Source organism: Thiobacillus sp. (assembly GCF_030696885.1).
Lineage (GTDB): Bacteria > Pseudomonadota > Gammaproteobacteria > Burkholderiales > Thiobacillaceae > Thiobacillus.
On sequence record NZ_JAUYRI010000005.1, the window covers coordinates 280,077 to 322,902 of the forward strand.

Consider the following 42,826-nt stretch of genomic DNA (forward strand, 5'->3'; position numbering starts at 1 on the left):
GAGGTCGTAGCCGCCTTCCAGCATCGAGACGATGCGGCCCTCGGCGTGGCGCGCCGCAACCTCCATGACGCGTTCGGTAATCCAGACATAGTCCGCCTCCACCAGGCCGAACTGCGCCATGTCGTCTTCGCGGTGGCCGTCGAAACCGGCGGAGCACAGCACAAACTGCGGGCGAAAAGCCTCCAGGCGCGGCAGGATCTGCGCACTGAACGCCGCGCGGTAGGCACTGCCGACGGTTCCTGCCGGCAGCGGCACGTTGACGATATGCGCGTTCACGGTGTCGGCGCCGCTGTGCGGGTAGTAGGGGTGCTGGAAGGTCGAGCACAGCATCACGCGCGGATCGTCGCGGAAGATGTCCTCGGTGCCGTTGCCGTGGTGCACGTCGAAGTCGACGATGGCGACGCGCTCGAGCCCGTGCACTGCCAGTGCATGTGCCGCCGCTACCGCAACGTTGTTGAAGAAGCAGAAGCCCATCGCCTGATTGCGGGTGGCGTGATGGCCGGGCGGGCGGCAGGCGACGAAGGCATTCGCCACCTCGCCGCGCATCACCCGGTCGACCGCGTCCGCCGCGCCGCCGGCCGCGTGACGGGCCGCGGTCAGGGTGTGCGGATTCATGCTGGCGTCGACGTCGATCACGCGCACCCCCACCGACGGAGACGCCGCCTCGAGGGCGTCGACATAAGCCGCGTCGTGCACCCGTAGCAACTGCGCGCGGGTGACTTCGGGGGCGTCGTGATGCGCCAGAAAATCGAACAGGTGGGCAGCGTGCAGGCGGTCGTCGATGGCGCGCAGGCGGGCCGGACTCTCGGGATGCCAGCCGCCCATCTCATGCAGAAGAAAGCTGGAATGGGTGTAGTAGGCGGTTTGCATGGCGGGAGCAACAGATATTTTTCGCTCACTATACGCCCGCGCGCTTGGCGCGGTAACCCGAGTGCGCCTACGATAGGACTCCACTCCGTTTGCCGCAGGTCCGACGACATCCCATGCCCCAACATTATCTGCATCCCCTGTTCAATGCCCGATCAGTGGCCGTCTTCGGCGCCAGCGAGCGCGAGGATTCGGTCGCCGGCACGCTGTTCCGTAATCTGCACCACGCGGGTTACGCGGGCGAGGTCTACCCGGTCAACCCCAAGCATGACGAGGTATTCGGCGTGCGCTGCTATGCGCACGCCAGCGACCTGCCGACGGTGCCGGATCTCGCGCTGATCGCCACACCCGCGCCGACCGTGGCGCAGATCATGGAACAGTGCGGCGAACGCGGCATCCGCCACGCCGTCGTGCTGTCGGCCGGTTTCAGCGAGGCCGGCGAGCCGGGCAGGGCGCTGGAAACGGCCGTCAAGCGCGCAGCAGCACGCTACGGCATCCGCTTCATCGGCCCCAACTGCCTCGGCATCCAGCGGCCGTCGATCGGGCTCAACGCCACCTTCAGCCAGGGCGCCACGCTGGTCGGCGAGCTGGCGCTGGTATCGCAATCCGGCGCGCTGTGTACCGCCATGCTGGACTGGGCGGAATCCAACGGCATCGGTTTTTCCAGCGTGATCTCCACCGGTGCATCGGCTGATCTCGATTTCGGCGAAATCCTCGACTACCTCGCCTACGACACGCAGACCCGCGGCATCCTGCTCTACATTGAAGGCATCCGCGACGCGCGACGCTTCATGAGCGCGCTGCGTGCCACCACCCGCTTCAAGCCCGTGATCATGGTGAAAGTGGGGCGCCACGAAGCGGGATCGAAAGCCGCGCAGTCGCACACCGGTGCGCTGGTCGGATCGGATGCCGTGTTCGATGCGCTGGTACGGCGCGCCGGCGTGGTGCGGGTCAACACCATCCTGCAGCTGTTCGCTTCGGCGCGGGCGCTGTCCAGCCACATCCGGCCCAGCGGCAACCGCCTGGCCATCGTCACCAACGGCGGCGGCCCCGGCGTGATGGCGACCGACCTCGCGGTTGACCTCGGCGTGCGCATGGCCGAACTGTCGCCGGCGACGCTCGCCGCGCTCGACACCCAGCTGCCGGCCACCTGGTCGCACGGCAATCCGCTCGACATCATTGGTGACGCCAACGCCGAGCGCTACCGCATCGCGGTGGATGCCTGCCTGGCCGACGATCACGTCGACGGTGTGCTGGTGATGCTGACCCCGCAGGCGATGACGCAGCCCACCGCGGTCGCGCAGGCAGTGGTGGAATCGGCCAAGGTCTCGAGCAAGCCGGTATTGACCTGCTGGATGGGCGAAGCGCAGGTGCACGAGGGCCGGCGCCTGTTCAAGCAGGCCGGGATTCCCTACTTCACCACGCCGGAGCCGGCGGTCGAGGTGTTCTCCTTTCTGTCCGCCTTTTACGAAAACCAGCGCCTGCTGATGCAAACGCCGGGGCCGCTGTCGCAGCAGGCCGAGCCCGATGTGGAGGGCGCGCGCCTGATCATCGAGAGCGCGCTGGCGCACGGCCGTCACCTGCTGAACGAGGTCGAGTCGAAAGCGCTGCTGGCCGCATTCCACATCCCGATCGCGCAGACCCTGATCGCCCGCGATCCGATGGAAGCGATGTTGATGGCGCAGCAGCTGGGCTTTCCGGTCGCGATGAAAATCAACTCGCCTGACATCACCCACAAGTCCGACGTCAACGGCGTGCGCCTGGGCGTATCGAGCGGCCAGGCGGTGCGTTCCACCTTCGGCGAGATGCTGGCCGACATCAAGCGCCTGCGCCCCGACGCCACCCTCGACGGCATCGTGGTCGAGCCCATGGCGGCGCGGCCGCATGCACGCGAAGTGCTGCTCGGCATGACCTCGGATCCGGTGCTGGGTCCGGTGATCGTGTTCGGCGCCGGCGGCGTCGACGTCGAGGCCTACCAGGACCGGGCCGTGGCGCTGCCGCCGCTGAACCGCTATTTGGCGCGCGACCTCATCGGCCGCACCCGCACCGCCAAGCTGCTGGGCGCGTTCCGCAACCGTCCGCCGGTCGACATGGACGCGCTGGAGAACGTGCTGCTGCGGCTGTCGGAAATGGTCTGCGAACTGCCCTGGCTCGCCGAACTCGACATCAACCCGCTGCTGATCGATGAACACGGCGCGCTCGCACTCGACGCGCGCATCGTCCTCGCACCGCGGGTGCCGAGCGCCGACCGCTACGGCCACATGGCGATCCATCCCTATCCGGCGCACCTGGTGTCGCACTGGCAACTGCCGAGCGGGCACGACGTCGTCATCCGCCCGATCCGTCCGGAAGACGCCGACCTGACCCAGGGCTTCGTGCGCGGCCTGTCGGCGGAAAGCCGCTACTTCCGCTTCATGGATGCGGTGAGCGAGCTGTCGACCGTTGCGCTGGCGCGCCTGACCCAGATCGACTACACCCGCGAAATGGCGCTGCTGGCGCTGACCACGGACGAGGACCGTGAGGTCGAACTCGGTGTTGCGCGCTATGCCATCAACCCCGACGGCGACACTTGCGAGTTCGCCCTGGTGGTCAGCGACCAGTGGCAGAAGCAGGGCATCGGTCACAAGCTGATGGATGTGCTGATGGACGTGGCACGCGGCAGGGGGCTGAAGCGGATGGAGGGCGAAGTGCTGAAGACCAACCGCCCGATGCTGAAGCTGGTGGAAGCGCTGGGCTTCCGCATCGAGCCGCATCCCGAGGACGACGCAGTACGGCTGGTATCGCGCGCGCTGTAACGCGCCTGCCGGCGGCTACCCGCACACGCGCTAATCAGACTTTTCCTACATCAATCGGACGGCCCGCCTTGCATGATCGCCCGGATATAGAGCGAAATGGGTATGCCTATGAATCGAGCCGGGCCGGACAAAGCACGCCGCCAGGCGCTGGTGTCTGACGCTTCGCCCCTCGGCGGCGCATCCGCCGCAGCGACCGTCCACGTAAATGTGGAGAACAGCGGGCACGCTGCCAAGCCCAAGTCGAGCCCAACCCTGACGTCGACCGGAAAGCGGGCCAGCCAGCTTCTGGATCGCCAGGCCACCGCATGGGTCGTCCTGCTGCTGACGGTGCTGCTCACGATCGGATTGTGGCGACACGCGGAAACGCAATTCATCGAGCGCGACTGGGACAACTTCCTCCGCGTGTCAGAAAAACAGAAAAACATCCTGATCACCCGCATGGATGATTACGAGCAGGTTCTGCGCGGGGGCGCAGCACTGTTTGCGGCGACGGGCATGCCGAGCCGCGAACAATGGCGGGCGTATGTCGAGCGGCTCGAACTGGATCAGACGCTTCCCGGCATCCTCGGAACCGGCGTCGCCCTGATGGTGCCGCGCGAGAGCAGGGATGCGCATGAGCGGTCGATCCGCGCGGAAGGCTTTGCAAATTACGCCATCACGCCACCGGGCAATCGAGACATGCTCAGCAGCATTGTGTATATCGAGCCTTTCACCGGGCGCAATCTGCGCGCGTTCGGCTACGACATGTTTTCCGATCCCATCCGGCGCGAAGCGATGGAGCGTGCCCGTGATACCGGCCAGCCGGCGTTGTCCAAAAAAGTTACCCTCGTCCAGGAAACCGTCTCCGGGGTACAGCCCGGCTTTCTGGTCTATGCCCCTGTCTATAACACCGCACAACCGCCCACCTCGATCGCGGCGCGGCGCGCCGCGCTGATCGGCTTTGTCTACAGCCCGTTTCGCTCGTTCGATCTGATGGAGAGCACGTTCAACGTGCCCGGCCAGATTGTGGAAGTCGAGTTGTTCGACGGCGTCCCGGCGCCGGAGAACCTGCTGTATGCCAGCCAGGGAGCAGGTCGCACCGCCCGGCATGTGACCGACATGACGCTCGATCTCGGCGGTCACGCCTGGGTTGCCCGCTTCCGCAGCAGTGCCCGGCTGGAAGCCAGCCGCCAGGGCACCCAGCCCAAGCTGATCCTGTTTGGCGGGTTGGCGCTCGACCTGCTGCTGTTTTCCGCGCTCTACATGAATGCGCGGCACCGTCGAAAGATGCGCGAATCCACGGCGCAGCTCGAACAGATTCTCAACAGCTACAAGTCCCTGGTCGAGAACATTCCGGGCGCCGTGTTTCGTTCCCCGCCCGGGGCCGACTTGCCGGTGCTGCAGTTGAGCAACGGAATCACGCCGCTTACCGGCGAGCCGCCCGAACGTTTCCTGTCGGGAGAACGCGCCTACCGCCAGCTGATCCATCCGGATGACAAGTCCCAGGTCAGCGCGGCCATCGCCGAAGCGATCGCCAAGCAGAGTGCCTACAGCATCGAATATCGCATCCAGGCCCGTGACGGCTTCACCCGCTGGGTCAATGAACGTGGCCGCGTCACTGCGGACCCGAGCGGCCAGGCCCGGTGGCTCGATGGCCTCATTTTCGACGTCAGCGAACGCAAGGCCGCCGAAATCATGATCCGCGACCTGGCGTTCAACGACACCCTGACCGGGCTGCCCAACCGCCGCCTGTTGCTGGATCGGCTCGACCACGAGCTCGCCCTCAGCGAGCGCACCGGCCGGCATGGTGCGCTGCTGTTCATCGACCTCGACAATTTCAAGACGATCAACGATACGCTGGGCCACGCGGCAGGCGATCAGGTTCTGGTGGAAGTCTCGCGCCGTCTCGTTGCCAGCGTGCGGGAAAGCGATACCGTGGCCCGGCTGGGCGGCGACGAATTCGTGGTCATCCTGGAAAACCTCGGCAACACCGCCGACGAAGCGGCGGCCGAGGCGACGGAGCTGGGCAGCAAAATCCTGGTCGTGCTCTCCCAACCCTACCGGCTGAGCGAGGCGTTGCACAACTGCACGCCCAGCATCGGCATCACCACCTTCTGCGGCCATCAGGCCAGCGCGGGCCGGCTGCTCAGGCAGGCCGACCAGGCGATGTACCAGGCCAAGTCGGCCGGACGCCGGCAGTTGCGGTTCCATACCGGAGACCCGGCCGCGCCGGCAGGATGAGTTTTCCGGCCTGAGAGCCGGCGTCACCACACCTGGGCCTGCCTCGCCTGGCACCGCTCGGCGAAGCGTCTCCGGCTTCCATCGCTTGCATTGATCCGCCTGTATCATCTGCGTCATCCCCCGGGCGTGGCCCACTCACTCAAGCGAAACCGGAATTGGCCCACCCGTCTCCCTCACCCAGCACATCCCGCCTGCCGCCGGTCAGCCTGGCCTGGTTCACCTGGGGTCTGCTCGCCAGTCTCTATTTCGTCGGCTTTTTCCAGCGCGTCGCGCCGGCGGTGATGGTCGACGAGCTGATGCGCGACTTCAGCATTGCCGCCACCATGCTCGGCAATCTGTCCGCCATCTACTTCTATACCTACGCCGCCATGCAGATTCCCAGCGGTCTGCTCGCGGATGCGGTCGGGCCGCGCCGTGTCGCCACTGCGGCCGCCGTGGCCGCGGTGGCCGGCACCGTGCTGTTTTCCCAAGCGGATACGCTGTGGATGGCCAGCCTCGGCCGCGGCCTGATCGGCGCTTCGGTCGCCGTCGCCTTCGTCGCCTGCATGAAGCTCGCCGGCCACTGGTTTCCCGCCAACCGCTTCGCCACCGTCACTGGCGTCTCGCTGCTGATCGGCAATCTCGGCGGCGTGCTCGCCGGCGTGCCGCTGTCCGAAGCGGTCGCCAGCGTTGGCTGGCGCAGCGCCATGCTGGCCAGCGCGGGCGTCACGCTGCTGCTCGCCGTCGCCGTCTGGCTGTGGGTGCGCGACGACCCGAGCGATCGCGGCTACGCCAGCCACGCCCACCCCGAAGCACTCAACACCAGCGCCATGTCGCCGCGGCGCAGCCTGAAAATGGTGGTGTCCGAGCGTGAAACCTGGCTGCTATTTTTTGCCGGTGGGCTGATCGCCGCGCCGGTGCTCACCTTCGCCGGTCTCTGGGGGGTGCCATATCTGGTGCAGGTCCACGGCCTGGAACGCAGCCATGCCGCGGTTTTCACCACCACCATGCTGCTCGGTTTCGCCGTCGGTGGTCCGCTGCTGGGCGCGCTGTCAGACCGGATGGGCCGGCGCAAGTGGCCGTATCTGGGGGCGGCGCTCGTCCACGCCGTGTGCTGGGGGGTATTCCTGTTTGTTGATGCGCTGCCGGCCACCGCGCTCTATCTGCTGTTCGCCGGCATCGGTTTTTCGGCGGGCGGCATCATCATCGGATTTGCCTTCGCGCGCGAGGCCAACCATCCGGGCGCCGCAGGCACCGTCGGTGGCGTCGTCAACATGGCCGTGCTCGGTTTCGCCGCGATCCAGCAAAGCGCGATGGGCTGGATCCTTGACCGCAACTGGCAGGGCGCGATGCTCGATGGGGCACGCATTTACGATGCCGCCGCCTACCACGCCGCGTTTGTGTGGCTGCTGGTCAGCGCAGTCGGCGCCGTGCTGGCGCTGGCGCTGACGCGCGAAACCTATTGCAGGCTGCGCTTCGATTCAGCTGCGTAACGCAACGTCCGCTTACAGGAAAAAAATCAGCAGCACGACGCCTAGCAGCAGGCGGTAGATCACATAGGGCAGCATGCCGGTGCGTTCCAGCAGGCGGATGAAAAAGTGGATGCACAGGTAGGCGCTGACGGCGGCCAATGCGGACCCCAGCAGCAGCACATTCCAGTCGACCGGATCGGCGCTTTCCAGCAGGTCGCGCGTGACGAGCACGCCCGACGCCAGCAGCGTGGGAATCGACAGCAGGAAGGAAAATCGCGCCGCCGCTTCGCGCTTGAGCCCCAGCAGCAGCGCCGCGGTGATCGTGATGCCGGCGCGCGAGGTGCCCGGAATCAGGGCAATGGCCTGCGCCAGCCCCACCAGCACCGCATCGCGCCAGGTCACCGAATATTCGTCGCGGCTTTTGCTGCCGCGAACGTCGGCCCACCACAGCAGCAGGCCGAATGTGATCGTCGTGGTGGCGATGACCAGCGGCCCGCGCAGCGGGCCTTCGACGACATCCTTGAACATCAGGCCGGCCACCACCACCGGCAGCGTCGCCAGCACCACCGCCCAGGCCAGCTTCGCATCCGGCGTCCAGCGCCCCGCCAGCGACCCCACGCCGGCCACCGCCATGTGCGCCAGCTGCACGCGAAAATACAGGATCACGGCCAGTAGCGTGCCCGCGTGCACCGCCACGTCGAACGCCAGCCCCTGATCCTCCCAGCCGAACAGCACCGGCACCAGGATCAGGTGGGCGGAGCTGGAAATCGGCAGAAATTCGGTGATGCCCTGTACCAGGGCGAGAATCAGGGTCTGAAAAAAATCCATGGCGCGCGTCAGCTAGAGAAGTGGCCCGGATTATAAGCCGGGCCCGGCCGGGGCCGACGCGGCTAGGATTTAGTCTTGCATTCGTTTAGCTTGCCGAGGCTTTTGCACCACTCGCAGGCGTGGAAAATCGCCATCACCACCGCGGACAAGGCGAACACGGACAAGGCCGCGGCGAGCACCACATCGGCGCGATAGTTGCCCAACTGCCACATCATCACAAACAGCAGCAGCAACAATCCCGACACCACCAGCGGTACATCGATCCACATCAGCCGTGCAACGTCACGGATGTAATCGCACTTCTCAGTAGTGGATTCCTTGGCGCGATCGAGCAGGCGCGCGCGCACCGAACCGATATACGCCGACAGCGCCATGATCAGGGCCAGCAGGGTCAGACATTCGCTCAGGTTCATTGCACGCTCCTTGTGGTGGGGAATCGAACAACACCGGCTTCATCAGCGCGGCCATTTCTGTAGGCGACAGCAGACCCGGTCGGAAATCACGGCTTCACCCGGATCACCGTGCCCTCGCGACGCGGGTCGGCAGCACCGTGATGCAGGCCGGTTGCGGGATCGATGACGACCGCCTGCACCGAACCGATCGTGTCCATGCAGCCGTCCGTTCCCGCTTCGCCCAGCCCTGCATGGCCCAGGGCACGCAAGGCATCCTGCGCGGCGACGCTGATGCGCGGCCGCATGAATGCCTCACCGCCTTCGCAGCTGATCCGGCCGGCCGCGTGAGTGACCGACAGGCGCGGCGCGATGATGGCCTGCTGCATCGTCATGCCGTGGTCGATCAGGTTGAGCGTCACATTGAACACCGAGTTGATGATGGTGGCGCCGCCAGGCGACCCCCAGGCGGCAACCGGCTTGCCGTTCCTGAACAACATCGTCGGTGCCATGCTGGAACGCGGACGCTTGCCGGGCGAGACATCGTTGGCGCCGGGGTTGCCGGCGGCGGCGTCAAAGCCGGGGACGAAGTTGAAATCGGTCAGCTCGTTGTTGAGCAGAAAGCCATGGCCCGGCACGGTAATGCCCGATCCCCAGGTGAATTCAATCGTGCTGGTATAGCTCACCACATTGCCCCAGCGGTCGACGACGGCGAAGTGGGTGGTCTGCAGGCTTTCTGCCGGCGCGCGCGATGGCGCTGGCCGCACGGCCGTCGGGTCCCAGGGCTTAGGGTCGCCCGCCTGCGGCGTGTCCATCCGCCCATCCATCCGGATCAGCGCCGACCGGGTCGCCAGATAGCCGGGATGCAGCAGGCCCGCCCGCGGCACCGGCACGGCATCGTCGTCGCCGATCCACACCGCACGGTCGGCAAACGCCAGCCGCATCGCCTCGGTCATCGCGTGCAGCGTATTCGGGCTGCCGAAGCCATAGCCCTGGCTGGCGTCGCCGAGCGGCACGCGCTCCAGCAAGCCCAGCATCTGCAGCATCGTGAGGCCGCCCGAGGAGGGCGGCGGCATGGTGGCCAGCGTCCAGCCGCGGTACTGGCCGATCAGCGGTTTGCGGATCGCCACCCGGTATTGCGCCAGATCGGCCAGCCCCATGCGGCCTTGCCCGGCTGTGCCGAGTTCGTCGCGCGTGCGCTGCTGGGCCTTGATGATCGCGCGCGCGATGGCGCCGCGATAGAACGCGTCCGGTCCTTCGGCCGCAATGCGCTTCAGGGTGTTGGCAAGGTCGCGTTGCACCAGCCAGTCGCCTTCTGCGAGCGGCACACCGTTGGGGCGAAAGATCGCTGCGGTTTCGGGATAAAGCTGCGTGCGGCCGGAATCGTTGACGATGTCCTGGGCCAGAAAGCGGTTGACCCGAAAACCGCGCTCGGCCAGTTCGATCGCGGGCACCAGCGTGTCGGCCAGTTTTTTGGTGCCCCAGCGGCGCAGCGCCGTGTCGACGCCGCGCAGCGTGCCCGGCACGCCGACCGCCAGACCACTGGTCGACGCCAGCGGAAACGGCATCGCCAGCCCGTCCGGTGCAAACATGTCGGCACTGGCCTTTGCCGGCGCGCGCTCGCGCGAATCCACAACAAAGGTTTCGCCGGTCTTGGCGAGATACACCATCATGAAACCGCCGCCGCCAATGCCCGATGATTGTGGCTCGACCACGTTCAGCGCGAACTGCACCGCCGCCGCGGCATCGATCGCGTTGCCGCCCGCCGCCAGCATGCGCGCGCCGGCCGCGGCCGCGGCTGGATGCGACACCGACACCACGCCATCGGGCGAGACGGCCAGCACCGAAGAAGAGAAGAGGCAAAGCGCGAACCAGCGCAGGCAGGGCAAACGGAGCGGCATGGGCGTCATCAGAAAACAGCTGAAACCCAAGCCTGCCCCGGGTGAGCGCGGGCGTCAATGTCGGGGTGACGCTTTAACCCGGTGAGCGGCCTGACTTAATGTTTGCAGCCCATTGGAGCAGTGGGTTCTGGCTTGCGCGATCGGAGCACCCTTCGCACAGGCGCCGAACGTGTAGCGGACGCGTCAGGGCGCCAGCAGCGCCATGACGAACAGGCCCAGCACGAGCAGCGGGACGAACACCGCGAGGAAGACAGCGAGGCGCATCCCCAGCACATCCGGCAGCATGATGAGGCCGCGATTGCCGATTTTCTGGATCGTCGAACCAAGGTAGCCCGATGTTTCGGCATAGAGATAACTGCCCGCCATCAGGCCGAATATGCCGGCGATCGCGTCGTAGTTGCCCTGACCCAGCGCGGCAACGCCGGTCCCCGGGCAGTAGCCGAGCAGGCCGAGCCCGACACCGAAGAGCAGGCCGCCTGCAATGTTGGCGGCGTAGCGGGTCGGCTTCACATGCAACTCGACCAGGCCCAGCGCGCGCAGCGAAAAAATGCCGAGCATGCCGACGGTGACCGCCGTGAGCATGACTTTGATGACAGTGAAATCCGTCAGGAAGAACTGGCCCATCAGCACCTCGTAATGGGCCACACCGCCTTTCTGCAGCAGGAAGCCGAACACGACGCCGAACACAAGACCGAGCACGAGTTGGCGCGCCGAATCCGGTTTGCCGGGCTCGTACGCCCCATTGGGTTCGTCCGTCTGCGCCGGGATGACGAGCACCGGCGGGGCAGTCTCGGGCAGGGGATTCGCGGGGGTGCTCATCGCGTGGCTCACAGGCGATATAGCAGATGGGCGGTTGCGACGGCGGCGACGAAGAAGCACGCGAGCGCGATCCATGAACTCACCGACAGCTGAAGTGCGCCGCTGATGCCGTGGCCGCTGGTGCAGCCGCCCGCGAGTCGGGCACCGTAGGCCAGGATCGCACCGCCCACAAACGCCATTCCCAGGCGCAGCGCAATATCAGGACCGAAACGCTGCTCCCACAGCACGGGCACCCAGGTGGGCGTGATCTCGCCGCCGCTGACCGCGGCGATGAAGGCGCCGAGGAGCATGCCGAACACCAGCATCACCCCCCATTCGATCTTCGGCTTGGTGTCCTGGTAAAACTTCAGGTTCTCGGTATGGCCGCGTGCGAACAGGTTTCCGATCATGCCTGCGAGCCGGGCGTAGGCGGTCGACACGCTCAGCGGCTTGTTGGAAAAATAGAAGGTCGCCATCGAGAGCAGGCCGATCAGCGTGCCGACGAGGTAGGGCGACCATGCACCCGATTCGTTTTCCATGATCAGTCTGCCTTCTTGGATTCGTCGGGTTTTTCGAGCGGGAGCCCAAGCTTTTCCCACGCGGTGATCCCGCCGAGCATGTTGTGGATGCGCGTAAAGCCGTTGCGCTTGAGGATGCTCGCAGCCACGCCCGAGCGGTGCCCCACGTTGCAATGCACGACGATGTCACTGTCCTTGGGCAGCAGCGGGAGCTTGTCCTCCAGATGCCCGACATAGCGGTGCACGGCGCCCGGGATGTGTTTCTCGTCCCATTCGTATTCGTCCCGCACGTCGAGGAGGTGGACGCGACCCTGCTGCATCCAGTTTGCCGTTTCGGGGGCGGTTGTCGTCGTGATGGATTCCATCGGCAGCCCCTCGTCGCGCCAGCTTTCCATGCCGTTGGCGAGGATGCCTTCCACCGTGTCGATGCCGATGCGCGCGAGCGACATCACCGCGAGTTCCATCGCTTCGGGCCCGTCCGCGACCAGAAAGATCCGGGTGTTCTCGTTGGCGACCCAGCCGCCGAATGCCGGCACGCCACCGAGCCAGATGTTGTAGGCGCCGGGAATGTGGGCCGCGGCAAAGGCTTCCGGCGAGCGGGTGTCGATCACCAGGCCCTCTTTCATCCGATGCTGGAATTCCCTGGGCTGCAGGACCTGAACGGTGGACGGCCACTTGAGCGGTCTTCCGGGGAGCAGATTCACTTCTTCCATGTGCAGGAAATAGGGCGGCCGCGCCATTTTCACCGCCAGCTTGTGGGCCACGAAATCGCGGCGGTTTTTCTTGAAAACCGGATTCGTCCCTTTTTCGATCCCCAGCGTGGAATCGTCGCGCTCCGAGATGTTGCCGCCGCACGCAGAGCCGGCGCCGTGCGCCGGAAAGAGCAGCGTGTGGTCGCCAAGCGGCGCGATCTTGGCGTGGATGGAGTCGTACAGGATGCCGGCGTTCTCGCCAGCTTTCTCGGGATCGGACAGGTCGGTGCGCCCTGTCTCGCCGACAAACAGCGTATCGCCGGTGAACACGCCCCAGCATTTGTCACCGGCGTCCTTGACGTACACCGCGTAGGACATGCTCTCAGGCGTGTGGCCCGGCGTCTCGAGCGCGACGAACCGGGTGGTGCCCACCTTGAGTTCTTCATCGTCTTCGAGTTTCACATCCGTCTCGCCGAACTGCGCGCCGCTGCCGCTAACAATCTTGGCACCGGTCATCTGCGCCAGCGTACGCGAACCGAACTCAAAATCCTCCTGCCGATGCGTCTCCAGCACGTAGACGATGGAGAGGTCGTTTTCCCGGGCCAGACGCAGGTAGTCGTCCACATCGCGGCGCGGGTCGATCACGACGGCGAGCCCGTCTCCGCACTCGATGATGTATGAGTTCTGTCCCAAGCCGGGGGTCTTCAAACGCTGAAAAAACATGTTGCCCTCCAGAACGGTTAATTGTCGCGATCAGCGCTGCGCTGGTGGCCTGCGCACGCGTCGCCGGATTCGCCATTCGTCGCTACAGGAAGCGCGAAAGGGCAGACCGCATATTTCGAATGCTAAAAATCTGGGCGTGGCACGTCTGTACGTCGCCGTACATTGCTACGACTTTTTGCACGGCGCTCATGGATCGAGCGGCAATGGGCAAAGCCATTTCACACAGACTTCTGTCAGCCCCTTCATCCTAAGCTTTTGCGGCCAGAACAAAACCGGGTTTCGGCATTTTCAGACATGTCTTACACGGAAGTCGGACGACCCCCCGCTGCCAATCACACCCGTCATGGGCATCATTCATCTGTCGTTGGCGATTGGACATATTGCCGCGTAACCGGCCATAGATTGATGGGGTCGAGCTGACATCAGCCCCCTGCCTAACAGGACAAGCACATGAACACGAACCTAAACCCGACTGCCGTGGAGGAACTGAATTTTCTTTTTGATCTGGATGGTTTCTTTATCAACCCAGAGCAATGGGATATCGCGCTGGCGCAGCGCATCGCACATTCCGAGGACATGGGAGAAATGGATGCGTTACAGACGGAGTTGTTACTGACCTTGCGCGATGAGTTCCAGAAATTCGGCGCGGTCACGGCTCTGAGCCATATCTGTCACCTCAACGGTCTGGACGCGGATTGCCTGCATCAGCTGTTCCGTTCCCCGCGCCAGGCATGGCGCATCGCGGGCCTGCCCAATCCGGGTGAAGAAGCCAAAGCGTATCTGGCCTGAACTCAATGTTTAAACCCGTGCTCGGCAGGCTACCTGCCGGTGCCGAACACGAACCACCCTGAACCCAGGATGATTTTTTCAACCCTTTTAATGAGGTTAATCGCATGAAAAAACACATGATTCTCGCTGCCAGCCTGATCTTGACGCCCTATATGGCAATTGCAGCAAACGAGCCCGCAGCAGGCGAAAAGCCCGTGGTGCATGACGGAGACGCCAGCAATACCGGCATCAACAAACGTGACCGGGATGACAAAACCTTGACCCCGATGGATCAGATGAATAACCCGGCTGATTTGAAGATCACCCAGGAGATTCGCCAGGCCCTGATGAAAGGCGATTTTTCCATGGATGCAAAAAACATCAAGGTCATTACCCGCAATGGCACGGTGACCTTACGCGGTCCGGTCAAGACGGCTGCGGAACTGGAACAAATCAGCGTTCTGGTTAAAGCCATGCCGGGCGTCAAGAGCGTCGACAACCAACTGCAAGTGAAATAATTTTTTAAAAGGAAACCATCATGTCTAAAACCGTTATCTGTCTCGCCAATACCGAGGCTCAAGCTGAAACCATCGTTCAACGTTTGAATGAAACCGGTATTCCCACCAGCGACGTGTCCGTGCTGTTTCCGGACAAATCCGGCAGCCGTGATTTTGCGCACGAGCACAACACCAAGGCGCCGGAAGGCACCGCCATCGGTGTTAGCGCAGGAGGTGTAACCGGTGGTGCGCTGGGCCTGCTGGCCGGCATTGGCGCGCTGGCCATTCCGGGCGTGGGTCCGTTCATTGCGGCCGGCCCGATCATGGCAGCACTCAGTGGCGCGGCCGTTGGCGCAGCCATCGGTGGCATCGCCGGCGCCCTGATCGGCATGGGTATTCCTGAAATTGAAGCCAAGCAATACGAAGCCAAAATCAAGGAAGGCAATATCCTCATCTCGGTGCATGCCGAGGATGGTGATGTTGTCGACCGGGTCGAAGCCATCATGAAAGACGCTGGGGCGGCAGACATCACCAGCACCGGTGAAGCCAGTGTGAGCGACGACGAGCGCATGCCCCGCAGCGCGCAGCGTTAAAGCCCTATAACCAGTCGCTTGAGCTCTACTGCTTAAGCGACTGATTTCATTTTATTAACCTGGAGAATCTCATGGGTAAATACCTGATTGCCTGGCTATTAGGCGTACCTGGCGTGATATTGCTTATTTTTTTCTTGTTCTTCTAATCAGTTAATTCATCGCTCTTCAAAGGCGCTTAACGTCATGGCGACAAAGGAGAGCTGCCGTGTTGGCCCAGGCTGCGGTTCATGCTGTTGAGAAATTGCGCCAGCGGCAGCCATTGCATGACTGGCGCGGACGCGGAAGCTGCCGCCACACCGACTCGGCTATTGACCCGGATTCGAGGGAAAGACCATGAGCGTGGCAGGCATGGGAATTGATTCTGATCGTCAACACTCTGGTGTGGGTGTTGTGGCTGTCATGAAGGCCCGTTTTCTCATCACCCTCAATCCAGTACGACTGCGCTTGTCGCCATGGATATTTGGCGTGATGGTCCTGGCACTCACTGCCTGCAGTGAAGTGGCCACGGTGCCGATCTCGGCCGGCACCGGGCCACAGCCTACGTTGCCGCCACCCCAGCAGAGGCTGATTCCGACTGTTCACATCGCGCCCGCCCAGGGCTGGCCGGCCGGTACAACCCCGCTGGCGGCACCGGGTACGCAAGTCGTGGCGTTTGCGGGCGGTCTGGATCATCCGCGCTGGTTGCTTGTGCTGCCCAACGGTGACGTGCTGGTGGCGGAGACTAATGCACCACCCAAGCCCGACGGCGCGAAGGGTATCAAGGGGTGGGTGATGGGCCTGGTCATGAAGCGGGCGGGTGCAGGCGTGCCGAGTGCAAACCGCATCACGCTGTTGCGCGACACCGATGGGGATGGAGTAGCGGACCTGCGTTCGGTCTTGCTGGCAGGATTGAACTCACCGTTTGGCATGGCCCTGGTCGGCAACAACCTCTACGTGGCCAACTCCGACGCCGTACTGCGCTTTCCTTACGTTGCGGGTGACACTCGCATCACCGCGCCTGGGATCAAGGTGGTCGATCTGCCGGCGGGTCCGATCAATCACCACTGGACCAAGAATCTCATTGCCAGCCCGGACGGAAGCAAGCTCTATGTGACGGTAGGCTCGAACAGCAACGTGGCCGAACGCGGCATGGCGGTGGAGGCGGAACGCGCAGCCATTTGGGAGGTGGATATTCAGCGCGCTACGCATCGCATCTTTGCCTCCGGCCTGCGCAACCCGAATGGGCTGGCCTGGGAACCTGCAAGCGGCGCATTGTGGACCGTGGTGAACGAGCGCGATGAGCTCGGCAGCGACCTGGTACCCGACTACCTGACCTCGGTGCGCGACGGCGCCTTCTATGGCTGGCCCTACAGCTATTACGGCCAGCATGTCGACACACGGGTGAAGCCGCAGCGGCCAGAATGGGTGGCCCAGGCGATTGCACCGGACTACGCCCTAGGGTCGCACGTCGCCCCGTTGGGCCTGGCGTCTTCCACCGGCACCACGCTGCCGGCCGTCTTCGCCAATGGCATGTTCATCGGCCAGCACGGCTCGTGGAACCGCCGGCCGCATAGCGGCTACAAGGTGATTTTCGTGCCTTTTGAAAATGGCAAACCTGCGGGTCCGCCCACCGATGTGCTGGCCGGCTTTCTCAGTGAGGACGGCAATGCCTACGGCCGCCCGGTCGGCGTGGCGCTCGACATGCAGGGCGCGCTGCTGGTCGCAGACGATGTGGGCAATGTGGTCTGGCGCGTGAGCGCGGGGCCGCGCTGATACGCGTCTGCCTCTAGTCCGGCACCCGTGGCCCCATTCGTCATTGCACTGAGCAGCTCGTGCAATGGCAGAGGGATCAATGTACCGAATAGAGGATAGAGCGAGGATAAGAAAATGCCGGTTACCCCTCAGCTTGATCGACACCACGAACCGCGGAATTTATCTGACCGGATTGCCTATGCTCTCGTTGTATTGCTGCGGTTCTTCGCCGACACTTTTTTTGCCCGTCGGTATGGCCATCGCGCGGTTGTGCTGGAAACGGTTGCTGCCGTGCCGGGCATGGTTGGCGGTGCGCTGCAACATTTGCAGTCTCTGCGTCGAATCGAAGCCGATTACGGCAGGATTCGCTTACTCCTGGACGAAGCGGAGAATGAACGCATGCACTTGATGACATTCATCCACATTGCCGAGCCCACCACGCTTGAGCACCTGCTGATCCGGATCGCACAGGGGGTCTTCTTCAACCTTTATTTTTTGCTTTACCTGATTTCGCCCACGATCGCGCACCGTTTCGTGGGCTATCTGGAGGAAGAAGCGGTCCACAGCTACACCGAGTATCTGGAGAGGGTGAACAACGGCTTCCACGCCAATGTTCCGGCGCCCCGGATTGCGATTGATTACTGGAAACTCGCGCCCGACGCACGGCTGGCCGATGTCATCGTCGCGGTCCGTGCAGATGAGATACGCCACCGCGAAGTCAATCACGCACTTGCTGATACCTTGGTTGGCTCCTGATCAGTGACTGCCAGCATCCCCACAAGTGATGCATAGTCACTGGCAGCTCCCGGACAGATCCTTGAGCCCACTCAGACATTAAAGGACTGCGCAGGCCGGGGTTCAATGCCCATGGCGGTGATGGAGGTCCGGAAAGTGGGGATGTTTATGGGTCAGGACCGCATGCCTGTGCGGATGGCTGTGCGGCTCGCTGCCATCCCAGTCGAAATCGTGCGCGTGCTGGTGATGCGCGTCGTGAACGTGGGGATGGGTGTGCTCCAGCGGTTCATGCGTGTGCGCATGCTCGTGACGCTCGGTCAGATGCAGCCAAACCCCTATCCCCATCAGGCAGGCGGCGACCCAGAACGGCGCAGGCGTCGCTTCGCCCAGCAGCAGAATGGCGATGGCGGCACCGATGAAGGGTGCGGTGGAGAAATAGGCGCCGGTGCGGGCGGTGCCGAGACCGCGCAGCGCCAGCACGAAGAGCACCAGGCTCAGGCCGTAGCCGGCGAGGCCGACCGCCATGGCTGCGCCCGCGGCGGGCCAGGCGGGCAGGGATGCGCCCAGTAACAAGGCGAGGCTGGTGTTGACGGCGCCGGCCGTCCAGCCTTTGGCCCCGGCGATGAACAGCGCGTCCGAGCCGGACACGTGGCGCGTCAGGTTGTTGTCGATTGCCCAGCACAGACAGGCGGCGGCGATGGCCAAGAGGCCGATCCAATCCTGTGGCGGACTGGTCGCGGTGGGCCACGCGAGCGCCACCCCACCGGCAACGATCAGCAGCATGCCCAGCACGATGCGGCGATCGACGTTTTCCCTGAACACCACCCAGGCCAGCACCGCCGTGAAGACGGATTCGAGATTGAGCAGCAGCGAAGCCGGACCGGCATCGGTGCGGGTGAGACCGAACACCAGCAGCACCGGCCCCAGCAAGCCGCCAAAGATGATGGCGCCGGCCAGCCAGCGCCATTCGCCGGGCGCGAGCCCGCTCGGCTTCCAGCCGCGATCCCGCACCAGGCGGATTGCGGCCAGCCCGAGGCCGCTGCCCAGATACAGCAGGCCAGCGAGCAGCAGCGGCGACAGCTCGCCGACCAGCAGCTTGACCAGCGGCGTGCTGGCGCCGAACAGCGCGGCGGCGGCCAGCGCCGGCCAGATGGCCGAGCGTGGAGTGCTCACGGCTAAGGGCCTCGACGCCGCGGGCTTACTTCAGGTTGAATGTGGCCTTGGCCGGCGGCTTGCCGGGCAGGGTGGTGGTGAGCACCACGCGCACGCCGACGCCGACCTTGAATGTGCCCTTGGCGACCAGGCGGTTGTCGCCGGCCGGTTCCAGCTTGACCGCGGTCTTCTCGTTGCCGGCGTAGATCACGGCTTCCGCCGTCGCGCCCTGGGTCGGGACCGGCTTGTCGTGGTCGCTGACATACAGGATCAGCGAATCCGGCTTGGCCACCAGTTCGTAGGCGATGTTCTTGACCTCGCGCACCACGCCGCCGTACTTCGGCCCATGGTCATGGCCGGCACCGGCGAAGGCGGGGGCCACATTGAGGGTCGCAGCAAGCGACGCTGCTGCGAACAGGGTGAGGATGGACGACTTCATGGGTGATTCCTTTTTCAGTTGGTAAATCAGGTTTGCGAAACTCAAACGGGATTGATGCCTTCGACGGCACGGCGGTGCGGTGTGTCGCCATTTTCCAGCAGTTTGTTGATTGCGCCGAAGCGCAGGTAAAGCGCCGGCACGACGATCATGTTCAACAGCGTCGAGCTCAACAGGCCGCACAGGATGACCACCGCCATCGGCGCCTGGATTTCGCTGCCCGGTTGGCCAGCCGCGAGCACCAGCGGCACCAGCGCCAGGCCGGTGGCGAGCGCGGTCATCAGGATCGGCACCAGCCGCTCCTCGGCGCCGCGCTTCACGGCTTCGGCCGCGTCGCGTACGCCTTCGTGCTCCACCAGGTGGTGGATGTGCGAGATCATCATCACCCCGTTTCGCGTGGCGATGCCGAACAGCGTGATGAAGCCGATGATCGACGCCACCGACAGCACGCCACCGGCGGCGAATACGCCGATCACCCCGCCGATCATCGCCAGCGGCAGATTGAGCATGACCAGCAGTGCATCGCGCGCGGTGCCGAAGGCGATGAACAGCAGCAGGAAGATGCCCACCGTCACCGCCACGCCCAGCACCAGCAGCGTGCGCGAAGCCGCTTCTGCGCTCTCGAACTGTCCGCCGTATTCGATGTGATAGCCGGCAGGCAGTTCCACGTTCGCTGCCACCTGCGTGCGAATGTCGGCCACCACGCTGGCGAGATCGCGCCCGGCGACGTTGGCCATCACCACCATCTTGCGCTGCACGTTCTCGCGGCTGATGGAATAGGGCGCGCGGTCGTTGCGGATGTCAGCCAGTGCCGACAAGGGCAGACGCGCGCCGTCGGCGGTGGTGATGAGGGTGGCCCGCACCGCATCGATGTTTGCCCGCGTCGACGGATCGAAGCGCAGCACCAGATCGAAGCTCGCCTGCCCCTGCTGCACGCGGTTCACCGGCAGGCCGGAGAAGGCCGTCTCGATCGCTTCCGACACCTCGCGAATGCTGAGCCCATGCTGCGCCAGCGCATCGCGGCGGAAGCGGATGGTGAGGAAGGGGATGTCGGTCTGCTGTTCGTCGGTGACATCGACCGCGCCCGGCACGTCCTGGGCGATGCCCTTGACCTGCTGGGTCAGCCGGCGCAGTTCGTCGAGGTCCGGCCCGAAGATCTTCACCGCGATGTTCGAGCGGCTGCCCGACAGCATGTGGTCGATACGGTGCGAGATCGGCTGGCCGACGACAATCTGGGTGCCGGGCACGCTGGCGAAATCCTCGCGCAGCGCGGCGAGAAAGTCTTCCTTGCTGCGTTCGCCCATCTTCAGCGTCACCTCCATTTCCGAGGCCGACACGTCCATGGCATGCGGGTCGCCCTCGGCGCGGCCGGTGCGGCGGGCAGTGGCCACCACCTCGGGATGCGACAGCAGGATGTTCTCCACCATCCGGCCGAGGCGGTCGGATTCCTCCAGCGCCGTGCCGGGCAGTGTGGCCATGCCCACCGTGAGCGTGCCTTCGTTGAAGTCAGGCAGGAAAGCGCGGCCGGAAAAGCCCAGCGCGACCAGCGCGACCATCAGTGTTGCGACACTGATGCCGGCGACAGCCTTCCAGCGCACGATGGTCGCGTCCAGCATGCGCCGGTAGCCCGCCTTGAGGCGGTGGAGGATGCGCGGCTCGATGCTTTCGCGCACCGTCTTCGAGTTCGGCAGCAGCAGCGCCGCCAGCACCGGGGTCACCGTGATCGCCACCACCAGTGAGGCGGCCAGCGACACCACATAGGCCAGACCCAGCGGCGCCATCAGCCGCCCCTCGACGCCGGAGAGGAAGAACAGCGGCAGGAACACCAGGATGATGATCAGCGTGGCGAACACGATCGAGCCCTGGATCTCGCGCGTCGCCTCGTATACCAGATGCAGCGTGTTGGTCCGCTGCGCCGGTTCCCTGGCGCCATTTTCGCGCACGCGGCGCACGATGTTCTCGACCACGATGATGGCGTCGTCCACCAATGCGCCCAGCGCGATGGCCATGCCGCCCAGTGTCATGGTGTTGATGGTGGCGCCGAGCGCCTTCATCGTCAGGATCGCCGCCACCAGCGACAGCGGAATCGCCACCAGACTGATCGCCGTGGCCCGCGCCGAAAGCAGGAAGGCGAAGACGATGATCACCACCAGGATCGCGCCTTCGATCAAGGCCTTGTTCAGGTTGTTGATGGAGACGCGGATGAAGTCGGCCTGGCGGAAGATGTGGCGCTCGATCTTCATGCCCTTGGGCAACCCGGACTGGATTTCCTCCAGCGTGGCGTCGAGGCGGTCGGTCAGGTCGAGCGTGTTGGCGCCAGGCTGCTTCTGGATGCCCAGCACGACCGCCGGCTTGCCGTTGTGCGAACCGGTGCCGCGCGTGGGCGCGGTGCCGATGTCCACCTCCGCCACGTGCCGCACCAGGACCGCCTGGCCGTTGCGCCTGGCCACGACAGTTTCGGCGATGTCGTTCAGCACTTCGATGCGCCCCAGTCCCTGGATCAGATATTCCTGGCCGCCTTCGACCATGAAGCCGGCCGAGGTGTTCTGATTGGCGTCGCGCAGGGCGCGGGCCACCTCGTCCACGGTCAGGCCGTACGCCGCCATCCGCTCCGGATTGAGCGTCACCTGGAACTGCTGGGTGTCGCCGCCGATGGGCAGCACCTCGGCCACGCCGGGCACCGCCAGCACGCGGCGCTTGATGACCTGCTCGGCGGTGTTCCTGAGTTCCATGCCGCTATGGCGGTCGGACGCCAGGGCGATGAACAGGATCTCGCCCATGATCGACGCCGCCGGCGCCATGGCGGGCGCCGGGATGTCCGCCGGCAGCGACGCACGGGCGAGCTGCAGGCGTTCGGCCACCACCTGGCGGGCGAGATACAGGTCGGTGCCCCACTCGAATTCCACCGTCACCACCGACAAGCCGATCTTGGTGGATGAGCGCACCCGGCGCACGTCTGGCGCGCCGTTCAGTGCCGTCTCGATGGGGAAGGTGACGAGGGCTTCCACGTCGGTCGGCGCCATGCCGTGGGCCTCGGTGACCACCGTCACGCTCGGCGCGGTGAGGTCGGGGAAGACGTCCACCGGCGTTTGAGCGGCCTGCCATCCGCCCCAGGCCAGCAGCAGCACGCCTGCGATGACGACGAAAAGTTTATTGCGTAGCGACCACGCGATGATGTGTCCGATCATGATGTCAGTCCCCGATCAATGCGCATGGCCGTGGCCGATTTGCGCAGTGCCGGTGGACGCCAGCTTGACCAGATAGGCCCCGCGCGAGACCACGCGCTGACCTGGTGTGAGGCCATCCAGCACTTCCACCCAGTCGCCCTCGCGCGCGCCCAGTCGAACCTGCCGCCGCTCGAAGGATTCGCCGCCGGTCTGCACGTACACCACGGCCATGCCGCCTTCGTCAAGCACGCTCGATGCCGGGATCGCCAGCGCATCGCGCGCGCCACCGGCAAACACCTGCGCCTGCACCGCCATGCCGATGGGCAGGGGACGGTCGGCTGCGGTGAACTCGAACACCACCGGCACGGTGCGGGTGACGGCATCCACCACGCCGCCGACGGCAATCAGTCGCCCGTTCTTGCCGGGGATGATTTCGATGCTACGTTCATCGCCGGCCACGCGGAAGGCGGCGCCGGTCGGGCTGGCCAGACGCGCCGCGTCGGATTCCGCAACGCGCAGTTCCAGCCATAGTTTGTTACGGTCGGCGATGTGGAACAGCAGCGCGCCTTCCTGGGCGAACGCCCCGGGCGACACGCGCACGTCCGCGATCGTCCCGGCCACCGGCGCGCGGATCGGGATGCCGCCGCCGGCGCCACCGTATTGACCCAGTCGCTGCTGCGCGGCGCTCAGTTCGGCCCGTGCCGAGGCGGCAGCGGCGCGCGCAGCGAGCAGCCGTTTCTCCGGCACCGCTTCGTCGCGATAGAGGCTTTCCATGCGCGCCGATTCCTGGCTTGCCAGATCGTGTTCAAGCCGTGCCTTGCTTGCCGCCGCGCGCAGGGTCGCGAGATCGGTGTCGCCGCCCATGCGCGGCACCAGATAGGCGAGCAGCTGGCCTTTTTTCACCTGCTGGCCCAGACGCGGGAAGGCACCTGCGGCTTGCACCTGTCCCGCGGCCGCGGCGGTGAGTTGGGCCTCGCCGTCCGGGCGGGCGCGCAGGACACCGGTTGCATTGACTGCCGTACGGATCGGACGCGTGACGACTTCACTTGTGGCGAAATCCACCTTCCACTGCTGTTCCTTGGTGAAGCCGATACCTTCGTCATCGTGCGGCGCCGGCTCGGCCTCGGCGGCCTTGCGGTCGGGATACACCGTGAACGGGCCGAGTTCATGCGTCGCGCTGAATTCAGGGGTGACGACCTCGATCGTCAGATCGCGATCCCCCGCATGTTTCGGCATGGCTTCGGGGCGGAAGATGCCGGGCTGGCTGGGACCGTCCACACTGAAAACCTCGTCGGGCTGGTCGCCTCCCGACAACCGGACCGTGACCTTGCCGGCGGTCAGCGCCCTGAAGTCGGACAGCGTGGTCAGGTGCGCAGCAAAGGCGGATTTCTCGCCGGCCACCAGTTGCGGAAACTCGACGAACAGCTCGGTGCGGTCAGTGAAATGGGTGAGCTTTTCGCCGCCGGCGCCGTGGTCGTGGGCGTCCTCGGCAGCCGCCTCGGTGGAAGCATGGCTGTCGGTTGCCTTGTCGCCGCAGGCGGCAAGCGTCAGTGCGGTTGCAAGCAAAAGTGCAAAGTTCAGGGGATTCATTCGGTGCTCCCGGTCAACAGGTCGTATTCAATGCGGGCATCGCGTGCCCGCTTTTCAAGTTCAAGTGCGGTGGTTTCCGTTTCCAGCGTGCCGCGGTAGGCGTCGAGCAATTCCAGCAGGCTGGATTCGCCGCCTTGATAGGCGGCTTCCGCGATGCGCAGCAATTCCGGCGAAGCCGCAATCGCATGGCCGCGATAGTCGATTGCGGTTGTGCGCAGGCCTTCGGCCTGTCGGTAGAGGCCACGCAGCTCGCCCTCGGCGCGTTGCTTCGCCAGGCGGTATTCAGCGCGCGCCTGCAGGGCTTCTGCTGCCGCGCGCTGCTGACCGGCCTGCTGGCGGTCGAACACCGGCATTGGAACGGAAAGTGAAAGCGCCATGCCCTTGTCCTGGGTGCTGCCGTTATCCACATATTTGGGTCCGATGCCCACGGTCACCGCCGGAATGCCCCCGCGCTTGGCGGCACGTCCCTCCAGATCGGCCGCCTCGGCGCGACGCAAAAGCGCCTGCATGTCGGGACGCTGATCGAGGCTGGCCAATACTGTTTCGAGCGGAGCTGGGGCCGAAGGCAATAATTCGCCTTTCAGGAGGGTGACATCGGGTGCGCCGGTGAGCGCCACCAGGCGCGCCTGGGATCGATCCAGTTCGGCGCGTTCGGCCGCCAACCGGGCTTCCGCCGTCTGGCGTTCGCGTGCAAGACGGCGCCGGTCATAACCGGAAGCCTCGCCCGCGCGGGCCAGCTTGCCAACCATGCCTTCGACCCTGGCGAAGCGCTGCGTCCAGGTTTCGGCCGCACGGATGGTCTCCTGCCGAAACAGGACTTCATGGAAACTGCGGCGGATTTGGGCAGCTATTTCGAGTTGCCGTGCAGCGTTGCCGGCGGTGACGGACGCCACCCGGCGGCTGGCTGCTTCGCGATGCAGTCCACGGCGCCCGGATACGTCGAAGGCTTGCTCGAGCATCCAGCTTTGTTCGACCGAGTCCGGCGAGCCCTTGATACTGTCCCGGCTGTAGCTCAGGGTGGGATTGGGGAACAGGCCGGCGGCAAGGACATCGGCCTCGGCAGCTTGCACCGCACCGCGCTCAAGATCGGCGAGATCGGTGCGGGCCAGACCCAGGCGCACCGCCTCGGTCTCGGTCAGCGGGGTTTGTGCCCACACGGCCAACGGCAGCGCGAGCAGACATACGGATAGCGTGAATCGCATGCTTATTCCTCGTGATGAATCAATGGAACGAAGAACACCGGCGTGCGATTGCAGGAGGCGGCACGAAGCCGCAATGAAACAAGCGCTCGCCGGTCAGGCGCGCGCTGTCCTAATTGAGCGCACGCCGGTCAGGCGCGCGTTGCTCTCATGGTGCGCACGCCTTCAGGTGCGCGCGAGCGGGGGACGGTCGAGAAGCGGGGGGATGCGGGAGAAAAAGACTTCGGGCGGATGCGGGAGCGGTCCGCCCGAAAGGCACAGCCCGAGCGACAGGCCGGATTCCATGATGATGGAGGAAAAGACCGGGTGGCAGTGGTTGCCATGCTGCCCGTCCTCGCTGGAGTGCTTGCCCGTGTCGCCGGCGGCGTCGTGATCCGACGGCCCATGCCCGTGATGGTCGTGGTCGTGGGCATGAACGCCAAGCGCCGCCACGTTCTCGCCCATGTGCCCATGCAGGCTGGCCGCCGCTGCCCAGGCGAACTGGAGCGGGATGACGAGCATGATGATCAGGGCAATGAAGCGGCGCATGGCCCGGATTCTACACAGTTGGGCGCAACCGCCAAGGGGTGGTTCATACCTTGGCGCCACGTCTGTACTGAACCAGCGTTGCATCCGCGCAGCCCTGGCTACGGAATGCCTGGATGACGTGGCGCGTCACGCCGTGCGCCGACAGGTTCTGCGCCAGGCGCGCGACGTCGGCGTCGTCCAGCAGGGCCGGATGCACGGTGGTGCGGATTTCATGGGCGACGCCCGAGGCCAGCACGGCTTCGAGGCTGGCCAACGCAGGGGCGCCGCTGCCGGCGACGCCGGTGATGCGCGCGTAATCGGCGAACGGCGCTTTGGCGTCCAGCCCCACCCAGTCCACCAGCGGCAGCACCTCGGCGAGCCGATGCGGATAGGCGCCGCCGGTATGCAGACCGATCTTGAACCCGAGTGCACGCACTTCGCGCATCGCGTCGGCCAGGTCGGGCTGCAGCGTCGGCTCGCCGCCAGAAAACACCACGCTGTCGAGCAGGCCCTGGCGCCGGCGCAGAAAGGCCATCACGTCGTCCCAGTGGATTTCGCTGTCGCCGCGCGGGGGTATCAGGTGCGGATTGTGGCAATAGCCGCAGCGCCACGGGCAACCCTGGCAGAACACCACCGCGGCCAGCATGCCTGGCCAGTCGGTGGTGGAGAGCGGGGTCAGGCCGCCGACGCGGAGCATGGTTTTTTACCGTGCGCGAACAACACATCGTCGTCATGCCGGCGAATACCCCGAAGGGCACAAACGCCGGCATCCAGTCTAATCACTGGATTCCGGGTCGCAGCCCGGAATGACGCATTGATGTGCATCACAGGGTCAATTCGAGCAACGCCCTTCGACGAAAAAGCGCCGCTCGCGGTGCTCGCTCTTCTTGCCCTTGTTGAAGCTCGTCACCGGGCGGTGGTAGCCCATCACACGGGTCCACACTTCGCAGCGGGTGCGCTCCTCGTCTTTCAGCGTCAGCGGGGCCTGGGTCGGTACGGCCATGTCGTTCATGTCGATCTCCTTAGGTTATGCGGCAACAGCGCGCTTGCGGGACAGGGCTTCCTCGTCGCACGCGGGGCAGAACTCGTGCTCGCCGGCGAGGTAGCCGTGTTTTGGACAGATGGAAAAGGTGGGCGTAATGGTGATGTAGGGCAGGCGGAAGCGCGTCAGCGCGCGGCGCACCAGATTCTTGCAGGCCTCAGCCGACGAGATGTGTTCCGACATATAGAGGTGCAGCACCGTGCCGCCAGTGTACTTCCGCTGCAGATCGTCCTGCCGTTCCAGCGCCTCGAACGCGTCGTCGGTGAAGCCCACCGGCAGCTGCGACGAGTTGGTGTAGTAGGGCGCATCTTCGGTGCCCGCCTGCAGGATGCCGGGATAGCGCTTGGCGTCCTCCTTGGCGAAGCGGTAGGTGGTGCCCTCGGCCGGCGTGGCTTCCAGGTTGTACATATGGCCGGTCTCTTCCTGGTACGCGGCAATGCGGCCGCGGATGTGGTCGAGCAGGCGCACCGCAAACGCGTGGCCCCATTCGGTGGTGATGTCGTGCTGGTCGCCCGTGAAGTTGCGGATCATCTCGTTGACGCCGTTGACGCCGATGGTCGAGAAGTGGTTGCGCAGCGTGCCGAGATAGCGCTTGGTGTAGGGAAACAGGCCGTTGTCCATCAGGCGCTGGATTTCCTTGCGCTTGATCTCCAGGCCGTTGCGTCCCATGTCGAGCAGCGCGTCCAGCCGCCGCAATAGTGCAGCTTCGTCGCCTCGGTATTCATGGCCGAGGCGCGCGCAGTTGACCGTCATCACGCCGACCGAGCCGGTCTGCTCGGCCGAGCCGAACAGGCCGTTGCCGCGTTTGAGCAATTCACGCAGGTCAAGCTGCAGGCGGCAGCACATCGAGCGGATGTGGTTCGGCTTCATTTCCGAATTGATGAAGTTCTGGAAGTAGGGCAGGCCATAGCGCGCGGTCATCGCGAACAGGCGCTCGGCGTTTTCAGATTCCCACGGGAAGTCCGGCGTCATGTTGTAGGTGGGGATAGGGAAAGTGAACACGCGACCCTTGGCGTCGCCGGTGGTCATCACCTCGATGTAGGCGCGGTTGATCATGTCCATCTCGACCTGCAGTTCGCCGTAGGTGAATGGCATTTCCACGCCACCGACCACCGGCACCTGCTCGCGCAGATCCTCCGGGCAGGTCCAGTCGAAGGTGAGGTTGGTGAACGGCGTCTGGGTGCCCCAGCGCGAGGGCACGTTGAGGTTGTAGATCAGTTCCTGGATGCACTGCTTGACCGCGTCGTAGCTCATCGCGTCGTTACGGATGAACGGTGCCATGTAAGTGTCGAACGACGAGAACGCCTGCGCGCCGGCCCATTCGTTTTGCAGCGTGCCGAGGAAGTTGACGATCTGGCCGACCGCACTCGACATGTGCTTGGGTGGCCCCGCCTCGACCTTGCCCGGCACACCATTGAGGCCTTCGTGCAAGAGCGTGCGCAGCGACCAGCCGGCGCAGTAGCCCGCCAGCATGTCGAGGTCGTGGACGTGCAGCGAGCCGTCGCGATGCGCCTCGCCGAGTTCGGGCGGGTAGACGTGGTTGAGCCAGTAGTTGGCCACCACCTTGCCCGACACGTTGAGGATCAGACCGCCCAGACTGTAGCCCTGGTTGGCATTGGCGTTGACGCGCCAGTCCTGCTGCGAAAGGTATTCGTTGACCGAGGCTTCCACGTCGACCAGCGTCTTGCGGTCCTCGCGCAGTGTCTTGTGGTGTTCGCGGTAGGCGATGTAGGCGCGCGCAGTGGCCAGATGGTTGGCGGCAATCAGGCTCTGCTCGACGATGTCCTGGATGCGCTCGATGTCGGGCGGCGCGCCGCGCAAGCTGTGGATCAGCACCTTCGTCACCTGGGCGGTCAGCAAATCCGCTTCCGCCTCGCCAAATTCGCCGGTGGCCTGTCCCGCGCGCCGCAGCGCCGAGCGGATCTTGCCGGCGTCGAAAGCCATCCTGCTGCCGTCGCGCTTGATCACCTCGCGCGGCAGCATCGTCAGCACCGTCTCCATCCCTGCATCCGCCATCACCGCCTCCAGAATCAACATATTGTGTTTGTTACAGACTCACAATACGACATGTTGATAAAAGGTCAAGGTAATTTTCAGATGTTATTGTCCTGTTACACCGTCAATTTTGGCCTCGACCAATGCATCAAATCTTGGGAAGAAGCGGTGGGATTGGGAACATCATCCACGGGCGGTGCATTCCGAGCCGTAATCAACCGGAAACGATTGGCTCCTGTGGGTGTGAAGCGGAAATTCTGGTGGTTTATGGAGAACGTCTTATGCTCGGCCAAAGACGACAACGGCCTTTCGATTGACTGCGTCCGCTGTACTCTCAAGACCGGTCGTTGGGTCGACCCTCGATCCTGTACGTCCGCTTTACTCAGTTGGGACAGCAGAAAACGACCCGAAACGGTCAAACGATCACTCTTAATTGGGCCTATCTTGCATAACCTGCAATGCAGTCGCCGCACATCCATTCTCCGTCATCATAGATACCCCCAGACATGTCCTTTCTCTGGTGGCACCATCCACATTCGGAAAGAATTCGGCTGTCGTGATCGTGAGATTCCGTGGGTTCTCGATAGCCTGCCTGTTTGGATGGCAGTTGGCTTGGGTCAGCAGGTTTAGCGAAACAACCGCAGTTAGTACACCAACGGCCGCCGTGGTGTTCTATTGTGCTTGCCTTTCCACATCGAGCACAGACGACTTCTTCTGTTGTAGGAGCTTGGGCTAGTGGTTGGTGAACCAATTCATCAAGACTAGCGATGCGCCTGCATTTCAGCCCACTCTTGTTTAGGTGGGATAGTAAAGGGTCAAAGCCCTTGTCTCCTGAGAGAACAAAGCACTCTGTTTGTGATGCTGACTCTATGGTTCGACCAAGCTGAAACGCAATATGGAAATCCAAGGCATTCTTGCCTGTTCCCTCAATTTTGTGAAAATCTACACGGCTGAAGCGGTGGGCTGTGGCTTTGATTCTTTGATGCTCTTGGAGGGTTCTGTAGGGCCCCAACAAAAATGATGGCACGGTATGAGTCATCCAAAATAGATAGGTCAATTTTTTGGATGTTCTCATAGTCTACGAGGACCAATTTCTGGTTCATGCAGTGTTAGCCATTGGTGATAAAGGTAAACATTATGCCGTACAGCACGAACGATCCAGAACGTCCGTTTTTGGCTGGGAGGGTGAATTCGCAGGCAGTCCAGTAAGCCGCCGTTCACCGCAACAACATTTTTGGTAACGGCCGCTTAGGCGCGCGAGGCTGCCAGGGTGCTCCCGGCCAGTTTCAGACATACGAAAATATGCCCAATAGCAGGCATTTGCACAGAACTCAGAGCGATTGTCGGAATTCTTTACGTTTCCCGCACACAAAAATTAAATATGAAATTATTCCTTTTTACATTCATGGCGTTATATATTTAGGCATGATCGTTGCTCTAATCTCAGCAAGACTATCCAAACAAACTGAAATGCAAAAAATGCCGCCAACAACTATGTTGTTAACAAAATTTAAATCCCACATTATTTTTTCGTCCATTTCTCTAGCTTCACTATTTTCTGGCTACGCATATAGCACACCAATTTTGGATCAATCTTTTTCGCCTTCAAGAAGTTATCAAATTTCATTTGGCGGAATGGGAGCAGTGCTCTGGCAAAGTTTCACTCCGGGTATCACAGGCATATTAGATGGTGCGGACGTACTCCTTCTAAAGAGACCACCATCCGCAGGAAGCCACAATTTGATTGTTTCAATCCGGGATTCTACTTTTAACAATGTGTTGGGAATCGCTCAACTGACCCCCCAACAAGTTTATGGCGCAACAGGAGATACAGTCGATTCTGGTTCTCCTCCCGGTTGGCTAGGGACATTCATTCATATGGACTTTGCGCTTGACCATATCCAAATGGTGGCAGGCCAATCTTATTTTCTGACCGTGAATGACGGATTTAACTGGATGGGAAGCTGGTCAGGTGGTTATGTTGGTGGGCGAGCGCATTCAGATGCAAATGCAGATTTTGGATTCAGAACTTATGTAACTACGGTCCCCGAGCCCGGGACAGAGTGGCTGCTCGGAATTGGCCTGCTGGGCTTGATGGGGCTGGCGCGGCATAAAACAGCTTAATTGATTTTGCTCACGATAACGGCGACCGATCGGTCGCCGTTATCGTTGCTAGGTTTATTCTCTGAAAGTCTGCTTCCGTCTGGCATGAAGGGCCGGTCAGGGTCGGCTGCCGTCCTTCGCTGCTGACGAAAGCGGCTATTCAGGCAGCGTACTCCCTAAACGTCGGCAACCTGCGCGACACCGGTCATTCAGCTGAGGCGACGCCACCGGCCGCAAAGGCCGAACAAGAGACTGTCGCACTCCCAAAGTTGCACTTCCGCTTGTGGGCATATCAGGCCATTCAATTTAACCCGGTTTGCCGTCGACCCGCGGACGCAGCAGGATGGGCGTGTAGATCGCGGCGAACAGACCAAACGCGACGATCCACAGCACGCCGGCGATGACCATGCCGGACACATACAGGCCGGGGAAAAGCAAGGGCTGCGCGACGCGGATCAGCGCGGCGAGGTTGACCGCGACGAAGGCCCAGGTCATCAGCGGCGGCGACTCCAGCATGCGGCCGCTGTGACCGAGCGAAACGCGCGCCATCATGCCCAGGGTTAGCACGCCGATGCCGCCGGCGGTGAAGGCATGCAGCGCGCTGCCGGCCGCGGCCCCCATGCCGGCGGCCGACAGGGCGAGCAGCGCGAAGCCGACGGCAATCCAGGCGTAGCCCAGGTGCAGGATCCATAACAGCGGCACTGACCAGTATTTGTTCGTGTACCAGCCCGCCAGGCGGACCGTATGCACGACCGCTGCCAGCGCCGCGAGCAACGCGGTGACGAGCGAAACCGGTGCGACCAGGACGGCGATCAGCGCGGCGATCGTGGATGCCGGCACCAGGATCTCGATCGCTTTCCAGCGCCGTGCGCGGGTGCGCAGCTTGTTGTCGGTGAAGCTGGGAATCACCCGGCCGCCCATCACGGTCATCATCGCGACGATGACGTAGGTCGCCAGATGCAGGCCCAGGCTGCCACCGGCGGCGATCCACCCCAGCGATCCCGCATGTACCAGCCCATTGGCCGCGGCCAGCACCAGCAGCATGATTGGGAAGGGGTAGTTGTGCAGTTGCCTGGCCCGGAGGACGGGCAGCGCGAGCGCGATGGCCAGCACCGGCAGGAAGGCGAAGTCGATGACCGCGATCATGAGCGGCGGCAGCAGCGGAAACAGAAAGACCAGCCGCCCCGCCAGCCACAGCAGGAACAGCGCAGCCAGCGGCGGGCCGGACGGGGTGGGGATGCCGGTCCAGTTCTGCGCCGCGGTGAGCAGGAAGCCGGCGATCACCGCGACGGCAAAGCCGAACAGCATTTCGTGCCCGTGCCAGACAAAGATCGACATTCCGCCCACGGACAGGCTGCCGCGCAGCACCAGCAGCCACAGCACCATCATCAGCACGGCATAGAGGCCGGCGGACAGGAAGAAGGGGCGAAAGCCGAGCGCAAAAGGCGCCCAGCCGGTGAGTGGCGGGCGTTGCTTCAGGTCTTCGATGGGGAGCAGGGCCATGTGGGGCTCCGTTCAGTGGGCGAGGGTCAACCCGTGCTCCAGGCACGTGGGCGACGCATGCCGGCGATCTTGCAGGCCTGTTTCACGTAGCCATAGGGGTAGAGCTCGAACAGCTTCTTCTGCGCGTCGCGGCCGTAGCGTTCGCCCAGGTGCTTGATAACGAAGCGGGCATCGGCGATGACCTGGTGCTCATCGAAGTAGTCACGCATGAAGCGGATCGTGAACCAGTGGTCGTCGCTGAGCTCGATGTTCTCTTCCCGGGCCAGAGCCTGGGCAATGTCATCGTTCCAGTTTTCGGGCTCGGTCAGATAGCCTTCCGCGTCGCGTTCGGGCATGTCAGTCGCCATGGTTTCGTTCTCCTTGCCGTGCCTGTCTTAAAGATTCATTCTTGTTGAATCTTTGCATGTTACGCCGCTGCGATCAAGTCTCGTGCCTGATCGCACCGCCCATCAGGTGCCGCCGCCGTGAAACTCGACCCCGGGCTGGCGTTCAGGCAGCGCTTCCACCAGCAGTTCGCGCCGCGAAATGGCCAGGGCCTCGACGCTGGCCTCGTTCAGGTAGGACTTGGCGTCGGTTACCGCGGCGGCCAGCAGTTCGGCTGCCAGCGCATCAGTCTCGCGGCCGAGCGACTTGGCCAGGGCGCGCAGTTCGATGCAGGGTTCCGGCGGCAGCCGGATTTCAAGCGGCTTGCCGGCACCCGCCGGCGCCGGCTCGATCGGAGTGGTGGGCTCGTTCAGCACCCGGCTCATCACGCTGGCGATGCCGGACGCGGCCGACGGCGACGCCCCGGTAGGCTGCAGTCGGATTTTGTTGACGAAATACTTTTCGAAATCGACCTTGGCCTGGTGCACCCAGCGGCCCTGGCGCATCCAGTTGATGTCGCGCAGCGGCACCTGCGGTTCCGACAGATAGGTGGCGCCGGTGCTGCCCATGTCCGACAGCCACTTGGCGCGCTGTTTCACATGGCTGGTCAGCGGCGCATCGCCGAGGTGGGCGAGGATGTTCTGCACCGCGATTTCGCCGGCTTTCGAAATGGAATAGACCGAGTCGGGCGCGCCTACCGGCACCGGCGTCTTCACCACAGTCGGCTGCGCCACGCAGGCGCCCAGCGCAAACACGTTGGGGTAGCCGGGGTTGCGCAGGTATTCGTCCACCACCACCAGGCCGCGGTCGTTGACGAGGCCGGTTGCGGTACGCACCCCCGGCACGCCGCCAAAGGCCGGCCAATACATCGCATAGGCATACGGCAGCCTGTGGGTCTGGTTGACGTTGCCGGCAGGATTGAGCTCGACCACCTCGATGCTGCCCTTGTCGACGCGGGTGGTCAGGGCGTTGCAGATCACGCTGATCTTGGTGTCGACCAGCGCGGCCGTCACAGCGCCACGGCTGGCGCCTTCGCTGCCGAGGCCGAGATGACCGGGCCAGGGTTCGGGCGTCACCAGCGTGATCGTCACGCGCTCACGGATATTGCGCCGCTTAAGATCGGCATCGATCAGGAAGGCGTATTCGTACAGCGGTCCCAGCACGCTGGCGCCGGGTGCCGCGCCCACCACGATGGGGCCGGGCTTTCGTACGAATTCGCGGTAGGCCGCCAGCGCTTTTTCGGCCTGGTCGACATGGACCACCGAATGGGTGTGCTCGGCCATGCCGGGCACGTCGTCGTTCATGCCGGTGGCGCCGGTGGCGATCAGCAGCACGTCATAGAACAGCACGTCGCCGTTTTCCAGATCGACCTGGATGACATCGGGCTGAATACGCTTGACCGCGCTGTGGATGAACTTGATGCCGCGCGATTCGAGATACGGCCCGATCGGGAAGGCAATGTCGGACCGCTCACGCCAGCCCATGGCCACCCACGGATTGGATGGCACGAAGTGGAAATAGGGCTTGTCCGACACCACCGTCACTTCGTCGCGCGGGCCCAGCTTGGATTTCAGGGCATAGGCCGCGGTCACGCCCGCGATGCCGGCCCCAAGGATGACAACATGCGTCATTTCAATCTCCTTATTCGGTTTGGGCTTAGCCTTCGCCCCCTCGCCCCTCGAGGGAGAGGGTTGGGGAGAGGGGGGAAGCCAATTCACGTGCGAAACGTATTCACCCCCGCGGACGCACCAGTTGCCAGGCGCGCGTCACGTAGGTCGTTGCAGCAAAGCCGCTCCACACATGCACCAGCCGCGAGAACGGGAACAGCACGAACAGCGTCATGCCAAACAGCAGGTGGATCCTGTAGATGGCATCCACCCCGACGATGAATTCCGCCGCGCCGCCGCGAAAGGTCACGATATGCTGCGCCCAGGCGCCGAGCGCCAGCATCACGCCGCCTTCCTTGTGCTGCAGCGAGTAGAAAATGGAAATCAGGCCGAGCAGCAGAGTCACCAGAATCCACAGCAGGATGAAGATGTCCATCGGCTTGCTGGTGGCGCGGATGCGCGCATCACACAGCCGGCGACACAGCAGGATTAGGATGCCCGCCAGGCAGATCAGTCCCGCGAGGCCGCCTGAGATGATCGCCAGCATCTGCTTGTTGGGCGTGGACAGGCCGAACGCCTCATAGACCTGGTGTGGCGTCAGCAGTCCCGCGGCATGGCCGAAGAACAGGAACAGGATGCCGATGTGAAACAGATTGCTACCCAGGCGCAGCTGCCGAAGCCGCAGCATCTGAGATGAATCGCTCTTCCAGCTGTACTGCTCGCGGTCGAAGCGGATCAGGCTGCCCAGAAAGAAGATCGCCAGCGCGATGTAGGGGTAGATGCCAAACAGGAAATTGTGCAGATGGGACATGTCAGATCCTCCTGGAATAAAAGGCGGTCAGGCGGCGGCCTGGCGGCGTGAAACCGGCATCTGCACCACCTGCGGGCCGGGCTTGAGCAGAGGCTCGATGCCGTCGGCCGTGGGGCCGAACATTTCCATCGCCTCGTCCATGTCGCGCACCGGCGGCTCGGCCAGTTCCTGCGCTGCAACCGGCGACAGTGCTTCCAGCACCTGGAAGGCGGTGGCGTAGGGACTGCCGTTGCCGTCGAGCTTGCGGCCGATGGTGGCCAGTACGTGCACGGCATCGCCCAGCAGGGCGAGCGCCTCCTCGGCCGGCAGCAGCGACAGGAATTCGAGGAACAGCGGCACGTAGTCCGGCAGCTCGCTGGACGATGCATCGAAGTCGTACTTCCAGTACTCGTTCAGCAGGTCGATCATCGCCGAGCCGCGGTCGCGCGATTCGCCGTGGATGTGCTCGAACAGGTGCAGCGAATGCGAGGGGTTGCGGTCGAAGGTGGCAACGTAGTTTTCCTGCAGCGCGATCAGGCGGGTGTCGCGCAGCTGCGCGAACAGCGGCGCCATGCGGGTGTGCGCATCGCCGTTGAAATCCGCCTCGGACGCCAGCGCGTCCTCCATTTCGGGCAACGCCGCCAGCCAGTCGGATTCCGGATACATCAGCAGCAGGGACAGGACTTTGAAGGTTTTCATCATGAGGCTCCTTAACCGGTTTTCTTCTTGGCGTGCAATTGCGACAGATCGACCGGCACCGCATTTTTCCGGTTGCCGAACAGCGTGGTCTTGGAAACGCCGTCCGAGCAGCCGTTGCCGAAGGTGAAGCCGCAGCTCGATTTTTCCTCGAAGGTGTTGAGCGCCTCTTCGCGGTGTCCGGACGGTATGACGAAGCGGTCCTCGTAGTTGGCGATCGCGAGGTAGCGGTACATCTCGTCGGCCTGCGCGGAGGAGAGGCCCACCTGGTCGAGCGCGGCGGTGTTGGGAATGCCTTCCACCGACTTGCCGCGCATGTAGGCGCGCATCGCCAGCAGGCGGTCGAGCGCGGTGACGATCGGCTTTTCCTTGCCGCCGGTGAGCAGGTTGGCGAGGTAGGTGATCGGGATGCGCAGCGACTTGGTGTCGGGAATGATGCCGTTCATGCCCATCTGGCCGGACTCGGCGGCCGACTGGATCGGCGACAGCGGCGGCACGTACCACACCATCGGCAGCGTGCGGTATTCCGGGTGCAGCGGGAAGGCGATCTTCCAGTCGATCGCCATCTTGTAAACCGGCGACGCCACCGCCGCCTCGAGCCAGGCTTCCGGGATGCCTTCGGCGCGCGCAGCAGCGATGACCTCGGGGTCCTTGGGGTCGAGGAAAATCTTCAACTGCGCCTCGTAGAGCTCCTTTTCGTCGCTGACGCTGGCGGCTTCCTCGATGCGGTCGGCGTCGTACAGGATCACGCCAAGGTAGCGGATGCGGCCGACGCAGGACTCCGAGCAGACGGTGGGCTGGCCGGCCTCGATGCGCGGGTAGCAGAAGATGCACTTCTCGGCCTTGCCGGATTTCCAGTTGAAATAGATCTTCTTGTAGGGACAGCCGGAGACGCACATGCGCCAGCCGCGGCACTTGTCCTGATCGACCAGCACGATGCCGTCTTCCTCGCGCTTGTAGATCGAGCCGGACGGGCAGGAGGCGACGCAGGTCGGGTTGAGGCAATGCTCGCACAGCCTGGGCAGGTACATCAGGAAGGTGTTCTCGAAGGTCGAGTGCATTTCCTTCTGCACGTTGTCGAAGTTCTTGTCGCGGCTGCGCGAGGCGAACTCGCCACCGAGGTCGTCTTCCCAGTTGGGGCCCCAGTGGATCTTGTCCATTTTCTCGCCGGTGATCGCGGAGATCGGGCGCGCGGTCGGTGGCGTCTCGGACAGCGGCGCCTTCTGCAGGTGCTGGTAGTCGTAGGTGAACGGCTCGTAGTAGTCGTCAATCTCGGGCAGGTTGGGGTTGCCGAAGATGTTGGCAAGGATTTTCAGGCGGCTGCCCTGGCGCGGTTCGAGCTTGCCGTCGCCCTTGAGCTTCCAGCCGCCGTTCCACACGTCCTGGTTCTCCCACTGCTTGGGATAGCCGATGCCGGGCTTCGACTCGACGTTGTTGAACCAGGCGTATTCCATGCCTTCGCGCGAGGTCCACACGTTCTTGCAGGTGACCGAGCAGGTATGACAGCCGATGCACTTGTCGAGGTTCAGCACCATCGCAATTTGCGCACGCACTTTCATGTTGTAACTCCTTGCCTGACAGGGGCGGCGTGCCCCTGTGCGTTATAAAAACCCCGCACCGGAGAGAGGTGGCGCGGGTAAGAGGGGCGGGAGACACCCTTCTTGAAACGTTTCATTTCAGCGCTCGACCAACGGACCTTCCATCCAGTCCACCTTTTTCATCTTGCGCACGATCACGTATTCATCGCGGTTGGAACCCACCGTGCCGTAGTAGTTGAAGCCGTAGGCAAGCTGCGCATAGCCGCCGATCATGTGGGTGGGCTTGGTGATGGTGCGCGTCACCGAGTTGTGAATGCCGCCGCGGAATCCGCTCACCTCCGCGCCGGGCACGTTGATGATCTTTTCCTGCGCGTGGTACATCAGGCACATGCCCTTGGGCACCCGCTGGCTGACCACGACGCGCGCGGTCAGCGTGCCGTTGATGTTGAACACCTCGACCCAGTCGTTATCCACCAGCCCGGCTTCCTTCGCCTCGATCTCGGAGACCCAGACGTGGGGGCCGCCGCGCGACAGCGTCAGCATCCTGAGGTTGTCGGTGTAGGTGCTGTGGATGCCCCATTTCTGGTGCGGGGTGATCCAGTTCAACACCAGTTCGTGGTTGCCGTTTGGCTTCTTGCCCAGCAGCGGCGCGATGGTCTTGGTATCGACCGGCGGCTTGTAGACGCACAGGCCTTCGCCAAAATCCAGCATCCACTGGTGGTCCTGGTAGAACTGCTGGCGGCCGGTCAGGGTGCGCCATGGGATCAGCTCATGAACGTTGGTGTAGCCGGCGTTGTACGACACGTGCTCGGATTCCAGCCCGGACCAGGTCGGCGAGGAAATGATCTTCCTCGGCTGCGCGACGACATCGCGGAAACGGATCTTGTCGTCCTCGCGCGGGATCGCCAGGTGGGTGTGGTCGCGTCCGGTGATCTTGGACAGCGCTTCCCAGGCCTTGACAGCGACTTGGCCATTGGTTTCCGGCGCCAGCATCAGGATGACCTCGCAGGCGTCGATCGCCGAGTTGATCCGCGGCAGGCCCTTGGCGACGCCGTCCTCGGTCACGGTGTAGTTGAGTTCGGCCAGCTGCCTCACCTCGTCCTCGGTGTTCCAGGAAATCCCCTTGCCGCCGTTGCCGATCTTGGTCATCAAGGGGCCCAGCGCGGTGAACTTCTTGTAGGTGTCGCCGTAGTCGCGCGTCACCACCGTCATTGCCGGCATGGTCTTGCCCGGAATCGCGTCGACCTCGCCTTTCTTCCAGTCGCGCACGCCAAGGCTCTGGCCCAACTCGGACGGCGTGTCGTGCATCAGCGGCGTCAGCACCAGATCTTTCTGTGTGCCCAGATGCACGGCGGCAATCTCGGAGAATTTCTTCGCGATGGTCTTGTAGATGTCCCAGTCGGACTTCGACTCCCACAGCGGCTGCACCGCTTCGCTCAAGGGGTGGATGAAGGGATGCATGTCCGAGGTGTTGAGGTCGTCCTTTTCGTACCAGGTGGACGAGGGCAGCACGATGTCGGAATACAGACACGTGGTCGACATGCGGAAGTCAAGCGTGACCAGCAGGTCGAGCTTGCCTTCGGCGCCCTTGTCATGCCACACCACTTCCTTCGGCTTGGCTTCGCCGAGTTCGCCGAGGTCGGGTCCCAGCACCGCGTTCTGGGTGCCGAGCAGGTATTTGAGGAAATACTCGTGGCCCTTGCCTGATGAGCCCAGCAGATTGGAACGCCAGACGAACAGATTGCGCGGGAAGTTCTTCGGATTGTCCGGATCCTCGCAGGAGAACTTCAGTGCGCCGCTCTTGATCTGCTCGACCGCATATTTGACGGGGTCGATGCCGGCCGCATCGGCCGCTTTGGTGATCTCGAGCGGATTGGTTTCCAGCTGCGGTGCCGACGGCAGCCAGCCCATGCGCTCGGAACGCACGTTGAAGTCGATCAGGCGGTAGTCGCCCAGGTTCTTGTTCGCGGTGGGCGACAGGATCTCCGCCGCGGTCAGCTTCTCGTGGCGCCACTGGCTGGTGTGGGCATAGAAGAACGAGGTGGAGTTCATCTGCCGCGACGGGCGGTGCCAGTCGAGGCCGAACGCCAGCGGCGCCCAGCCGGTCTGCGGCCGCAGCTTCTCCTGACCGACGTAGTGCGCCCAGCCCCCGCCCGACTGGCCGATGCAGCCGCACATCATCAGGAGGTTCATGATGCCGCGGTAGATCATGTCGTTGTGGTACCAGTGGTTCAGCGCCGCGCCGAGGATGACCATGGACTTGCCGTGGGTCTTGTCGGCGTTGTCGGCGAACTCGCGCGCCACCGTGATGATGTCGGCACGCGGCACGCCACAGTGCTTCTCGGCCCAGGCCGGGGTGTAGGGCACGTTGTCGTCGTAGCTGGTGGGAATGTTCTGCCCGCCGAGGCCGCGGTCGACGCCATAGTTGGCGAGCGTCAGGTCGTAGACGGTGGCGATGCGCACATCCTTGCCGTCGACACTGATCACCTTGACCGGCAGGTTGCGGACCAGCAGTTCGTTGTGGTCGTCGCCGCCGAAGTAGGGGAAGGCCACCTCGGCCACCTCGTCGTGGCTGCCCAAGAGCGTGATCTGCGGGTTCACGTCCTTGCCCGAGTAACCATCGCGCATTTCCAGGTTCCACGCACCGGACTGGCCCCAGCGAAAGCCGATCGAGCCGTTGGGCGCGACCAGGTAGCCGGTGTTCTCGTCGTAGATCACCGTCTTCCACTCGGGGTTGTTGTCCTGCCCCATGTTGCCGACCAGGTCGGACGCGCGCAGGTAGCGGTCGGCGATCAGCGTGCCTTCATGCTCCTTCAGCATCACCAGCATCGGCATGTCGTTGTACTGGCGGCAATACTGGTCGAAGTATTGGCTGCGGTTCTTGACGTGGAATTCGGACAGGATGACGTGGCCCATCGCCAGTGCCAGCGCGGCGTCGGTGCCCTGCTTGGGGGCGAGCCAGATGTCGCCGAACTTGACCATCTCGCCGAAGTCGCTCGACACCGCCACGGTCTTGGTGCCCTTGTAGCGCACTTCGGTATAGAAGTGGGCGTCCGGGGTGCGGGTCTGCGGCACGTTCGAACCCCACACCATTAAATACGTCGAGTTGTACCAGTCGGCCGATTCCGGCACGTCGGTCTGCTCGCCCCAGACCTGCGGCGAGGAGGGCGGCAGGTCGCAGTACCAGTCGTAGAAGGAGCCGCAGACGCCGCCGATCAGCGACATGTAGCGGCTGCCTGCGGCGTAGCTGACCATCGACATCGCCGGAATCGGCGAGAAGCCGTAGATGCGGTCGGGGCCGAAGTCCTTGATGGTGGTGACGTTGGCGGCGGCGATGATCTCGGTCACCTCGTCCCACTTGGCGCGCACGAAACCGCCGAGGCCGCGCACCGACTTGTAGCGCTTGGCCTTTTCGCTGTCCTGAGTGATCGAGCGCCAGGCTTCGACCGGCTCCATCGTCTCCCGCGCCTCGCGCCACATTTCCATCAGGCGGCCGCGGATCAGCGGGTATTTCACGCGCTGCGCCGAATACACGTACCACGAGTAGCTGGCGCCGCGCGGGCAGCCGCGCGGCTCGTGGTTGGGCAGGTCGGGGCGGGTGCGCGGATAGTCGGTTTGCTGAATCTCCCAGGTGATCAGGCCGTTCTTGACGTAGATTTTCCAGCTGCACGAACCGGTGCAGTTCACGCCGTGGGTGGAACGCACCACCTTGTCATGCTGCCAGCGGCTGCGGTAGGCGTTCTCCCAGCTGCGGTCTTCGTCGCTGACGATGCCGTGACCGTTGGAATAGTCGGATACGGTCTTCTTGAAGAAGGTCAGGCGGTCGAGGAAGTGACTCATTGTTTTGCTCCTTTCAGTCGCTAGGGGTTAGGAGTTAGGGGCTAGGCGTTAGGGGTGGGTTGTGCGGCGTAGCCGCGCTTTTCCCTAGCCCCTAGATCCCAGCTCCTAGATCCTCAAGGATTCCGAATCTCCGAACCCTTGCGCAGATAAAACCACCAGTTCAGCACCAGACACACGGCGTAGAAGATGGCGAAGCCATACATGGCGTATTGGGGCGTGCCGGCATTGATCTGGCCCTTGATCACTTCGGGCGCGATGAAGGAACCGTAGGCGGCAACCGCCGAGGTCCAGCCCAGCACCGGACCGGCCTGGACACGGTCGAAGATCACGCCGACGGTTCGGAAGGTGGAGCCGTTGCCGATGCCGGTGGCGGCAAACAGCACCACGAACACCACCAGGAACTGGGTGAAGAAGACTTCGGGCGTGGCCGACTGGTAGGCCTGCATCATGATCCAGCCGGCGTAGGCCGAGGCGGCGACCATCACCGCCGAAATGACCTGGGTGACGATGGAACCGCCCACCTTGTCGGAAATCCAGCCACCCACCGGACGGATCAGCGCGCCGACGAAGGGACCGATCCAGGCGTAGGTCAGCGCCGAGGGCGCGTTGGGATTCTTGACGTGGGTCCAGGTCTGGGTGACCGCATCGAATACGTGCTGCTCGCCGAAGATGACGGTGATCGACAGCGGCAGCGCCATCGAGAAGCCGATGAAGGATCCGAAGGTGACGATGTAGAGAATCGTCATCGACCAGGTGTGTTTGTTGCGGAAGATCTCGAACTGCTTGGCCAGGTTGCCTTTCATCTCGCCGAAGGCGGCCATCTTCATCACGCCCAGGCAGCCCACGATGATGAGCGGCAGCGCCACCCACATGTTCAGCAGGCCCAGGCCCGTGGGCGCCGGAAGGTAGAGGTACAGGCCCAGGGCGCCGACCGCGAAGGCCAGGCCGTACAGGTAGATGATCTTGCCGAAGGCGGCCAGGGTGCCGCCGTGTTTGGGCGTGACCGTGAGCAGGTTGTTCATGCCGAACCAGGCCGCGATCACCAGCGGCACCAGGATGGCAGCCCAGACGAAGCCCGCGTTCTGAATCCAGGTCGGCGTGCCGGCCAGGATCTTGCCGAAGATCCAGCCCGAATCCTTGACCAGCACCATCGAGCCGCCACCGACAGCCCCGAACAGGCCAACCGTCATCACCAGCGGAATCAGGATCTGCATCGTGGTGACGCCGAAGTTGCCGAGCCCCGCGTTCAGGCCCAGCGCCAGACCCTGCTGCTTCTTTGGAAAGAAGGTGTTGATGTTGCTCATCGAGGCAGAGAAGTTGCCGCCACCGATGCCCGAGAGAAAGGCGCAGGCCTGGAAGACCCACAGCGGCGTGCTCTTGTCCTGCAGCGCGATGCCGGTCCAGATGGCCGGGATGATGAGCATCGCGCTGGTCAGGAAGACCGTGTTGCGACCACCTGAAAGGCGGATGAAGAACGACGCCGGGATCCGCAGCGTGGCGCCCATCAGGCCGGCGATGGCCGTGAGCGTGAAGAGCTCTGCGGGCTTGAAGGGGAAGCCCAGGTTGAGCATCTGCACGGTGATGATTCCCCACATCAACCACACCGCAAACGCGCACAGCAGGTTGGGGATGGAGATCCACAGATTGCGGTAGGCAATCCTCTTGCCGGTGGTCTCCCAGAAAGTTGCGTCCTCGGGACGCCAGTCCTCGATGTCGCCGCCGCGGGGCGCCGACGACCCGACAGCGCTGGCTTGAAGCTTGTTGTTCATGGCAGTCCTTGAAGTGTCGAAAT

32 protein-coding genes and 1 pseudogene (1 of these 33 running past the window's edge) are annotated in these 42,826 nt (G+C 63.6%); 9 read left to right on the forward strand and 24 right to left on the reverse strand.

The annotated features are described in order from the left end of the window. On the reverse strand, positions 1-870 hold the 5' portion of the coding sequence (locus Q8R61_RS02415) for a histone deacetylase family protein (RefSeq protein ID WP_305533831.1). 54 nt of this gene lie to the left of the window's left edge; the window shows 870 of its 924 coding nt (coding positions 1-870); it begins with the start codon at positions 868-870; its stop codon lies off the left edge, out of view. Positions 871-983: 113 nt separating this feature from the next. Between Q8R61_RS02415 and Q8R61_RS02420 the strand changes: the two genes are divergently transcribed. From Q8R61_RS02420 to Q8R61_RS02430, 3 genes are all read left to right on the forward strand, one after another. Beyond that, positions 984-3,662 carry a bifunctional acetate--CoA ligase family protein/GNAT family N-acetyltransferase gene (locus Q8R61_RS02420; RefSeq protein WP_305533833.1) on the forward strand — a complete coding sequence of 893 codons (2,679 nt, stop codon included), beginning with the start codon at positions 984-986 and terminating at the stop codon, positions 3,660-3,662. Between the two features lie 102 nt (positions 3,663-3,764). Further along, on the forward strand, positions 3,765-5,882 hold the full coding sequence (locus Q8R61_RS02425; RefSeq protein ID WP_305533835.1) for a GGDEF domain-containing protein: 2,118 nt from the start codon (positions 3,765-3,767) through the stop codon (positions 5,880-5,882). Positions 5,883-6,037: 155 nt separating this feature from the next. Continuing rightward, complete coding sequence (locus tag Q8R61_RS02430; protein WP_305533837.1) at positions 6,038-7,354, forward strand: MFS transporter; 1,317 nt, start codon at positions 6,038-6,040, stop codon at positions 7,352-7,354. A gap of 12 nt (positions 7,355-7,366) precedes the next feature. Here the strand turns inward: Q8R61_RS02430 and Q8R61_RS02435 are convergent, their stop codons facing one another. The 6 genes from Q8R61_RS02435 to Q8R61_RS02460 all read right to left on the reverse strand — a co-directional run bounded on the left by Q8R61_RS02435 (position 7,367) and on the right by Q8R61_RS02460 (position 13,182). Beyond that, positions 7,367-8,161: an undecaprenyl-diphosphate phosphatase gene (locus Q8R61_RS02435; protein WP_305533839.1), complete on the reverse strand. Its 795-nt coding sequence runs from the start codon at positions 8,159-8,161 to the stop codon at positions 7,367-7,369. 62 nt (positions 8,162-8,223) lie between these two features. After that, positions 8,224-8,574, reverse strand: coding sequence for a hypothetical protein (locus tag Q8R61_RS02440; protein ID WP_305533840.1), 351 nt, complete (start codon positions 8,572-8,574; stop codon positions 8,224-8,226). 86 nt (positions 8,575-8,660) lie between these two features. Further along, positions 8,661-10,451: a gamma-glutamyltransferase gene (gene ggt, locus Q8R61_RS02445; RefSeq protein WP_305533841.1), complete on the reverse strand. Its 1,791-nt coding sequence runs from the start codon at positions 10,449-10,451 to the stop codon at positions 8,661-8,663. Between the two features lie 183 nt (positions 10,452-10,634). Continuing rightward, positions 10,635-11,270: a YeeE/YedE thiosulfate transporter family protein gene (locus Q8R61_RS02450; RefSeq protein WP_305533843.1), complete on the reverse strand. Its 636-nt coding sequence runs from the start codon at positions 11,268-11,270 to the stop codon at positions 10,635-10,637. 8 nt (positions 11,271-11,278) lie between these two features. Beyond that, positions 11,279-11,788, reverse strand: coding sequence for a YeeE/YedE thiosulfate transporter family protein (locus tag Q8R61_RS02455; protein WP_305533845.1), 510 nt, complete (start codon positions 11,786-11,788; stop codon positions 11,279-11,281). Between the two features lie 2 nt (positions 11,789-11,790). After that, a complete protein-coding gene (locus Q8R61_RS02460) occupies positions 11,791-13,182 on the reverse strand; it encodes an MBL fold metallo-hydrolase (RefSeq protein WP_305533847.1) in 1,392 nt (463 codons plus the stop codon). Between the two features lie 450 nt (positions 13,183-13,632). Between Q8R61_RS02460 and Q8R61_RS02465 the strand changes: the two genes are divergently transcribed. From Q8R61_RS02465 to Q8R61_RS02485, 5 genes are all read left to right on the forward strand, one after another. Continuing rightward, entirely contained in the window at positions 13,633-13,971 is a 339-nt protein-coding gene (locus tag Q8R61_RS02465) for a TusE/DsrC/DsvC family sulfur relay protein (RefSeq protein ID WP_305533849.1), read from the forward strand. A gap of 104 nt (positions 13,972-14,075) precedes the next feature. Next, entirely contained in the window at positions 14,076-14,468 is a 393-nt protein-coding gene (locus Q8R61_RS02470) for a BON domain-containing protein (RefSeq protein WP_305533850.1), read from the forward strand. Between the two features lie 20 nt (positions 14,469-14,488). Further along, on the forward strand, positions 14,489-15,040 hold the full coding sequence (locus tag Q8R61_RS02475) for a hypothetical protein (protein WP_305533852.1): 552 nt from the start codon (positions 14,489-14,491) through the stop codon (positions 15,038-15,040). 468 nt (positions 15,041-15,508) lie between these two features. After that, positions 15,509-16,792 (forward strand): sorbosone dehydrogenase family protein, encoded by a 1,284-nt coding sequence (locus tag Q8R61_RS02480; RefSeq protein WP_305533899.1) that lies wholly within the window; start codon positions 15,509-15,511, stop codon positions 16,790-16,792. Between the two features lie 114 nt (positions 16,793-16,906). Further along, the gene (locus tag Q8R61_RS02485) at positions 16,907-17,527 is read left to right on the forward strand and encodes an alternative oxidase (protein WP_305533854.1); all 621 of its coding nucleotides are present in this window, start codon (positions 16,907-16,909) and stop codon (positions 17,525-17,527) included. 102 nt (positions 17,528-17,629) lie between these two features. Here Q8R61_RS02485 and Q8R61_RS02490 read toward each other — a convergent pair whose 3' ends face one another. The 9 genes and pseudogenes from Q8R61_RS02490 to Q8R61_RS14925 form a co-directional block, all read right to left on the reverse strand. Continuing rightward, a complete protein-coding gene (locus Q8R61_RS02490; protein WP_305533855.1) occupies positions 17,630-18,679 on the reverse strand; it encodes a DMT family transporter in 1,050 nt (349 codons plus the stop codon). Positions 18,680-18,704: 25 nt separating this feature from the next. Next, the gene (locus Q8R61_RS02495) at positions 18,705-19,097 is read right to left on the reverse strand and encodes a hypothetical protein (protein ID WP_305533857.1); all 393 of its coding nucleotides are present in this window, start codon (positions 19,095-19,097) and stop codon (positions 18,705-18,707) included. Positions 19,098-19,138: 41 nt separating this feature from the next. Beyond that, a complete protein-coding gene (locus Q8R61_RS02500; protein ID WP_305533859.1) occupies positions 19,139-22,282 on the reverse strand; it encodes an efflux RND transporter permease subunit in 3,144 nt (1,047 codons plus the stop codon). 15 nt (positions 22,283-22,297) lie between these two features. Continuing rightward, positions 22,298-23,851 (reverse strand): efflux RND transporter periplasmic adaptor subunit, encoded by a 1,554-nt coding sequence (locus tag Q8R61_RS02505; RefSeq protein ID WP_305533861.1) that lies wholly within the window; start codon positions 23,849-23,851, stop codon positions 22,298-22,300. After that, complete coding sequence (locus tag Q8R61_RS02510) at positions 23,848-25,053, reverse strand: TolC family protein (protein ID WP_305533863.1); 1,206 nt, start codon at positions 25,051-25,053, stop codon at positions 23,848-23,850. The genes Q8R61_RS02505 and Q8R61_RS02510 overlap by 4 nt, the downstream gene beginning before the upstream one ends. 162 nt (positions 25,054-25,215) lie before the next feature. Further along, on the reverse strand, positions 25,216-25,578 hold the full coding sequence (locus Q8R61_RS02515; protein ID WP_305533865.1) for a hypothetical protein: 363 nt from the start codon (positions 25,576-25,578) through the stop codon (positions 25,216-25,218). Between the two features lie 43 nt (positions 25,579-25,621). Then, positions 25,622-26,254 carry an anaerobic ribonucleoside-triphosphate reductase activating protein gene (locus Q8R61_RS02520; protein ID WP_305533867.1) on the reverse strand — a complete coding sequence of 211 codons (633 nt, stop codon included), beginning with the start codon at positions 26,252-26,254 and terminating at the stop codon, positions 25,622-25,624. A 135-nt stretch (positions 26,255-26,389) separates the two neighbouring features. Further along, a pseudogene (locus Q8R61_RS02525) lies at positions 26,390-28,636 on the reverse strand (ribonucleoside triphosphate reductase). Between the two features lie 397 nt (positions 28,637-29,033). Next, the gene (locus Q8R61_RS14925) at positions 29,034-29,669 is read right to left on the reverse strand and encodes a PIN domain-containing protein (RefSeq protein ID WP_371133537.1); all 636 of its coding nucleotides are present in this window, start codon (positions 29,667-29,669) and stop codon (positions 29,034-29,036) included. A 350-nt stretch (positions 29,670-30,019) separates the two neighbouring features. Here Q8R61_RS14925 and Q8R61_RS02530 point away from each other — a divergent pair, with 350 nt between their 5' ends. Then, positions 30,020-30,718: a PEP-CTERM sorting domain-containing protein gene (locus Q8R61_RS02530; protein ID WP_305533869.1), complete on the forward strand. Its 699-nt coding sequence runs from the start codon at positions 30,020-30,022 to the stop codon at positions 30,716-30,718. Between the two features lie 285 nt (positions 30,719-31,003). Here the strand turns inward: Q8R61_RS02530 and Q8R61_RS02535 are convergent, their stop codons facing one another. The 8 genes from Q8R61_RS02535 to Q8R61_RS02570 form a co-directional block, all read right to left on the reverse strand. After that, positions 31,004-32,200, reverse strand: coding sequence for an NnrS family protein (locus tag Q8R61_RS02535; protein WP_305533871.1), 1,197 nt, complete (start codon positions 32,198-32,200; stop codon positions 31,004-31,006). Between the two features lie 26 nt (positions 32,201-32,226). Then, a complete protein-coding gene (locus Q8R61_RS02540; RefSeq protein ID WP_305533873.1) occupies positions 32,227-32,547 on the reverse strand; it encodes a TusE/DsrC/DsvC family sulfur relay protein in 321 nt (106 codons plus the stop codon). 102 nt (positions 32,548-32,649) lie between these two features. Continuing rightward, positions 32,650-34,194, reverse strand: coding sequence for an NAD(P)/FAD-dependent oxidoreductase (locus Q8R61_RS02545; protein WP_305533875.1), 1,545 nt, complete (start codon positions 34,192-34,194; stop codon positions 32,650-32,652). Positions 34,195-34,294: 100 nt separating this feature from the next. Then, positions 34,295-34,981 carry a respiratory nitrate reductase subunit gamma gene (gene narI / locus Q8R61_RS02550; RefSeq protein WP_305533877.1) on the reverse strand — a complete coding sequence of 229 codons (687 nt, stop codon included), beginning with the start codon at positions 34,979-34,981 and terminating at the stop codon, positions 34,295-34,297. A 27-nt stretch (positions 34,982-35,008) separates the two neighbouring features. Then, positions 35,009-35,659 carry a nitrate reductase molybdenum cofactor assembly chaperone gene (gene narJ / locus Q8R61_RS02555; protein ID WP_305533879.1) on the reverse strand — a complete coding sequence of 217 codons (651 nt, stop codon included), beginning with the start codon at positions 35,657-35,659 and terminating at the stop codon, positions 35,009-35,011. 11 nt (positions 35,660-35,670) lie between these two features. Next, positions 35,671-37,215, reverse strand: a complete 1,545-nt coding sequence (narH, locus tag Q8R61_RS02560) for a nitrate reductase subunit beta (RefSeq protein WP_305533881.1) — start codon at positions 37,213-37,215, stop codon at positions 35,671-35,673. A gap of 117 nt (positions 37,216-37,332) precedes the next feature. Further along, the gene (locus Q8R61_RS02565) at positions 37,333-41,034 is read right to left on the reverse strand and encodes a nitrate reductase subunit alpha (RefSeq protein WP_305533883.1); all 3,702 of its coding nucleotides are present in this window, start codon (positions 41,032-41,034) and stop codon (positions 37,333-37,335) included. Positions 41,035-41,147: 113 nt separating this feature from the next. After that, on the reverse strand, positions 41,148-42,803 hold the full coding sequence (locus Q8R61_RS02570) for an antiporter (RefSeq protein WP_305533900.1): 1,656 nt from the start codon (positions 42,801-42,803) through the stop codon (positions 41,148-41,150). Positions 42,804-42,826: the final 23 nt, after the last annotated feature.

What these genes read in the sequence shown, in the direction of transcription:
- Q8R61_RS02475 (WP_305533852.1), top strand. Translation starts at nt 14,489, where the DNA reads ATGTCTAAAACCGTTATCTGTCTCGCCAATACCGAGGCTCAAGCTGAA.
- Q8R61_RS02510 (WP_305533863.1), bottom strand. Translation starts at nt 25,053, where the DNA reads ATGCGATTCACGCTATCCGTATGTCTGCTCGCGCTGCCGTTGGCCGTG.
- Q8R61_RS02495 (WP_305533857.1), bottom strand. Translation starts at nt 19,097, where the DNA reads ATGAAGTCGTCCATCCTCACCCTGTTCGCAGCAGCGTCGCTTGCTGCG.
- Q8R61_RS02480 (WP_305533899.1), top strand. Translation starts at nt 15,509, where the DNA reads ATGGTCCTGGCACTCACTGCCTGCAGTGAAGTGGCCACGGTGCCGATC.
- Q8R61_RS02440 (WP_305533840.1), bottom strand. Translation starts at nt 8,574, where the DNA reads ATGAACCTGAGCGAATGTCTGACCCTGCTGGCCCTGATCATGGCGCTG.
- Q8R61_RS02505 (WP_305533861.1), bottom strand. Translation starts at nt 23,851, where the DNA reads ATGAATCCCCTGAACTTTGCACTTTTGCTTGCAACCGCACTGACGCTT.
- Q8R61_RS02530 (WP_305533869.1), top strand. Translation starts at nt 30,020, where the DNA reads ATGATCGTTGCTCTAATCTCAGCAAGACTATCCAAACAAACTGAAATG.
- narJ (WP_305533879.1), bottom strand. Translation starts at nt 35,659, where the DNA reads ATGAAAACCTTCAAAGTCCTGTCCCTGCTGCTGATGTATCCGGAATCC.
- narI (WP_305533877.1), bottom strand. Translation starts at nt 34,981, where the DNA reads ATGTCCCATCTGCACAATTTCCTGTTTGGCATCTACCCCTACATCGCG.
- narH (WP_305533881.1), bottom strand. Translation starts at nt 37,215, where the DNA reads ATGAAAGTGCGTGCGCAAATTGCGATGGTGCTGAACCTCGACAAGTGC.
- Q8R61_RS02515 (WP_305533865.1), bottom strand. Translation starts at nt 25,578, where the DNA reads ATGCGCCGCTTCATTGCCCTGATCATCATGCTCGTCATCCCGCTCCAG.
- Q8R61_RS02520 (WP_305533867.1), bottom strand. Translation starts at nt 26,254, where the DNA reads ATGCTCCGCGTCGGCGGCCTGACCCCGCTCTCCACCACCGACTGGCCA.
- Q8R61_RS02500 (WP_305533859.1), bottom strand. Translation starts at nt 22,282, where the DNA reads ATGATCGGACACATCATCGCGTGGTCGCTACGCAATAAACTTTTCGTC.
- Q8R61_RS02450 (WP_305533843.1), bottom strand. Translation starts at nt 11,270, where the DNA reads ATGAGCACCCCCGCGAATCCCCTGCCCGAGACTGCCCCGCCGGTGCTC.
- Q8R61_RS02545 (WP_305533875.1), bottom strand. Translation starts at nt 34,194, where the DNA reads ATGACGCATGTTGTCATCCTTGGGGCCGGCATCGCGGGCGTGACCGCG.
- Q8R61_RS02470 (WP_305533850.1), top strand. Translation starts at nt 14,076, where the DNA reads ATGAAAAAACACATGATTCTCGCTGCCAGCCTGATCTTGACGCCCTAT.
- ggt (WP_305533841.1), bottom strand. Translation starts at nt 10,451, where the DNA reads ATGCCGCTCCGTTTGCCCTGCCTGCGCTGGTTCGCGCTTTGCCTCTTC.
- Q8R61_RS14925 (WP_371133537.1), bottom strand. Translation starts at nt 29,669, where the DNA reads ATGAGAACATCCAAAAAATTGACCTATCTATTTTGGATGACTCATACC.
- Q8R61_RS02435 (WP_305533839.1), bottom strand. Translation starts at nt 8,161, where the DNA reads ATGGATTTTTTTCAGACCCTGATTCTCGCCCTGGTACAGGGCATCACC.
- Q8R61_RS02485 (WP_305533854.1), top strand. Translation starts at nt 16,907, where the DNA reads ATGCCGGTTACCCCTCAGCTTGATCGACACCACGAACCGCGGAATTTA.
- Q8R61_RS02465 (WP_305533849.1), top strand. Translation starts at nt 13,633, where the DNA reads ATGAACACGAACCTAAACCCGACTGCCGTGGAGGAACTGAATTTTCTT.
- Q8R61_RS02460 (WP_305533847.1), bottom strand. Translation starts at nt 13,182, where the DNA reads ATGTTTTTTCAGCGTTTGAAGACCCCCGGCTTGGGACAGAACTCATAC.
- Q8R61_RS02535 (WP_305533871.1), bottom strand. Translation starts at nt 32,200, where the DNA reads ATGGCCCTGCTCCCCATCGAAGACCTGAAGCAACGCCCGCCACTCACC.
- Q8R61_RS02420 (WP_305533833.1), top strand. Translation starts at nt 984, where the DNA reads ATGCCCCAACATTATCTGCATCCCCTGTTCAATGCCCGATCAGTGGCC.
- Q8R61_RS02455 (WP_305533845.1), bottom strand. Translation starts at nt 11,788, where the DNA reads ATGGAAAACGAATCGGGTGCATGGTCGCCCTACCTCGTCGGCACGCTG.
- Q8R61_RS02540 (WP_305533873.1), bottom strand. Translation starts at nt 32,547, where the DNA reads ATGGCGACTGACATGCCCGAACGCGACGCGGAAGGCTATCTGACCGAG.
- Q8R61_RS02425 (WP_305533835.1), top strand. Translation starts at nt 3,765, where the DNA reads ATGCCTATGAATCGAGCCGGGCCGGACAAAGCACGCCGCCAGGCGCTG.
- Q8R61_RS02565 (WP_305533883.1), bottom strand. Translation starts at nt 41,034, where the DNA reads ATGAGTCACTTCCTCGACCGCCTGACCTTCTTCAAGAAGACCGTATCC.
- Q8R61_RS02570 (WP_305533900.1), bottom strand. Translation starts at nt 42,803, where the DNA reads ATGAACAACAAGCTTCAAGCCAGCGCTGTCGGGTCGTCGGCGCCCCGC.